At 71.1% G+C, this 55,943-nt stretch carries 52 protein-coding genes and 1 pseudogene (2 of these 53 running past the window's edge); 28 read left to right on the top strand and 25 right to left on the bottom strand.

Going from position 1 to position 55,943, the window contains the following annotated elements:
* The 4 genes in view from ACTOWY_RS17380 to ACTOWY_RS17365 are tightly spaced (at most 10 nt apart) and all read right to left on the bottom strand, a layout consistent with a single transcriptional unit that may run on beyond the window.
* Positions 1-1,177: the 5' portion of a protoporphyrinogen/coproporphyrinogen oxidase gene (locus ACTOWY_RS17380; RefSeq protein WP_441310664.1), read on the bottom strand. Its footprint begins 128 nt before the window's first position; 1,177 of the gene's 1,305 nt are visible here — the first part of the coding sequence; its start codon is at positions 1,175-1,177; the stop codon falls past the left edge of the window.
* Entirely contained in the window at positions 1,174-2,112 is a 939-nt protein-coding gene (locus ACTOWY_RS17375; RefSeq protein WP_441310663.1) for a UbiA family prenyltransferase, read from the bottom strand. The genes ACTOWY_RS17380 and ACTOWY_RS17375 overlap by 4 nt, the downstream gene beginning before the upstream one ends.
* A 10-nt stretch (positions 2,113-2,122) precedes the next feature.
* Positions 2,123-3,253, bottom strand: coding sequence for a DegT/DnrJ/EryC1/StrS family aminotransferase (locus ACTOWY_RS17370; RefSeq protein ID WP_441310662.1), 1,131 nt, complete (start codon positions 3,251-3,253; stop codon positions 2,123-2,125).
* Entirely contained in the window at positions 3,253-4,338 is a 1,086-nt protein-coding gene (locus tag ACTOWY_RS17365; protein WP_441310661.1) for a DegT/DnrJ/EryC1/StrS family aminotransferase, read from the bottom strand. The genes ACTOWY_RS17370 and ACTOWY_RS17365 overlap by 1 nt, the downstream gene beginning before the upstream one ends.
* A 376-nt stretch (positions 4,339-4,714) precedes the next feature.
* Between ACTOWY_RS17365 and ACTOWY_RS17360 the strand changes: the two genes are divergently transcribed.
* From ACTOWY_RS17360 to ACTOWY_RS17335, 6 genes are read left to right on the top strand one after another with little or no spacing between them, the layout of a single operon-like run.
* Positions 4,715-5,761, top strand: coding sequence for a Gfo/Idh/MocA family oxidoreductase (locus ACTOWY_RS17360; RefSeq protein ID WP_441310660.1), 1,047 nt, complete (start codon positions 4,715-4,717; stop codon positions 5,759-5,761).
* Positions 5,751-6,584: a sugar phosphate isomerase/epimerase family protein gene (locus ACTOWY_RS17355; protein ID WP_441310659.1), complete on the top strand. Its 834-nt coding sequence runs from the start codon at positions 5,751-5,753 to the stop codon at positions 6,582-6,584. The genes ACTOWY_RS17360 and ACTOWY_RS17355 overlap by 11 nt, the downstream gene beginning before the upstream one ends.
* Positions 6,568-7,839, top strand: a complete 1,272-nt coding sequence (locus ACTOWY_RS17350; protein WP_441310658.1) for a M20/M25/M40 family metallo-hydrolase — start codon at positions 6,568-6,570, stop codon at positions 7,837-7,839. Before ACTOWY_RS17355 ends, ACTOWY_RS17350 begins: the two co-directional genes overlap by 17 nt.
* Entirely contained in the window at positions 7,836-8,924 is a 1,089-nt protein-coding gene (locus tag ACTOWY_RS17345; protein WP_441310657.1) for an Ldh family oxidoreductase, read from the top strand. Before ACTOWY_RS17350 ends, ACTOWY_RS17345 begins: the two co-directional genes overlap by 4 nt.
* A complete protein-coding gene (locus ACTOWY_RS17340; protein ID WP_441310656.1) occupies positions 8,924-9,841 on the top strand; it encodes a Gfo/Idh/MocA family protein in 918 nt (305 codons plus the stop codon). Before ACTOWY_RS17345 ends, ACTOWY_RS17340 begins: the two co-directional genes overlap by 1 nt.
* Entirely contained in the window at positions 9,841-10,269 is a 429-nt protein-coding gene (locus tag ACTOWY_RS17335) for a DUF6917 domain-containing protein (protein ID WP_441310655.1), read from the top strand. Before ACTOWY_RS17340 ends, ACTOWY_RS17335 begins: the two co-directional genes overlap by 1 nt.
* 55 nt (positions 10,270-10,324) lie before the next feature.
* Here ACTOWY_RS17335 and ACTOWY_RS17330 read toward each other — a convergent pair whose 3' ends face one another.
* From ACTOWY_RS17330 to ACTOWY_RS17320, 3 genes are all read right to left on the bottom strand, one after another.
* Positions 10,325-10,861 (bottom strand): EF-hand domain-containing protein, encoded by a 537-nt coding sequence (locus ACTOWY_RS17330; RefSeq protein WP_441310654.1) that lies wholly within the window; start codon positions 10,859-10,861, stop codon positions 10,325-10,327.
* A 153-nt stretch (positions 10,862-11,014) separates the two neighbouring features.
* The gene (locus ACTOWY_RS17325; protein ID WP_441310653.1) at positions 11,015-12,271 is read right to left on the bottom strand and encodes a nucleotide sugar dehydrogenase; all 1,257 of its coding nucleotides are present in this window, start codon (positions 12,269-12,271) and stop codon (positions 11,015-11,017) included.
* A 34-nt stretch (positions 12,272-12,305) separates the two neighbouring features.
* Complete coding sequence (locus ACTOWY_RS17320) at positions 12,306-12,551, bottom strand: hypothetical protein (protein ID WP_441310652.1); 246 nt, start codon at positions 12,549-12,551, stop codon at positions 12,306-12,308.
* A gap of 321 nt (positions 12,552-12,872) precedes the next feature.
* Here ACTOWY_RS17320 and ACTOWY_RS17315 point away from each other — a divergent pair, with 321 nt between their 5' ends.
* The 3 genes from ACTOWY_RS17315 to ACTOWY_RS17305 are packed head-to-tail and all read left to right on the top strand — an operon-like array spanning position 12,873 to position 15,462.
* A complete protein-coding gene (locus ACTOWY_RS17315; RefSeq protein ID WP_441310651.1) occupies positions 12,873-14,603 on the top strand; it encodes an FAD/NAD(P)-binding protein in 1,731 nt (576 codons plus the stop codon).
* Positions 14,604-14,633: 30 nt separating this feature from the next.
* The gene (locus ACTOWY_RS17310) at positions 14,634-15,011 is read left to right on the top strand and encodes an ArsR/SmtB family transcription factor (RefSeq protein ID WP_441310650.1); all 378 of its coding nucleotides are present in this window, start codon (positions 14,634-14,636) and stop codon (positions 15,009-15,011) included.
* Positions 14,965-15,462, top strand: coding sequence for an SRPBCC family protein (locus ACTOWY_RS17305; protein ID WP_441310649.1), 498 nt, complete (start codon positions 14,965-14,967; stop codon positions 15,460-15,462). Before ACTOWY_RS17310 ends, ACTOWY_RS17305 begins: the two co-directional genes overlap by 47 nt.
* On the opposite strand, the gene ACTOWY_RS17300 is transcribed toward ACTOWY_RS17305, so the two are convergent.
* Positions 15,447-16,739 (bottom strand): nucleobase:cation symporter-2 family protein, encoded by a 1,293-nt coding sequence (locus tag ACTOWY_RS17300; protein WP_441310648.1) that lies wholly within the window; start codon positions 16,737-16,739, stop codon positions 15,447-15,449. The genes ACTOWY_RS17305 and ACTOWY_RS17300 overlap by 16 nt on opposite strands.
* 224 nt (positions 16,740-16,963) lie before the next feature.
* Here ACTOWY_RS17300 and ACTOWY_RS17295 point away from each other — a divergent pair, with 224 nt between their 5' ends.
* Both ACTOWY_RS17295 and ACTOWY_RS17290 read left to right on the top strand, forming a co-directional pair.
* Entirely contained in the window at positions 16,964-17,473 is a 510-nt protein-coding gene (locus tag ACTOWY_RS17295; RefSeq protein WP_441310647.1) for a DUF1877 family protein, read from the top strand.
* A gap of 78 nt (positions 17,474-17,551) precedes the next feature.
* Complete coding sequence (locus ACTOWY_RS17290; RefSeq protein WP_441310646.1) at positions 17,552-17,878, top strand: hypothetical protein; 327 nt, start codon at positions 17,552-17,554, stop codon at positions 17,876-17,878.
* On the opposite strand, the gene ACTOWY_RS17285 is transcribed toward ACTOWY_RS17290, so the two are convergent.
* From ACTOWY_RS17285 to ACTOWY_RS17275, 3 genes and pseudogenes are all read right to left on the bottom strand, one after another.
* Positions 17,803-18,846 (bottom strand): sporulation protein, encoded by a 1,044-nt coding sequence (locus tag ACTOWY_RS17285; RefSeq protein WP_441310645.1) that lies wholly within the window; start codon positions 18,844-18,846, stop codon positions 17,803-17,805. The genes ACTOWY_RS17290 and ACTOWY_RS17285 overlap by 76 nt on opposite strands.
* 56 nt (positions 18,847-18,902) lie before the next feature.
* Positions 18,903-19,700: an endonuclease I family protein gene (locus ACTOWY_RS17280; protein WP_441310735.1), complete on the bottom strand. Its 798-nt coding sequence runs from the start codon at positions 19,698-19,700 to the stop codon at positions 18,903-18,905.
* Positions 19,686-19,982, bottom strand: a pseudogene (locus ACTOWY_RS17275) (DUF6359 domain-containing protein); the annotation flags it as partial. The pseudogene ACTOWY_RS17275 and the gene ACTOWY_RS17280, both read right to left, overlap by 15 nt.
* Positions 19,983-20,317: 335 nt before the next feature.
* On the opposite strand from ACTOWY_RS17275, the gene ACTOWY_RS17270 reads away from it, so the two are divergent.
* The 4 genes from ACTOWY_RS17270 (at position 20,318) to ACTOWY_RS17255 (ending at position 25,936) form a co-directional block, all read left to right on the top strand.
* The gene (locus tag ACTOWY_RS17270) at positions 20,318-22,300 is read left to right on the top strand and encodes an amino acid transporter (RefSeq protein WP_441310644.1); all 1,983 of its coding nucleotides are present in this window, start codon (positions 20,318-20,320) and stop codon (positions 22,298-22,300) included.
* A gap of 126 nt (positions 22,301-22,426) precedes the next feature.
* Positions 22,427-23,923, top strand: a complete 1,497-nt coding sequence (locus ACTOWY_RS17265; RefSeq protein WP_441310643.1) for a DUF4185 domain-containing protein — start codon at positions 22,427-22,429, stop codon at positions 23,921-23,923.
* Between the two features lie 218 nt (positions 23,924-24,141).
* Entirely contained in the window at positions 24,142-25,317 is a 1,176-nt protein-coding gene (locus ACTOWY_RS17260; protein ID WP_441310642.1) for an MFS transporter, read from the top strand.
* 91 nt (positions 25,318-25,408) lie between these two features.
* The gene (locus tag ACTOWY_RS17255; RefSeq protein WP_441310641.1) at positions 25,409-25,936 is read left to right on the top strand and encodes an RICIN domain-containing protein; all 528 of its coding nucleotides are present in this window, start codon (positions 25,409-25,411) and stop codon (positions 25,934-25,936) included.
* Positions 25,937-25,985: 49 nt separating this feature from the next.
* On the opposite strand, the gene ACTOWY_RS17250 is transcribed toward ACTOWY_RS17255, so the two are convergent.
* Positions 25,986-27,125, bottom strand: a complete 1,140-nt coding sequence (locus ACTOWY_RS17250) for a hypothetical protein (RefSeq protein WP_441310640.1) — start codon at positions 27,123-27,125, stop codon at positions 25,986-25,988.
* A 51-nt stretch (positions 27,126-27,176) separates the two neighbouring features.
* On the opposite strand from ACTOWY_RS17250, the gene ACTOWY_RS17245 reads away from it, so the two are divergent.
* Together ACTOWY_RS17245 and ACTOWY_RS17240 are read left to right on the top strand one after the other, a co-directional pair.
* Positions 27,177-28,361, top strand: a complete 1,185-nt coding sequence (locus ACTOWY_RS17245) for a sensor histidine kinase (protein WP_441310639.1) — start codon at positions 27,177-27,179, stop codon at positions 28,359-28,361.
* Complete coding sequence (locus ACTOWY_RS17240) at positions 28,358-28,960, top strand: response regulator transcription factor (RefSeq protein WP_441310638.1); 603 nt, start codon at positions 28,358-28,360, stop codon at positions 28,958-28,960. The genes ACTOWY_RS17245 and ACTOWY_RS17240 overlap by 4 nt, the downstream gene beginning before the upstream one ends.
* 3 nt (positions 28,961-28,963) lie before the next feature.
* On the opposite strand, the gene ACTOWY_RS17235 is transcribed toward ACTOWY_RS17240, so the two are convergent.
* Positions 28,964-29,575, bottom strand: coding sequence for a MerR family transcriptional regulator (locus ACTOWY_RS17235; RefSeq protein WP_441310637.1), 612 nt, complete (start codon positions 29,573-29,575; stop codon positions 28,964-28,966).
* Between the two features lie 89 nt (positions 29,576-29,664).
* On the opposite strand from ACTOWY_RS17235, the gene ACTOWY_RS17230 reads away from it, so the two are divergent.
* Positions 29,665-30,639 carry a hypothetical protein gene (locus ACTOWY_RS17230; RefSeq protein ID WP_441310636.1) on the top strand — a complete coding sequence of 325 codons (975 nt, stop codon included), beginning with the start codon at positions 29,665-29,667 and terminating at the stop codon, positions 30,637-30,639.
* A gap of 37 nt (positions 30,640-30,676) precedes the next feature.
* Here the strand turns inward: ACTOWY_RS17230 and ACTOWY_RS17225 are convergent, their stop codons facing one another.
* Complete coding sequence (locus ACTOWY_RS17225; protein ID WP_441310635.1) at positions 30,677-31,264, bottom strand: response regulator transcription factor; 588 nt, start codon at positions 31,262-31,264, stop codon at positions 30,677-30,679.
* A gap of 79 nt (positions 31,265-31,343) precedes the next feature.
* A complete protein-coding gene (locus ACTOWY_RS17220) occupies positions 31,344-32,141 on the bottom strand; it encodes a GntR family transcriptional regulator (protein WP_441310634.1) in 798 nt (265 codons plus the stop codon).
* 45 nt (positions 32,142-32,186) lie between these two features.
* Between ACTOWY_RS17220 and trpB the strand changes: the two genes are divergently transcribed.
* The 7 genes from trpB (at position 32,187) to ACTOWY_RS17185 (ending at position 41,322) form a co-directional block, all read left to right on the top strand.
* Positions 32,187-33,371, top strand: coding sequence for a tryptophan synthase subunit beta (trpB, locus tag ACTOWY_RS17215; protein WP_441310633.1), 1,185 nt, complete (start codon positions 32,187-32,189; stop codon positions 33,369-33,371).
* Positions 33,365-34,114 carry a tryptophan synthase subunit alpha gene (trpA, locus tag ACTOWY_RS17210; protein ID WP_441310632.1) on the top strand — a complete coding sequence of 250 codons (750 nt, stop codon included), beginning with the start codon at positions 33,365-33,367 and terminating at the stop codon, positions 34,112-34,114. The genes trpB and trpA overlap by 7 nt, the downstream gene beginning before the upstream one ends.
* A gap of 366 nt (positions 34,115-34,480) precedes the next feature.
* Entirely contained in the window at positions 34,481-36,457 is a 1,977-nt protein-coding gene (locus tag ACTOWY_RS17205; protein ID WP_441310631.1) for an NACHT domain-containing protein, read from the top strand.
* Positions 36,435-37,145 carry a response regulator transcription factor gene (locus ACTOWY_RS17200; RefSeq protein ID WP_247761874.1) on the top strand — a complete coding sequence of 237 codons (711 nt, stop codon included), beginning with the start codon at positions 36,435-36,437 and terminating at the stop codon, positions 37,143-37,145. The genes ACTOWY_RS17205 and ACTOWY_RS17200 overlap by 23 nt, the downstream gene beginning before the upstream one ends.
* Positions 37,142-38,593 (top strand): HAMP domain-containing sensor histidine kinase, encoded by a 1,452-nt coding sequence (locus tag ACTOWY_RS17195; RefSeq protein ID WP_441310630.1) that lies wholly within the window; start codon positions 37,142-37,144, stop codon positions 38,591-38,593. The genes ACTOWY_RS17200 and ACTOWY_RS17195 overlap by 4 nt, the downstream gene beginning before the upstream one ends.
* Before the next feature lie 57 nt (positions 38,594-38,650).
* Positions 38,651-39,256 (top strand): DUF998 domain-containing protein, encoded by a 606-nt coding sequence (locus tag ACTOWY_RS17190; protein ID WP_441310629.1) that lies wholly within the window; start codon positions 38,651-38,653, stop codon positions 39,254-39,256.
* A 2-nt stretch (positions 39,257-39,258) separates the two neighbouring features.
* A complete protein-coding gene (locus tag ACTOWY_RS17185; RefSeq protein WP_441310734.1) occupies positions 39,259-41,322 on the top strand; it encodes a glycosyltransferase in 2,064 nt (687 codons plus the stop codon).
* An 81-nt stretch (positions 41,323-41,403) separates the two neighbouring features.
* On the opposite strand, the gene ACTOWY_RS17180 is transcribed toward ACTOWY_RS17185, so the two are convergent.
* From ACTOWY_RS17180 to ACTOWY_RS17170, 3 genes are read right to left on the bottom strand one after another with little or no spacing between them, the layout of a single operon-like run.
* Positions 41,404-43,671 (bottom strand): tetratricopeptide repeat protein, encoded by a 2,268-nt coding sequence (locus ACTOWY_RS17180; RefSeq protein ID WP_441310628.1) that lies wholly within the window; start codon positions 43,669-43,671, stop codon positions 41,404-41,406.
* On the bottom strand, positions 43,664-45,142 hold the full coding sequence (locus tag ACTOWY_RS17175) for a hypothetical protein (RefSeq protein ID WP_441310627.1): 1,479 nt from the start codon (positions 45,140-45,142) through the stop codon (positions 43,664-43,666). Before ACTOWY_RS17175 ends, ACTOWY_RS17180 begins: the two co-directional genes overlap by 8 nt.
* Entirely contained in the window at positions 45,123-45,581 is a 459-nt protein-coding gene (locus ACTOWY_RS17170) for a DUF4760 domain-containing protein (RefSeq protein WP_441310626.1), read from the bottom strand. The genes ACTOWY_RS17175 and ACTOWY_RS17170 overlap by 20 nt, the downstream gene beginning before the upstream one ends.
* Positions 45,582-45,729: 148 nt before the next feature.
* On the opposite strand from ACTOWY_RS17170, the gene ACTOWY_RS17165 reads away from it, so the two are divergent.
* Positions 45,730-47,235 (top strand): alpha/beta hydrolase, encoded by a 1,506-nt coding sequence (locus ACTOWY_RS17165; protein WP_441310625.1) that lies wholly within the window; start codon positions 45,730-45,732, stop codon positions 47,233-47,235.
* On the opposite strand, the gene ACTOWY_RS17160 is transcribed toward ACTOWY_RS17165, so the two are convergent.
* The gene (locus ACTOWY_RS17160) at positions 47,222-47,728 is read right to left on the bottom strand and encodes a 2'-5' RNA ligase family protein (protein WP_441310624.1); all 507 of its coding nucleotides are present in this window, start codon (positions 47,726-47,728) and stop codon (positions 47,222-47,224) included. The two genes, ACTOWY_RS17165 and ACTOWY_RS17160, sit on opposite strands and share 14 nt — an antisense overlap.
* Before the next feature lie 74 nt (positions 47,729-47,802).
* Here ACTOWY_RS17160 and ACTOWY_RS17155 point away from each other — a divergent pair, with 74 nt between their 5' ends.
* A complete protein-coding gene (locus ACTOWY_RS17155; protein ID WP_441310623.1) occupies positions 47,803-49,605 on the top strand; it encodes an acyltransferase family protein in 1,803 nt (600 codons plus the stop codon).
* Here the strand turns inward: ACTOWY_RS17155 and ACTOWY_RS17150 are convergent.
* The 3 genes from ACTOWY_RS17150 to ACTOWY_RS17140 are packed head-to-tail and all read right to left on the bottom strand — an operon-like array spanning position 49,602 to position 52,131.
* A complete protein-coding gene (locus ACTOWY_RS17150) occupies positions 49,602-50,078 on the bottom strand; it encodes a hypothetical protein (protein WP_441310622.1) in 477 nt (158 codons plus the stop codon). The two genes, ACTOWY_RS17155 and ACTOWY_RS17150, sit on opposite strands and share 4 nt — an antisense overlap.
* Positions 50,075-51,460 carry an ATP-binding protein gene (locus ACTOWY_RS17145; protein WP_441310621.1) on the bottom strand — a complete coding sequence of 462 codons (1,386 nt, stop codon included), beginning with the start codon at positions 51,458-51,460 and terminating at the stop codon, positions 50,075-50,077. Before ACTOWY_RS17145 ends, ACTOWY_RS17150 begins: the two co-directional genes overlap by 4 nt.
* On the bottom strand, positions 51,457-52,131 hold the full coding sequence (locus tag ACTOWY_RS17140) for a response regulator (RefSeq protein ID WP_441310620.1): 675 nt from the start codon (positions 52,129-52,131) through the stop codon (positions 51,457-51,459). The genes ACTOWY_RS17145 and ACTOWY_RS17140 overlap by 4 nt, the downstream gene beginning before the upstream one ends.
* 164 nt (positions 52,132-52,295) lie before the next feature.
* Here ACTOWY_RS17140 and ACTOWY_RS17135 point away from each other — a divergent pair, with 164 nt between their 5' ends.
* Positions 52,296-53,210: a hypothetical protein gene (locus ACTOWY_RS17135; RefSeq protein ID WP_441310619.1), complete on the top strand. Its 915-nt coding sequence runs from the start codon at positions 52,296-52,298 to the stop codon at positions 53,208-53,210.
* 805 nt (positions 53,211-54,015) lie between these two features.
* On the opposite strand, the gene ACTOWY_RS17130 is transcribed toward ACTOWY_RS17135, so the two are convergent.
* The 3 genes in view from ACTOWY_RS17130 to ACTOWY_RS17120 are tightly spaced (at most 15 nt apart) and all read right to left on the bottom strand, a layout consistent with a single transcriptional unit that may run on beyond the window.
* Positions 54,016-54,801, bottom strand: coding sequence for an ABC transporter ATP-binding protein (locus tag ACTOWY_RS17130; protein WP_441310733.1), 786 nt, complete (start codon positions 54,799-54,801; stop codon positions 54,016-54,018).
* Between the two features lie 8 nt (positions 54,802-54,809).
* A complete protein-coding gene (locus ACTOWY_RS17125; protein ID WP_441310618.1) occupies positions 54,810-55,808 on the bottom strand; it encodes an ABC transporter substrate-binding protein in 999 nt (332 codons plus the stop codon).
* Between the two features lie 15 nt (positions 55,809-55,823).
* On the bottom strand, positions 55,824-55,943 hold the end of the coding sequence (locus ACTOWY_RS17120; protein WP_441310617.1) for an ABC transporter permease. It continues 693 nt past the right edge of the window; only the last 120 of its 813 coding nucleotides appear in the window; its start codon lies beyond the right edge, outside the window — the gene reads right to left on this strand; its stop codon occupies positions 55,824-55,826.

The following is a 55,943-nucleotide window of genomic DNA, read 5'->3' as shown; positions in this document are numbered from 1 at the left end:
GACCGGGTGGCCGCCGGTGGAAGGCGGGTTGCAGCCGCAGTGCGGCCGGGGTGGCCTCGGGCAGGCCGTGCCGGAACCGGTGGCTGTGCGCGGAAATCAGGGCCGCGGCCAGGCCGGGCACGTACTTCTCCGCCGCCGTGGTCAGTATGCCGGTGACCAGATCCTCCGGTGCGTCAAGGAGATCCGGGATCGCCCTGGGTGCGGCGAGCAGGGTGAGCAGCCCCTTGCCGTGGGGTGCGCGCGAGCGGTGCTTGGCGTGGTCGACCACGATCCCGCCGAGCACGCCGTCCTCGATCTCGGGCAGCAGCAGGCAGTACAGCTCACGCGCGCACTCCGGTCCGAGCGGCCGGTCCAGCAGGCAGCTCACCTTGAGCATCGGCGTGTAGGTACAGGCGTCCACATAGGACTGTTCGGCGGCGGGCGGGTTCAGGTAGATCGCCCTGGCCTGCGGTGCGGGCAGGCACAGTGCGACCGTGCGCGCGGTGAACGTGCCCGCGCTGCTGCTCAGGCGCGCGGATCCGTTGCCCGCCAACACTTCCCGCACCGCGCAGCCAGTGGTCACGTCCAGCCGGGTGGCCAGCAGCCGGGCCAGGGTGTCCATGCCGTCGCGGTAGGTGCGCCACCCGGTGGACGGCCCGACCATCCGCAGCAGGTGCAGGAACGGGGCCGCCGCCGACCGGTCCTGGTGCCAGCCGAAGAACCCGCCGGTGACCGGTTGCAGCAGGTACGCGCCGATGTCCGGGTGGTACCGCCTGCCGAACTCGGCCACCGTGGCCGTCCCGGCCCGGCTCGCCCCGGTGACCATCAGCCGCACCAGGTCCAGCCGGGCCCGCGGCGAGAGCCCCGCCCCGGTGAGCGCCCCGCGCGGATGCGCCACCCCGGCGTGCGCGCGGCCGTCCCGCCACATCCCGATCTCGCCGGAGACCTTGGGCACCGCAACGGGATCCACGCCCAGTTCGTGCAGCAGTCGCCAGGTCTGGTCATAGCCGCGGCCGGAGATCTGCTCGGCGCCGGTGTCGATGGCGTAACCGTCCCGGCGCATGGTGGCCATCCGCCCGCCCACGTGTTCGGCGGCCTCGAACACCCGCACCGAACGCCCGGCCTGCCGCAACGTGTGCGCCAGGGTCAGTCCGGCGATGCCCGCGCCGACCACCGCCACATCCAGGTCCGGGCTCATGATTGCCGCACCACCAGGTTGATCACGATCAGCAGCGTCACGGTGATCCGGTGCACGTGGATGCCGAGCCTGCGGGCCCGCAGGATGTCGCCGTCCCGGAAGCCCTGCCCGAACTGCAACGCGCGCAGGATCAACGTTGGCGCCAAAGCGAAAGCGAACCACCAGGGCGCGATCTCCAGTGCCGAGGAGCCGACGATGAGCGCCATCTCGGCCAGGGTCAGCGCGAGTACGAACAGCCGGTTGCCCGCCGCGCTGGTCCTGGTGGCCACCGTGATCCGCCCGACCGTGCGGTCCCCGCGCACGTCGTTGGTGTTGGAGTACACCCCGAACAGCAGCGGCCCCAACCCGAACAGCAGTGCCTGCACCACGGTGAACCCGGTCAGCTCGCCCCCGGCCAGGCCGATCGGGGCCAGCACCAGCACCCAGCCGATGAAGGCCAGGTAGAACTCCTGGCAGCCGATGTAACTGAGCTTGAGCCCGTAGGAGTATTGCGGGTACAGCGCCAGCATCACTCCGGTGAGCACCAGCGCCCACACCGGTGGCGCGGGCGCCAGCCACACCGCGCCCGCCCAGCACAGCGCGCCGAGCAGGAACGCGCCCCAGGCGAAGCGGAGCACCTGGTCCTCGGTCAACGTCCCGGCCACCAAGGGTTTCCGCAGCATCCGGCGGGCGGGCGCGTCCGGGCCGTAGTTGATCGCGTCGCTGCCGTCGCGGAACCCGGTCAGGTCGTCGAAGGCCACCAGCGAGGCCATCAGGATGATCTCCCCGGCCAGGAACAGCCCGAGCAGCACCAGGATCCTGGGTTCGGTGAGCAGGCCCAGCGGCAGCAGGGTGAGGACCAGTGGCAGGCTGAGGTAGTAGTCGAAGATGTCCAGTTTGGCCAGCCGCGCGTAGGTGCGCAGCCTGCCTTCCACGGGCAGGGCGACGGTGCTCACGCGCTCTCCTTCATCGGGTGCCCGCCGGGGCCGGGGCAGGCACGAACGAGCAGACGGCGTCGGCGATCCGCTCGACCTGGGCGTCGGTGAGGTGCGGGTAGATCGGCAATGCCAGGATCTCCCGGCTGGCCAGCTCGGCCTGTGGCCAGGAACCCGTTGCCCAGGAAGCGAAAGCGGGCTGACGCGGCAGCGGCCGGGGGTAGTACACATGGGTGCCCACACCTTGTCGCGCCAGGTGCGCTCGCAGCTCGTCCCGGCGGGTGGCGCGCAGGCAGTACACGTAGTAGCAGCGCCCGTTGCGACCACCCGGCGGTGGCCGGATCCCTTGGGCGGCAAGGGGTTCGAACCGGGCGTTGTAGTAGGCGGCGAGGTGCGCCCGCCGTTCCAGCCGCTCGGGCAGGCCGGGCAGGCGGTGCAGCTGGAACAACGCCATCAGCTCGTCGAAGCGGCTGTTGTAGCCGATCCGGTGGTGCCGGAACCGGGTCCGGCCGTCCTGGCCGTGGTTGCGCAACATCCGCACCGCCCGGCCCAGTCCGGGATCCTTGGTCACCACGGCCCCGCCCTCGCCGATACCGCCGAAGGTCTTGACCTGGACGAAGGAATACACCCCCGCCTCACCCCACAGTCCGGCAGGCCGCCCGTCCAGCACCCCGCCTTGGGCGACCGCGGAGTCCTCCAGCAGTCGCAACCCGTGCCGCGCCGCGAGATCGGTGAAGGCGGGCATATCGGCCATCGCGGAGAACATGTGCGCGGGCAGCAACACCTTGGTACGCGGCGAGATCAGTCGCTCGGCCTGCTCGGGGTCCATGGTCATGGTGACCGGGTCGATATCGGCGAACACCGGCCGCGCGCCCAGGTTGACCACGGTGGAAGCCAGTGGCGCACAACCGAAAGCGGGTGTGATCACCTCATCGCCAGGGCCGACGTCCATGGCGTGCAACAACATCGTCAGCGCCGAGGTGCCACTGGAACAGGCCACCACGTCCGCCGCGCCGAGTTGCTCGCGCAGTTCCCGCTCGAACCTGGCGGTGTGCTCGCCCAGGATGAACCGCTGCGCCGGCCCGGTGCCCAGCTCGTAGAGCAGGTCCAGGAGCACCTCGCGGTCGGCGGCGAACAGGTCGTCGGGGAAGAAGGGCACCATCACGCGCTCCCGGAGTAGAACTCGCCGATGACCGCGCACACCCGGTCCACCTGGTCCAGGGTCAGGTCCGGGTACAGCGGCAGGGCCAGTGCGCGCCGGCAGGCCGCCTCGGCCACCGGGAAGTCACCGGGCCGATGCCCCAGGTGGGCGAAACAAGGCTGGAGATGCAGCGGAGTGGGGTAGTAGATCTCGGTTTCGATCCCGCGGTCGGCCAGGTATCTGGCCACACCGTCCCGGTCGTCTGCCTCGATCAGGTATACGTAGTACGCCCCGGTGGTGGCCGCATTTCTTTTTACTACCGTGGGTAGCCGGGTTATCCCGGAAATACGGGACAACTGCGCCGAATACGCGGCGGCCAGTTCACCGCGTCGGGCTATGTCCGCGTCGAGCCGGGTGAGCTTGGCCAGCAGTACCGCGGCCTGCAGATCGTCCATCTTGCTGTTGCACCCGGACAGCCCGGTTTCGTTGGCGATGCCAGGGAAATGGTCCAGGGTGCGCCCGCCCCGCCCGTGATGCCGCAACGCGGCCACCCGGTCGGCGATCAGCGGATCGTCGGTCAGCACCGCCCCGGCATCGCCCAGCGCGCCCAGGGTCTTGGTCGGGAAGAAGGACAGCACCCCGCCCGCGCCGAACAGCCCGGCGTGCCTGCCGTTCCAGCGCATGCCGATCGCCTCCGCGCTGTCCTCGATCATGGTCAGCCCGGCCCGGCCCGCCACCGCGCCGAGTTCGTCCAGGTCCGCGAGCTGGTGGAACAGGTGCACCGGCAGCACGAACCGGCAGCGCGGGGTGATCGCGGCGGCGAGCGCGGCCGGATCCATCGCGTAGCTCGCCGGTTCGATGTCGGTGAACACCGGCCTGCCCCCGGCCAGCACCACCGCCGAGGCGGTGGCGATGAAGGTGAACGCGGGCACCAGCACCTCATCGCCCGGCGCCAGCCCGGCGGCCCGCAGCAACAGCACCAGCGCGTCGGTGCCGCTGTTCACCCCGAGTGCGTACCGGGCGCCGGTATAGGCGCACAGAGCCTGTTCCAGTTCGGCGACCTGGCGGCCATGCGAGTACTTGCCGTGTGAAAAAACCTGCCCCACTCGTTCGCTGATCAGTGGCCAGAGCTGCTCGAACGAGGCGGATTGGGTGAAAAACGGAACCGCCGCGGAATGCGAAATACCCGCTTGCACAGGGCTGCTCAGGACGCCCACCTCCGCTACTCTCGGTGTCGGTGCTCGCGACTGAGCGTAGGAATCACGCCTGTCTTGTCGAGGGCCGATCGCACACTCGGAGAAAGATTCACCTCATCTGGTAGCGGTGCCGATTGCCGCCTTGACAGCGCTTCCACGGGGGATGAATGTGCAAAGGGGTCACTGTCGCCAATTTGTCGTCCGACAACTGATGTCGGTCGGCTTCTTACTGCTGTCCGGGGTCCGGAATTCCGGGTCCGCCGTTTTCGGGGTGAACGGGTAGAACATGTTGCAGACCTTTGTCGTGGGACTGGGCCGGGCCGGCGCCGAACTGCACCTGCCGATCCTGTTGCGGGCCAGGGAGTCCGGCGAGCACCCACGACTGTTCGACCCGGGGCCGGTGATCGCCTGCGACACCTCCGCACCGGAGAGCGCCCCCGCGGGCGTGGTGGTCGCGGGCAGCATCGCCGAGGCCGCCGCCCGGTTGGAGCCGATCCGGGCCGTGGTGCACCTGTGCACTCCGCCGACCAGCAGACCGACCCTGCTCGCCGAACTCGCCGACCACGGCTTCCGCAAGATCATCGTGGAAAAACCGCTGGCCACCAGCATCACCGATCTGGCCCGCCTGTCCGAGCTGCGGCAACGCCGCTGGCTGGACCTGGTGGTGGTGGCCCAGTGGCAGTCCAGCGCGCTGACCCAGCGACTGGAGGACCTGGTCCGCGGCGGTCAGCTCGGCCCGCTGCGCCGGATCAGCGTGGCCCAGCACAAATCCCGGTTCCGCCGCTCCCTGGCCTCCGCCGGGCACCCCACCGCCTTCGACGTGGAACTCCCGCATTCGGTCGGCGTGGCACTGCGGCTGGCCGGGCGGGCCGAGCTGGTCGACTCCGGCGCCACCGACCTGGTCAGCGAGGGCCGCACCCGGATCGGCCTGGGCGGCGCCTGGCTCACCCTGCAGCACGGCGGCGGGGTGCGCACCGAGATCACCTCCTCGCTGACCTCGCCGGTGCGCGAACGCCGGATCACCCTCAGCTTCGACGGCGGCGAGGCGGTCGGGCACTACCCGGTCAGCGCCGACGACCACCACGCCCAGCTCAGCGTGCGCACCCCGGAACGGGTGGTCAACCTGAGCTTCCCCGACGACTCGCTGACCGCGTTCCTGCTGCACACCTACCGCCGTTACCAGCGCCAGGCCCCGTCCACCACCTCGCTGGTACTGCAATGCGAGGTGGTCCGGCTGCTCGCCGAGGCCAAGGCCCGCGCCGGACTCACCGAACCCGAACCACCGCTGATCCCGCCGGCACGCACCGCCGAGCTGCCGATCCATGTCGGCTGAACCGTTGCGCCGCACCGGAATCGGCGATGAGGCCGCACCGGACCTGCCTGGTCAGCTGGCCGTGATCCGGCGGCTGGGCTGGCGCGAGATCGAACTGCGCACCGTGGACGGGGTGTGGCTGGCCGACCTGGCCCCGGACCGGCTGCGGCTGGACGGGATCGAGGTGGTCTGCCTGGCCTCGCGGATTGGCAACTGGTCCCGCCCGATCAGCACCCCACTGGCCGCGGACCTGGCCGAACTGGACCGGCTGATCGAGCACTGCCACCGGCTGGACTGCCGGTACGTGCGGATCATGTCCTACCCCAACGACGGCCTGCCCGAATCGAGTTGGCGGCGGCGGGTGGTGGACCGGATCCGGGTGCTGGCCAAGCTGGCCGAGTCCGCCGGGATCACCCTGCTGCACGAGAACTGCTCGGGCTGGGCGGGCACGAGCGCGGCGAACATGCTGCGCCTGCTGTCCGAAGTGGACTCCCCGGCGCTGAAACTGTTGTTCGACACCGGCAACGGCATCTCCACCGGATACGACGCCTACCAGGTGCTCACCCAGATCGTCGAACACGTCGCGCACGTGCACGTCAAGGACGCCCTGGCCGGACCGGTCTACACCGTGCCCGGCGCGGGCGAAGCGAGAGTGGCTGACTGCCTGCGGCTGCTGCTCGACCACGGCTACACCGGATCCCTGTCCCTGGAACCACATCTCGCCCTGGTCCCGCACGAAAGCCTGAAAACGCAGGGAGATCAGGCCGAGTCCTTCCACCAGGCGGGGCTCGCGCTGGAAACCCTGCTGCGCAACGAGATGAGCGGCCGTGCTGCGACCCGCTGACCACTGGCTGCTACTCGACCTGCTCGAACTCCCCACCGCCGGACCCCTGGAAATCGAGGACACCGGCCCGCCGCCCCGGCTGTGGGACGCCCAGCGGGTCTACGCCGAGGCCGCCGCCGAGTTCGGCCTGGACACCGTGCGGCACGCCCCGGCCGATCTCGCCTCAGCCCGGCGACCGGATGTGCCCAGTGTGGTCCGTGCCGCCGCCGAGAACCCGGATTTCCTTGCCTGCCAACCCAGTCTTGTGCTGCGCCTCGGTCCGGAACAACCCAGAGCCCGCACGGTGATGTTCAACGTGCACCTGGACACCGTGGCCGGGATCGAACCGGTCGCCTTCGACGGCCGCCGGTTCCACGGCCGCGGGGCGATCGACGCCAAGGGGCCAGCAGTGGCCCTGCTGGCCGGGATCCGGGCGGCCTGCGCGAGAGAACCCAGGCTGGGCAAGGACATCGGCGTGCTGGTGCAGGCGGTCTCCGGCGAGGAGGGCGGCGCACTCGGCACCATCGGCACCCGGCCACTGGTGGAAGCCGGTTATGTCGGGCGGCTCAACGTCTTCTGCGAACCCACCGGCGGCCGCTACCTGCCCAGGGCCACCGCCGCGATGACCGCCTGCGTGCGGGTCGACGGGCAGGACGCCATCGACGACACGCCCTACGCCGGGCACAACGCGACCGTGCTGCTCGGCTTCCTGTCCCAGCACCTGGCCCAAGCCCTGGACTCCCGGCACACTGACGGCGAGGTGTGCGTGGCCGGACTGCACACCGGCCGGCTGCACAACCGGGTCTATGGCTCCGGCCGCCTGCTGCTCAACCTCTCCTACGCCGAACCAGCCTCCGCCGCCCACCTCGAACAGGCGGTCACCACCGCGGTGCGGGAGGGCCTGGCCGCCTTCCGCCGCCGGTTCGCGCACAGCCGCCAGTTCGCCCGCACCGCCGCCGACGCCGAGTCCATCACCCGCCTGGACTGGCACAAACGCGGCCTGCCCGCGCTCACCGGCGCCGACCCGTGGACGGAGAACCTGTTGACCGGACTGGACATCCCGCGCTGGCCAGCCGAACAACCCGCGTTCACCTGCGACGCGATCTGGCTGGCCGGGGTTCCGGACACCGCCACCGTGGTGCTCGGCCCCGGCACCCTGGACGGCAACAACGCGCACGCCGCCGGGGAGTTCGCCGACCTGGCCGACCTGGACGCCTTCGCCGACACCATCCGACGCCTGCTGCTCGCCTTCGCCACCGAGATCGGAGCCCCATGACCACCACCGGCGTCGCCACCCGGGTGTCCACAGTGGACCTGCTGGGCTGGACAACCGAGGTGTTCCGCGCCCTCGGCCTGCCGCCGGGCCGGGCCCGCGCCGCGGCCGCCGCGCTCTGCCATGGCGACCTCACCGGCCTGACCTCGCACGGCCTGGCCAACCTCACCCGCCTGTACCTGCCGCTGTTCCGGGACAACCGGGCCGACCCGGAAGCCGAACCCGTGGTGCTCACCGACCTCGGCGCCGCCGCCCTGGTCGACGCCCGCCGCGCACTCGGGCTGTGGCAGGCCACCGAGGCGATGGCCGACGCGGTCGACCGGGCCCGCACGCACGGCATCGGCCTGGTCTCGGTCCGCGGCGCCACCCACTTCGGCTGCGCTGGCCACCACACCGCACTGGCCGCCCGGCACGGCATGATCGGCCTGCTGGCAGGCAACTGTGGCGGTCAGCGGATCGCGCACCCGCCCGGCGGCACGGTCGCCATGCTCGGCACCAACCCGCTCAGCGTGGCCGCCCCCGCCGGCGCAGGCCATCCGTTCGTGCTGGACATGAGCACCACCGTGGTCCCCACCGGCCGCATCCGCGCCGCCGCCCGCGCCGGAGAGTCTATCCCGCCCGGCTGGCTATCCGATGTGGACGGTCAACCGGTCACCGACCCGGCCGCCTTCGACCGCGGCGAGGCACAGCTGCGCTGGCTCGGCGGCGATCCGGAAACCGGCGGGTACAAGGGATTCGGGCTCGGCCTGGTGGTGGAGGTGCTTGGCGCGCTGGTCTCCGGTGCGGGGACCGGACCCAGCCGGGAGGCCTACACCGGCGACCGCGGCCAGGACGACGACATCGGCTACGCGGCCATCGCCATCGCCCCGGCCGCCCTGCGGCACAGCAAATCCTTCCAGCGCCAGACCGCCGAGGTCTTCGGCGCGCTGCTCGACTGTCCGTCCACATCGGATGATGGCGTGCGCTATCCCGGCTGGCACGAAGGCGAACGCGCCGCGAGTCACCTGCGTGACGGCGTGCCGATTCCACCGGCCCTGCACGCCGAACTCAACGAGGTCGCAGAACTGCTTGGCATCGGGAGGCTGTGATGCGCGTAGGTGTGATCGGACTCGGGGTGATCTCGCGGTTCTACCTGGCCGCGATCAAGGAGATCGACGGCATCGAACTGGCCGGGGTGTGCGACCGGGACCCGGAAACCCTTGCCCCGCACCGGGGTCAGGTGCCCTGCCACACCAGCCACCTCGGCCTGCTCACCCGGCCCGGCCTGGACGCGGTGGTGGTCACCGTGCCCAATGACGCGCACGTCCCGGTCAGCAGGGACGCGCTGTCCCTCGGCCTGCCGGTGTGCGTGGAAAAGCCGGTGGCCACCACCCTCGCCGAGGGCCGCGCCCTCACCGCGCAGGCCCGCGCGGCCGGGCTGCCGCTGTTCACCGCCTTCCACCGGTGCTACAACGCCACCGTGCGCGCCCTGCTGGAACGACTGCCCGCGCTGCCGCCGATCACCGCGCTGCGGGTGCGCTACCTGGAACGCATCGAGGACCACGTGGGCCGGGACCGCTGGTACCTGGACCCGGCCCGCTGCGGCGGCGGTTGCGTGGCCGACAACGGGCCCAACGCCTTCGACCTGGTCCGCCAGTTCCTCGGCCCGGTCGAGCTGACCGGCGCGGACGTTCGGCGCGATGAGACCGGCGTTGACCGGCAGGCTCTGGTGCGCCTGCGCTCGGCCACCGGAATCCCGGCTGAGGTCGAGCTGGACTGGTCGTTCGAAGGGGAGACCAAGGACGTGTGGGTCACCCTGGCCGACGGACAGATGCTGCACGCGGACATGCTCGCAGGGCACAGCGAGTTCAAGGGCTCGCTCTGGCACGAGTACCTCGGCGTGCTGCGCGAGTTCGCCCACCTGGTGCGCACCGGCGGCGAGTCGGCGGACGGCCTGGCCGCACTGTCCCTGGTGCACGAGGTCTACCAGGCGGAACTTTCCCTACCGAGCGGTCAGGAGCGTTGATGCGGGAGAACGGTCCCAAGCGGAACATCGGTGCCGTGCTGGTGAAAGTGCTGGTGCACAAGCGAACCGACCGCGGGATGCACCTGGAGGAGCACGCCAGCCGGTGCGTGCGCCGCGGCGAGGTGCACGAGCTGATCAGCACCGACCACCGGGACACCGCGCCCGGCAGCCGGATCGACCGGGTCGGGTTCCTGGGTTTCGCCGAGATCACCGACGCCGGCGTGATCGACCGCGGCGACGAGGTGTGGATCGGCCACCACCACATCGGCACCGTGCTCGGCTTCGACGCCTGCCACTTCCCCAACCACTACAACATCCTCATCGCCGCGGCCACCCCGGTCAGCGGCGAGGAGCTGGACCTGCGGCCGGAACAGGCCGTGCGGTTCGTCCAGCAACCCGCGGTGATCCCGCAGCTCCTCCGCCGCTGAACACAGGCCGAGGTCCCCGGGAGTGAACATTCCCGGGGACCTCGCGGTATCCGGATCAGCTGCCCAGCAGCGGCACGTCCAGGGTGCCGTTGTGGAAGTCACGCACCGCGTTCACCAGTTCCTCCACCGACAGCGCGCCGTTGCCGTTGCTGTCGATCGCGCGGAAGGAGGCGTCCGCGTCGCCCACCGGCACCCCGATCGCCTTCATCCACTTCTTGAACTCGGCCGGGTTCACCTCGCCGTCGCCGTCGGTGTCACACAGGTCGACGATGGCGCGGATGGTCGGGCGCAGCAGCCGGCTGAAGCCGACATCGCCGTCCCGGAACATCAGCTTCTCGTTCACGTCGAGGAACTGCTGCTCGGACAGCGATCCGCCCGGCCCGACCCCGGCCTCGGTGGCCTGGTACTCGAACATGCCGATGAACGCGTCCAGCACCGCCCGCCCGCGTGGGCTGGACTCGTTCTCGCCGAAGGCGTTGATGATGCGCCTGGCCTCCGCCTCGTAGTCGGACCGCTCGATACGGCCGTTCCCGTTGACATCCCACTTCTTGAAACGCTGGATCTGGCGCTCGTTCTTCACGGCGGTTGTCATGGAACTCGAACTCCCTCTCCTCGATAAGAGAACAGCAAGAAGGCGAAGACTCGCTGATGAGTCAAACGTAGAACAGCGGAAACCGGATGGGCACCCGGCCCGTCAGTCCGCGTGAAACTTTGATCGAATGCGCAAAAAGTCACAGACGATCGGTCAGAGGTGGGCCACACTCCCTCCCGGCACCGTGCCGCGGGTGTCGAACAACAGCCGGGCGGCACGGGCCAACCGGTTCGGCTGATAACAGCGGTGGTTCTGCAGCAGAATCGTCAGATCGGCCCGGCCCAGCCCCGCGGCCAGGTCCAGCTCCCTGGGCACCGGGGCGCCCGCGACGACGAACTCCGCGGCGAACGGATCATGGAAGCGCAGGTCGGCGCCGTGCCGCCGGAGTGCCTCGGCCACCGCGAACGCGGGCGAGCCACGCAGATCCGGCACATCCGGCTTGTAGGTCACCCCGAGTAACAACACCTCGGCCCCGGCCAGCCCGCCTGCCTCGGCCAGCAGCTCCCCGGCCCGGTCCGCGATGTACTCCGGCATCCGCTCGGTGACCTGGAACGCCGCGTTGACCAGGGAGAAGGTGAAACCCGCCGACTCGGCCTTGCTGAGCAGGTAGCGCGGGTCGACCGGGATGCAGTGGCCGCCCACACCCGGCCCCGGCGTGAACGCAGAGTAGCCGTAGGGTTTGGTGGCCGCGCAGTGCAGCACGTCCCACACGTCGATGCCGAGCAGGCGGCAGAACACCGCGACCTCGTTGACCAGCGCGATGTTCACTAGCCGGTGGGTGTTCTCCAGCAGCTTGGCCATCTCGGCCTCCCGAGTGCCGCCCGCGACGATCACCGTGTCCACCAGGTCCTGGTAGAACGCGGCCACGTGCTTGGCGCACAGCGGGGTGTGCCCGCTGATCACCTTGGGCGTGTTCCGCGGCCCGTACCTGCGGTTTCCCGGGTCGATGCGCTCCGGGGAGAACCCGAGGTGGAAGTCCTCCCCGGCGCGCAGGCCCGAACCCCGCTCCAGGATCGGCCGCAGCACCTCATCGGTCGTGCCCGGGTAGCTGGTCGACTCCAGCACCACCAGCATCCCGGGCCGCAACCGGGTGGACAGGGTGTGCGCCGCCGCCCGGATGTGACCGAGATCCGGGGCTCCGTCACTGGTCAGACCGGTCGGCACGCAGATCACCACGGTGTCGGCGGCGTCCAGCACGGCCGGGTCGGTGGTGGCCTGGAAACCGGCCGCGAGCATGGCCGCGATCTCCGCCGGAGCCACATCGGGAGTACTCGGCCTGCCGCGGTGGAGATCGCTGACCACGGTCGGCGAGAGGTCGTATCCGGCCACGGACAGTCCGGCCACGCTGGCCAGCCGAGCCAGCGGCAACCCGACGTAACCCAGCCCGAGGACGACAAGGTCCAACCCCACGAGATGGCTCCTAGCTGCATGGATGGCGTGATGACTAGACCCGGAACGAACCGGCGGCCGGTGGCGCGTGCGCCCCGGTGTCCTCCTGGAGGGTCAGGATCGGGAGCAGCGCGCAGACCGGGATCGAGTAGCAGCCCCTGGGGTTGTCGAAGACCTCCACCGGCATGGTGTCCAGGCTGTAGACGATCACTTCGCCGACCGCCGGGGTGGCCTGCGCGGTTCCGGTCAGTGCGCCGCCGGCCGCGAATACGGCGGCAAGAGTCAGTGCAACCCTGCGCATGGGAAATCTCCTGTGTTTCGCAAAATTGTCCGCGAGTCAATGGACCGGCGTGGTCAGCCGCTCCGCCTGATTTCGACGTTACCAGTGGGTTGGTATTTTTGACCGGGTTAATCCCAGTGACACCTGATCGACTGGTCAGTGGCGGTAATCGGTTGTTCTGGTGGCCTTGCGTGAGAGGAACCACGTCTGGGGGCGACTCGACCGGAGTAGGCGGTCATGCTTTCGGTGTGAGTCAGCCCCGGTGTGACTGCGGCAATTGACGTGTTCACCTGTCCTGCACAGAATCGGCGCCATTCCCGCATTCGTTTGTGGAGGCCCCCGGTGCATGCGCGTGAGATCCGGATCTGTCTGATCGGCCTCGGTCCGCGCGGCCTCGCGGTACTGGCCCGCCTGTGCGCCAACCGACCGGCCGGTAGACGGTTGACCGTATTCCTGGTGGACCCGCACCTCGGTTCGGGCGGGCGGACCTGGCACACCGGGGTGTCCCCGCTGCTGGTGATGAACACGGTGGCCGAGCAGGTCAGCATGTTTCCCGACCACACGGTCGATTGCGCCGGTCCGGTGCGTACTGGCCCGAGCCTGGCCGAATGGGCGGGACTGTCGCCGGGCACCTACGCCTCACGGGCCTGCTATGGCCGGTACCTCGACTGGTTCCTGCGGCGGGTCATCAGCACCGCACCCGCCGAGGTGAGCATCCGGCGGCAGCCGGTGCTCGCGGTCGACCTGACCGCGGAAGCCGATGGGCGGCAACGGGTCCACCTCGCCGACGGCACTGTCCTGAGTGGACTGGACGCGGTGGTGCTGGCCCAGGGACACCTCGGTCAGCTGCCCGATCCGGCTGAGCTGGCGCTGGCCGAGTTCGCCCGGCGGTACGGGCTGACCTATGTGCCGCTGGGAAATCCGGCCGAGGTGGACCTGGACGTGCTCGCGCCGGGACAGGCGGTGGCGTTGCGCGGCATGGGATTGTGCTTCTTCGACTACCTCTCGCTGCTCACCGTCGGCCGCGGCGGTCGGTTCCGCCGGGAGCAGGGCGGGCGGTTGCGCTACCACGAGTCGGGGCGCGAGCCGCGGCTGGTCGCGGGTTGCCGACGCGGGGTGCCGCACCAGGCCCGCGCGGTCAACCAGAAGGGCGCGGCCGGGCGGCACGAACCGGTGTTCCTGACCGCGGAACGGGTGGCCAAACTGCGGGCACGCGCCGACGGCGGCACCCCGCTGCGCTTCCGCGAGGACATCTGGCCCGAACTCGATCGCGAGGTACGCGCGGTCTACCACGGCACCTACCTGGCGCGGTCCGGCCTGGCCGATCCGCCGCCCTGGGACTGGCACCGGCTGGCCGACCCGTCCGCGCCCGGCCACCTCGGCAGCGCCCGCACCTACCGGGACTGGCTACTGTCCTATGTGGACGAGGACGTGCTACAGGCCAGGCGGGGCAACCGGTCCGGGCCACGCAAGGCCGCCCTGGATGTGCTGCGGGACCTGCGTAACGAACTGCGCGAGCTGGTCGAACACGGCGGGCTGAGCGCGGAGTCCTGGCGGACCGAACTACGCGGCTGGTTCGACCCGCTCAACGCGTTCCTGGCCATCGGGCCACCCCTGGAACGGGTCGAGGAGCTGGGCGCGCTGATCAGGGCCGGGGTGGTGGAGGTGGTTGGGCCGCGGATCCGGGTGGCCTGCGAACCGGGGGAGTTCGTGATCCACTCCGCGCTGCCCGAAGCACACCCGGTACGGGCGCTGGTGGAGGCCCGGCTGCCCGTGCCCGATCTGCGGCGCACCCGGGATCCGTTGCTGCGCACCCTGTTCGAGCGCGGAGAAGCCACCCTGCACCGGCTGCCGCTGGCCGAGGGTGGGCACCTGGTCACCGGCGGTCTGGCGGTGACCAGGCGACCCTGCCACCTGCTCGACGCCGCCGGGGGAGTGCATCCGCGCCGGTTCGCCTTCGGCGTGCCCACCGAGGGCGCGCACTGGCTGACCGCGGCAGGCATCCGCCCCTTCGCCGCCTCGGTGATCCTGGCCGACGCGGACGCCATCGCCCGCGCCTGCCTGCCAACTTGACCTATTCCCATATGGGTATACGATGGCCCCATGGCGCGAGCGGCAACGACCACAGACGCGTTCAACGCGATAGCCGAACCCCGGCGGCGGGAGATCCTTGACCTGCTCTCCGGCGGTGAGCGAGCGGTGAACGACCTGGTCAGCGCGCTCGGCCTGGCACAGCCGCAGGTGTCCAAGCACCTGCGCGTGCTGCGCGAGGTCGGCCTGGTCGAGGTACGCGAGGAGGGGCGGCAGCGGCTGTATCGGATGAACGGGCAGCCGCTCAGACCCATCCACGACTGGGTGCGGCGCTATGAACAGCTGTGGGAAGAGCGTTTCGAGCTGCTGGATGACGTGCTGGCGGAGCTGAAGGAGGAAGAGCATGAGCACAACGGCGAACCACTCGGCGGTGCTGACGCTGCCCAGTGACACCCAGCTGCTGATCACGCGCGAGTTCAACGCGCCCCGGCATCTGGTGTACAAGGCCTGGACAACGCCCGAACTGGTCAAACGCTGGTGGGCGGGTCAACGTGGCCAGGTCACCTCGGCCGAGATCGACCTCCGGGCCGGCGGCCAGTGGCGCTTCGTCATGATCGCCAACGGCGGCTTCGAGGTCGCCTTCCACGGCGAGTACCGCGAGATCGTGCCGGAGCAGCGGGTGGTCTGCACCGAGGTGTACGAGCAGCCCGGCGTGCCCGAACCCGAGCAGCCCGTGGTGTGCACCTACACCTTCACCGGCGAGGGCGACCGCACCCACCTGCACCTGCTGGTCGACCATCCGGACAAGGCCCTGCGCGACCTGATCCTGGAGTCGGGCATGGAGTCCGGCATGCAGGAGTCCCTGCATGCCCTCGACCTGGTCGCTCAGTCCTTACGCTGAGGCAGCACCAGATTCAACACAAACGCGACCACGGTCCCGGTCGCCACACTGCTGCTCAGGAACAACTGAGCCGAAGGCGGAAACTGGCTGTAGAACGCCGGCTGCACCGTCGGCAACAACCCAACCCCCAGCGAAACAGCCACCACCACCAGGTTCCGCCCATCCTGAAGGTCCACAGTGGACAGAATCCGCACCCCCACCAAGGCCACGGTAGCCACCATCACCAACGCGGCCCCACCCAGCACCGGCTGCGGCACCACCGACACAACACGCCCCATGAACGGGAAGAAGCTCAACACCAGCGCGATCCCACCCGCCACCGCCGTGACGTACCGGCTGCGCACCTTGGTCACACTCACCATGCCGATGTTCTGCGCATAGGTGACGTACATGAACGACTGAAACACGCTCGCCAGCATGGTGATCAGCCCATCGGCCCGCAGGCTCGCGGCCACATCCCCGGGCCCCACCGGCCTGTCCACCGCGGTCCCCACCGCCTGCACCTGCCCAGCGCACTCCACCATGATCACGATCTGAATGATGATCAGCGACAGGATCGCTGACAGTTCAAAACTCGGCAGCCCGAAGTGAAACGGCTCCGGAAACCCCACCACCGGCCCCCGGAACACCGCCCCCAGCTCAACCAACCCCAACGCCACGGCAACCCCAGTACCCACCAGGAGCCCAATCAGAATCGACACCTGCCGAACCCCACTCGGCAAGAACCGATGCACCGCAACCACAACCACCACCACAACCAGCGCCAGCCCAATGGCCCCAGGGCTCCCGAACCCCGGCGCGGCCGGATTGACCCCCACGATCATCCCCGCCGCCACCGGCACCAGCTGGATCCCGATCAACGTGATCGCGGTCCCCATCACCACCGGCGGGAAGAACCGCAACAACCGGGCGAACAACGGCGCCGCCAGCACCATGAACACCCCGGAAACCAGCAACGCCCCATACATGGTGCGGATGTCATGCCCCTGCGCGATCACCAGCATCGGCGCGACACTGGTGAACGCCGCCCCCAGCACCATCGGCATCCGCACGCCGACCTTCCACACCTCCAGCGACTGCAACAGGGTGCCCAGCCCACACAACAACAGATCAGTCGCCACCAGATAGACCACATCCGCCGCAGGCAACCCCAGCCCCGCCGCCAGCACCACCGGCGCCGCCACCGCCCCGGCGTACAACACCAGCACGTGCTGCAAACCCAGCACCGCCAGCCGCCCAGCGCCAAGCCGCTCATCGACCGGATGCACGTTAGTCATGCCCTACCAATATCGCCCCACTCCCACCCTGCCCAACCCGGGTACCCCGGAACGCCCACCAGCCCACCTGACGAGCGTCCAAGCCCGCCAGTCGAACAAACCCGTCCGCACACCGCGACCCCGAGGCATCGCGGAACCGCGGACCCAACACCACCCGGAGGTGCCCGCCCGCAACCAGCGAAAACCACGCGGTCCTGATCACCGGCCTCGGCCATACTCGCCACATGGCCGTGACCCAGCAGCTCGCCCGCATCCCCGCCGCGCTGCTGACCACGTGCCGCCACTCAGTGCCGGACCTGGACCGCGTCTGCTCCTTCCAGTCCGCCCCACCCGAAGACCACCTGGACCTGGACTGGTGGCCGGCCGCGCTGAAGGCGACCTGGACACTGCTCGGCACCAACCCCGACACCCTGGGTCTGCTGCACCGGGCCTTCGACGGCGACCAGGAGGTGAATCCGGCCTACCGCGACGCCCCGGACACCATCTGGGAACACCCGGTCACCGCACTGGAACCAGACCGGGTCGCCGAGGTCGCCGCCGCCTTGCACACCATCACCGCCGAGACGATCCGGTCCGCCGTGTCCGCGAACCGCGACCTGCTGGCCGCGGCCGGGGTCCTCCCCGATCCAGTCGTGCACCCGGCCGAACCCCTCGCCGCGACGCACGCAGCCCTCCAGTCCTTCCTTGCCCAGGCCGCGCACCGGAGACTCGCCATCGTCCAATGGTGGGACTAGCGCCCTGAACCGTGCGTCCACGGGCACGGCGACCCCGAACGAGCCGCCGCGGGCGGGGCGGGGGCGGCGCTGGCGTTGTTGCTGGCGGTGCGGCGGCAACGGGCGATCGAGGCGGGATTGGGGTTGCAGGCCGAGACCGCCGCCGATGTCCGGTATGACGCGGCGGAGAAGCGGATCACCGAGTTGCGGACCAAGGCGGCTGATCAGCTGGGGCCGGACAAGGCGCCGGTGCGGCTGAACGGGTTGGACGCGCTGGCCCGGCTGGCCGAGAGCAACGCCGACCACCGCCAGATGATCGTCGACGTGCTCTGCGCCTACCTGCGCATGCCCTATCCCGCCCCGCCACAGGACGAGCCGCCAACGCCGGATCCCCGCGATCCCTGCTCATTCGGCTGTCCAGGATGACCCGGCTGCCCCGGATAGCCTTGCTGCTGCTGGAAAACCGGCTCATGCCCTGGTGCCGAGGCCGCGCCGGACTGAACCCCGCCCAACGCCGGCCCCATCCCCGGCCCGCTCGCGACCCCAAGCCCGCCCGCGGCGACCCCAGACCCGGCTGCCACCGCAGACCCGCTCGTCATCCCCGGCTCGGCCACCATCTCAGCCCCCGGCATCCCAGCCCCCGCGACCCCAGCCCCCGCCGACACCCCCGCGAGCCACTCCCCAAGCACCGACTCCCACTCCAGCGCCGCCGCCTCCGCCGCCCCCAGCGAGTACCGCGCCGCCCCCGCCACCCGCCGATCCGCGATCAGCGACACCACCAACCCCCCACCCCCAGCCACAAAAGCCAGCTCAACCTCGTTCAACCGCCCCGCGAACCGCGCCGGCGGGTGGAAGAACCACCGCTGGAAGAACCCCAGTTCCTGCGCCGCCTCCGGCACCCGCCCCGCCACCACCTCCGCGTTGCGGAACTGCAGCCCCAGCTCGCCCACCGCGTCCAGCACCCGGTCCTGCCCGGCCATCGGCTGCACCAGCAACGACACCGGATCGACCTTGACCGGCGCGCCGCTGGTGATCAGCTCGGTGCGCAGTTCGACCGCGACATCCGGCAGCAACGCCGGGCCCACCGCGGTGATCGGCGTTTCCCACGGCACCGGGATGGTGAAGGGCACGGTGAGTTGCGCTCCCGCGGGGACCAGGACCGACTGCCGCACCACGACGCGCTGGAACTCGCCGATGATCAGGCGTTCCGGGCAGGGCACCGTGACCACGGTGACCAGTACCAGGGCCACCTGGCTGATCTCGGTGTCGGTGTTGCCGCCCTGGAGGTGCACCGTGCCGGCGAGTGGCTGGCCGGGTTCGATCTCCTGGGTGTGCGGCACCGTGGTGGCGGTGGGGCTGCCGAGGCCGAAGGCGCCGAGCATCTTCTTGAACACGAGCGGAAACTAGCAGCCGGGCCCGGCGCCCGGCTGCCGAGAATTCCGGCCGGAACTCAGCCCCAGATCGAGCTGACCCACTCCGGGTGGTCGATGAACGGGTTGCGGTTGCGCTGGTAGGTCTCGTAGATCACCTGGTTGCGGCGCTTCTCGAAGGCATCCGGCGGATCCTGGGCGTTCCACTGCCGCAGCACGGACAACCGGCCCTGGTACGGGTTGCTGCCGTTGTTGACGCTGTCGTTGATCTCCAGGTTGGCGAAGCCGTCGCCGCCCTCGTAGCGCACCGCCATGTAGAAGATCATCCGGGCCACATCGCCCTTGACCCCGTTCCTGGGCTCCCAGGAATCGGCGTCGGTGAAGCTGCCGGGGGCCTCGGCGGCGGGGGAGCCGCCCTGGTCGAAGTCCTTGTTGCCGCGGTCGGCGTTGACCGAGACGTCCTCGGGGCGCAGGTGGTGCAGGTCGGTGCCGGGGCCGGTGGCGGTGCCGAAATCGCCGTGCGATTTGGCCCAGACGTGTTCCCGGTTCCAGTCGTTCGGGTTGCCGCCATTGCCGCTCTTGCTCTGCGAGCGGCCGGAGTACAGCAGGATCACGTTGTCGGCGTTGGCCGGATCCTGGTCGGTGGCCTTGAGCGCGTTCCACACCTGGTCGTAGCTGAGTGTGGTCTGGGACTTGATGATGGTGTGCAGTGCGGACTTCAACGCTGACCCGGTGTGGCCGATGGCGTTCTTGTAATAGGTGCTGTCGTACTCGCCGGGGCCGCCGCCGGTGCTGGTGGTGGTCGGGCCGGTGGTGGTGCTGCTGGTGCTCGCGGTCGGCTGTGTGCCGGCGAAGGCGAAGCCGGTCGGGGAGGTCAGGCCGGGGTGCGCGAAGTAGGCGCCGAGCGGGCCGGTGACCTCGATCTGCTTGCCCAGCAGGCCCGGGTTGGTCTTGAGGCCCCAGGCGGCGCGGTAGCCGGAGCTGATCTGCACGTAGAGCATCTGGCCGGTGCTGGTCTGGGCCGCGGTGTCGGCCAGTGCCAGGGCGTAGTCGTTGGGGAAGTTCGCCCGCAGCACGGTGCTGGTCGCGGTGGGCTGGCCGACCACGTAGCCGCGCACGGTGGCCGCGGCCCCGTTCTGCTGGCCGATGGCCTGGGCCACCGTGATCGTCGGCGCCGCGCCGGTGGCCGCGGGGGCTTGCGCGATGAGTCCGGTGGCCACCGTGACGGTGGCGATCAGTACGGCGATCGAATGCCAGGGACGCACGATCGGGTGTCCTCTCCCCAGGAGCGGCGCCGCAGGGTTGGCGCTACCACCTGCTGAGAATCACATGGTGGAGACACGATCGGGTGAACTGTGCACGAAGTGTTGATATCAGCAATCGGGCTCCACCGGACAAACCGGTCAATGACCGGCCCGGTGCTGCGCGGCGATCTGCTTCCTGGCATGGTCACGGCGCGCGATATGGGGGCGGAGACGGTGGAGGGGACACACGGATGAGCGGCGGCGAGCGGGTCACGATCCCGGACCGGATGGACAGTCCGATGCCCCCACGGCACCCCCGCGGCAAGGTCAGCCGCTGGTTGCTGGCCAACCGGGTCGCCCCGGTGGGCCCGGAGGCGGACGAGGCGCACGCCAAGCCGCAGTCCTGGTGGAAGGTCATGTGCCTGACCGGCGTCGACTATTTCTCCACGCTGTCCTACCTGCCAGGTATCGCGGTGCTCTCCGCGGGCTGGCTCTCCCCGCTGGCCACGCTGGTGATCGTGGCGCTGACCCTGCTCGGCATGCTGCCGATGTACCGCCGGGTCGCCGCGGAGAGCCCGCACGGCCAGGGCTCGGTGGCCATGCTGGAGGACCTGCTGCCGTTCTGGCGCGGCAAGATATTCGTGCTGGTGCTACTGGGTTTCGTGGTGACCTCCTGGATCGTCACCATCACCCTGTCCTCCGCCGACGCCACCGTGCACGTGCTGGAGAACCCCTACCTCAGCGAGGCCCTGCACGGCCTGGCGGTGCCCATCACCATCGGCCTGCTGCTCATCCTCGGTTTCGTCTTCCTGCTCGGCTTCAGCGAGGCCGTCGGCGTGGCCATCCCCCTGGTCGCGGTGTTCCTGCTGCTCAACGCGGTGGTCTCGGTGGTCGGCCTGGTGGATGTGTTCAGCCATCCCGAGATCCTCGACCGGTGGTTCGACGCGCTGACCTCCGGCCAGGGCGGGTTCACCGGCATCATCGGCCCGGCCCTGATCGCCTTCCCCTCACTGGTGCTGGGCCTGTCCGGGTTCGAGACCGGGGTCAGCATGATGCCGCTGGTCGCCGCGGACGGGAAGACCGAGCAGGAGCGGCTGCGGGACCGGATCCGCAACACCCGCAAACTGCTCACCGCCGCCGCGCTGATCATGTCCGTCTACCTGCTCGCCACCAGCCTGATCACCACCGTGCTCATCCCGCACGAGGCGTTCAAGCCCGGCGGCCCGGCCAACGGCCGCGCCATGGCCTACCTGGCGCACCAGGAACTCGGCGAGCTGTTCGGCACCGCCTATGACATCAGCAGCATCCTGATCCTGTGGTTCGCCGGCGCCTCGGCGATGGCCGGACTGATCAACATCGTGCCGCGGTACCTGCCCGCCTACGGCATGGCCCCGGAATGGGGCCGTGCGGTGCGGCCGGTGGTGCTGGTCTACACCCTGATCAGCGTGATCATCACCATCGCGTTCAACGCCGATGTCAACAAGCAGGCAGGCGCCTACGCCACCGGGATCCTGGCCATGATGGTCTCCGGCGCGGTCGCGGTGGCCATCTCGGCCTGGCGGCACCGGCAGAAGCGGGCCGCCGCCGGGTTCACCGTGCTCACCCTGGTGCTGATCTACGCGCTGGTGGAGAACGTGATCCGCAAGCCGGACGGCATCGCCATCTCGGCGCTGTTCATCCTCGGCATCATCGTGGTCTCGCTGATCTCCCGGATCTCGCGCACCACCGAACTGCGCGCCGAGCACATCGAGTTCGACGAGACCGCGCGGAAGTTCATCGCCGACTCGATCGAACACGACAACCAGCTCAACATCATCGCCAACAAGCGCCAGCACGGGGATGACGCCGAGTACTCCTCGAAGGAACGCGAACAGCGCGGGCTCAACCCGGTGCCCGGCGCCGCCGACGTGATCTTCCTGGAGATCGACGTGGTCGACCCCTCCGACTTCGCCGAGGTGCTCAGGGTCCGCGGCGTGGACATCGACGGCCACCGGGTGCTGCGGGTGGACAGCCCGGCCGCGCCCAACGCGATCGCGGCCATCCTGCTGGCCCTGCGCGATGCCACCGGGATGCGACCGCACTGCCACTTCGAGTGGAGCGAGGGCAGCCCGCTCGGCCACCTGTTCCGCTACCTGATCCTCGGCCAGGGCGACACCCCGCCGGTGGTGCGCGAGATCCTGCGCACCGCGGAGGAGGACCCGGACCGCAGGCCGGTCATCCACGTGGGCGGTTGACGCCACACCGCCAGTTCATCGTCAAGATGCCGGTCAACGGGAACGGGCCGCGGCCGTGCGGCTCACCGAACTGCTGATCGGCCATCCCGCCAGGACCCCGGAGTGGGCCAGGATGGGGAGATGGGGATGAATCGCCGCGTTGGCGCGGTACTGGTGACCGGGTTGGCACTGGGTCTGGTGAGCGTGGTTCCGGCAGCGGCGGCGCCCGCGCTGGCCGAGCCGGTCGCGCTGGTCGCGGGTCAGGGCGCCAACGACATCAACCGCACCAGGGAACGGTTCGCGGTGCACGCCACCGATCTGGGCATCATGTGGCGGGACGGCCGGGGCCGGACCGCGATCATGTTCGGCGACACCTACGGCGCGGGCTGGGGTGGCCACGGGGCCGGGCCGGAGACCGCGGACTGGCGGTTCAACGTGCTGGCCCACTCCACCGACACCAACCTGGCCGACGGCCTGGGAATCGACTCGATGATCACCGACCGGCCAGGGCACGCCGCGGAACTGCTGCACCGCGATCCGGCGGTTTCCGAGATCACCGTCATCCCGACCGCCGGGGTGGCCGCGGGCAACCGGGACGTCGTGCACTACATGTCGATCAAGAGCTGGGGCCCGTGGACCACGAACTACGCCGGGCTCGCCTACTCCGACGACGGCGGCCGCAGCTGGGTCAAGGATCCGGCGCCGCGCTGGTCAAATTCCGGTGGTGGGGCCCGGTTCCAGCTCGGCGCGTTCGCCAAGGACGGCGGCTACACCTACCTGTTCGGCACGCCCAACGGCCGCTTTGGCGCGGCGCACCTGGCCAGGGTGCCCGAGCACCGAGTCCTGGAACTGGGTGTCTATGAGTACTGGACAGCCGACGGCTGGCAGCTCGGCGGACTGGACCGGGCGATCCCGGTCTTCGGCGGGCAGATCGGCGAGTTGTCGGTGCAGTACAACACGGTGCTGCGGCGCTGGGTCGCGCTGACCCTGGACGAGAGCCGGGCCGCGATCGTGCTGCGCACCGCGCCCGCCCCGACCGGACCGTGGACCGGCGGCCGGGTGGTGGTGCGCGGCACCGAGCACCCGGCGCTCTACGGCGCGTTCCTGCACCCGGACAGCGCGCGGAGCAACGAGATCCACTTCGTCATGTCGCAGTGGGGTCCGTATCACTCCAAGCTCATGCGGCTGCGCCTGGACCAGTCGCTGCCGGAGTCAAACCTGTTGTCCGACGGCGGTTTCGAGGACCGCCCGGCCGGTGCGGGCGCCGGTCCGTGGACGATCACCGGCAAGGGCGGCATCGACTACGGCTCGGGCCTGGCGCACACCGGGGCGAACAATGCCTGGGTGCGGGAGACCAGCGGCTGGCACGCGGTGACCCAGCGGCTCGCGGTGCGGCCGGGACAGCGCTACCGACTGACCGGTTGGGCGCGCAGTTCGGCCACCACCACCGACGGCTACTTCGGGGTGCGCCGGGACGCGGGTGTGCTGGCCGAGCGGAAGTTCGGCCACCTCGGCGACTACACCCGGCTGAGCGTGGACTTCGTCGCCGACCGCGCCGAGATCGAGGTCTTCGCCGGAGCCTGGGCCCTGGACGGCAAGGACACCTGGGCCCAGTTCGACGACCTCACCCTGGACCCGCTCTAACCCCCACCCGCCATCGTGTTGGCCGTTCTGGTACGACTCTGTTGGCGAATCGGCGGCGTGATCCACACCCCGTACAACTTGGGCCAACTGGTACGCCCACTTGAGCCAAACCGGCGTACCAGTTGGCCCAACTCGCCGGAAGATCGGCACGCCAGGGCGAATTCGCCAACAGAGTCGTACGACAACGGCCAACACGAGTTTCCGGCAGCATGATCGGTATGTCGACCTATCGCCAGGTGCTCGCGCTGCCCAGGGTCGGGCGGCTGCTCGGCTCCGCGCTGCTGGCCCGGCTCGCGGGGGAGATGCTCTCGCTCGCCCTGGTCCTGCACGTGCTGGCGGTCTCCGGTTCGCCCGCGCTGGCCGGGATCACCATGTTCGCCGCCTACGCGCCGGGTGTGCTGCTCAGCCCGCTGGCCGGGGCGGTGCTGGACCGCTTCGGCTCGGTGCGCGCGATCGCGGCAGACCAGCTGGCCAGCGCGCTGCTGATCGGCGCGATCGCTGTGCTGGCAACGGGTCCGGGCGACGCGGTGGCGCTGGTGCTGCTGGCCGCGTTGTACTCGCTGACCAGCCCGCTCAGCCTGGCCGGGATCCGCACCCTGATGCCGCGGCTGGTCCCGGACAACGCCCTGGAACGCGCCAACGCCCTGGACTCCGGCGCCTACAACCTGGTCGAGATCGCCGGCCCGGTGCTGGCCGGTGGCCTGTTCGCGCTGGCGGGTGGACAGCTCACCCTGGTCACCATCGCCGTGCTCTACGCCGGGGCCTGGCTGCTGCTGATCACGTTGCCCGCCAACGCCGGGCGCACCGCACCGGCCGCCACGGACACCGGCCTGGTCCGCTCGGCGGCGCAGGGTGTGCGGTTCGTGCTCGGCCATCCGCTGCTGCGCGCGCTGGTCCTGTCCTACGGCCTGTACCAGATCGCCTGGGGTGTGCTGACGGTCGCGGTGACCACCGCCGCCCCGGACATCGCCGGTCTGCTCTGGGGCCTGGCTGGGCTCGGCGGGATGCTCGGCGCGTTGCTGGCCGGTCACCACCTGCGCGCGGGCCGGGAACGGTTCGCGATCGTCCTCGGCATTCTCATCTCCGCGGTGGCCGCCATCCCGCTGATCGCCCTCGGCGGCACCGCCGGACTGGTGCTCGGCCTGATGCTGCTCAGCTTCGCCGCCGGTCCGGTCAACGTCGGCCTGCTGACCCTGCGCCAGCGCCGCACCGACCCGGCCTGGCTGGGCCGGGTGCTGGCGGTCTCGATCAGTCTCAACCTGGTCGGGCATCCGATCGGCTCGGCCATCGGCGGCTATCTCACCGCCGTCTCACCGATGCTGGCATTCACCGTGGCCGGAATCGCGGCGGCGCTGGGTGCGCTGCTCGCCTGGATTCTGGTGCCGCGTGGGTAAACATACCCAGTGAAAATGGGAATTCCTGGACGTGGTGGCGCCCCGGCCGAACTCGGCAAGCTGTGGCGGCAGGACGAACCAAGGAGAGAACATGCGCAACAGAACAGCCGCCGCCGTGCTGGCCGTGGGCACCCTCATGACCAGTCTGGGACTGATGACCGCGGGCACCGCGAACGCGGCCCAGGATTTCACCAATGTCAAACTCGTCCCCCGGCACGCCGCCGACGCCAACATGTGCATGGAGGTCGTCGACGCCAGCACCCAGCACGCGGCCGATGTCCGGATGGGCAACTGCAACGGTGACGCGCACCAGCGGTGGGACGTCAACCACGTGGGCGGCAACGTCTTCGAGATCGTGAACCGCAAGAGCGGCATGTGTCTGGACGTGGCCTGGGCGCACACCCACTCCGGGGCCAACGTGCTCCAGGCCAACTGCGAGCGCCGGACCAACCAGCGCTGGTGGCAGCGGGAGACCAGCGACGGTTACCGCGAATTCCTGCCCACCCACACCGGTGGCAAATGCCTGGATGTCAAGGACGCCAGCAAGCTGCACGGCGCGGACGTCATCCAGTCCGGCTGCTGGGGCGGCAACAACCAGCAGTGGAAGGCAGTCGCCTGAGCAATGGCGGAAAGGCAGGTGCGGGACTTCCCGCGCCTGCCCATTCCGGTCAGGGCCGGACGATGTATTCCGCTTTCTGGGTGCAGCGGGATTTCCGCAGGAACCGTTTGTCACAGGCCTGCAAACCGATGCCGTAGGCACGGCCGGGATCGACGCCGGTGATGGTGAACCCGGTCCCGGCCACCTCGGTGCCGATCACGTCGAAGCCGCCGGCCGACCACCAGGAGACGTTGTAGGCATCCGCGTTGCCCCAGTGCCAGCCCAGCCGGATCGTCCCTCCGATCCGGCTGGCCCGCACCAGGCACGGCCGGTCCGGGCCCACGCAGATGCCCACCTCCAGGGTGCGCAGGTAGGGCTGATCGCGCACCAGCCGGGGTGACTGACCCGGCGCGCGCACCAGGTGCCCGCCGCTGAAGTTGACGTACTCGCTGGCGCCGTCGGCGGACTGGAGTTCGATCGGCTGCCCGAGCGGTCCGGCCGCCCCGCCACTGGCCTGCCAGGCGTCGAACAGGTCTGCCGACACGGTGAACACGCCGAGCGCGGGCGCCCTGGTCAGCACCACACCCCGCTCAGTGCGCACCACCCACTCGCCCTGGGCGCTCCGCTCGACCTCGCCGAGTGGACAGCCCACCCCGTCCCGGCCGCCGCGCGCCACCCACCAGCGGTGCGCCTCCGGCTCGACCGGTCGGTTGGCACAGCCGTGCACCGCGGTGTGCTCCTGCCACACCACGAACACCAGCGAGGTCGCCGCCAGGCTCACCAGCAGCCCGGCCGAGACCAGTCGCAGCACCGGCGTTCCCTTGGCCGCCTTGACCTCCAGCGGCGGCGTCAGGCGCAGGATGGCCCGCGCGAGGCAGGTGTGCCGCCACGCCGAGAGCACCGCCAGCGGCACCACCACCAGCACCGCCGCGCTCACCGCGAAGGCCGCGGACAGCCGCTCGTACAGCGTGCCAGCCGTGGCCGCCACGCCCAGCACGGAGAACCCGGTCACCAGCGTGGTCTTGGTCAGCCGCCACCACCACGGCGCGGCCAGCAGCTGGTGCGCCCAGCGGGCGGCCACGGTCCAGACGTGTTGATCAGGGTGCGCCCGGCCCTGCCCACAGAGCCGCCCGATCGTGCGGCGCAGGCGGAAACCCAGCTGCCACCAGGCGAACTGGGCGCCGAGGATCTCACTCAGGCCCGGTCGCATCGGATCCCCTTTCGGTAGTGTCGCGCCCGGAATTCTGGGGGGTGACACGGCATGCAGGGCTACCTCAATGCCCCGATGGGCAGGCATCCGGCCCCGATGGGGCTGGTGCTGGCCTATCGCTGGCTCGCCTTCGCCTGGATGGCCCTGGTCGCCGGGGTCGGCGGCCAGTCGATCACCCCGATGCTGTCCGCGGCGGCCCTGCTGGTCACCCTGGGCTGGACGTTGTGGCTGACCCTGGCCGCCGTCCGGCGTTTCATCCCGGTGCTCGTGCTGGATCTGACCCTGGCGGTGGGGCTGGTGCTGGCGGGCGGGCTGATCCACCCGCACGGGCACGCGCTGACCAACCACCCCTCGATCACCTCGGCCTACCCGATGGCGGCGGTGGCGGCCTGGGCCGCGGTGCACCACGTGGCAGGCGGCATCGGCGCGGGCCTGGTGGTGGCCGGGGCGCTGCCGTTGTCCTACGCCCTCAACGGCGCCCCGCTGCTCGAACTGTCCTTTGTGGAGGTTCTGGAACTGACCGGCACCGCGCTGGCGCACGTGCTGCTCGGGGCCAGCGTCGGCCTGGCCGCCCGCCAGTTCACCCGGCTCGCCGAACACGCCGCCCGCGCCGGTGATCAGGCCGCCCGGCTGGCCGAGCGGGAGCGGCTGGCCGCGCGCATCCACGACGAGGTGCTGCAACAACTCGCCGCCATCCACCGCGGTGGCGCCGACCTGGCCGCGGCCGGACCGGTGGCCGCCGGGGACCTGCGGCCGCTGCTGGCCGAGATCCGCAGACAGGAGCGGAACCTGCGCAACCTCGTTGTGCCGCACCCGGAACCGGTGTCCGCGGGCGAGGTCTCACTGACCGCCGCGCTGGAGCGGCTGGCCGCCGAACACCCGGAACTGGACCTCCAGGTGGTGACCGCCGGGCCGGTGCCGGTGGCCGAGGCGGTGGCCGCCGAACTGCTCGCCGCGGTGCGCGAGGCCCTGTGCAACGTGATCAAGCACGCGCGGGCGGGCCGGGTCTGGGTCAGTGTGCTGGAGGAGGCGGGCGCGGTGACGGTGGTGGTGCGGGACAACGGCATCGGCTTCGACTTCGACGAGGACTCGCTGCGCGCGAACGGCAGGCTCGGGCTGCTGCTGAGCGTGCGGGCCCGGCTGACCCGGCTCGGCGGGGTGGCCCGCATCCACGGCAGGCCGGGCCGGGGCACCGAGGTCGAGCTGAGCCTGCCGCCGCAGCGGAGGTCGGCGTGACCGTGCTGGTGGTGGACGACCACCCGGTGACCAGGGAGGGCGTGCGAGCCGGACTGGCCAGGGCCGGGCACACCGTGCTGGAGGCCGGGGACCTGACCGCGGCCCGCCAGGCCGTGCACGCGCACCGGCCCGCGGTGGTGCTGCTGGACCTGCATCTGGCCGGTGCCGACGGTGTCGACCTGGTCGGCGAACTGCGTACGCACAGCCCGGACACCCGGATCCTGGTGCTCTCCCAGGCCCCGCTGACCGAGGTGCTGCGCGCGATCCGGGCCGGCGCGCACGGCTATGTGCCCAAGTCCGCGCCCTCGGCCGAACTCGCCGCCGCGGTCACCGCGGTGCTGGCCGGTCCGGTGTTCCCGGCCGAGCTGGCCGCCGCGATCGTGGCCGAGGCGGACCGGCCCCGGCTCACCGCGCGCGAGCTGGATGTGTTGCGCTGCCTGGCCAAGAGCTACGACAACCGGGAGATCGCGGAGGAACTGGGCATCGCGCTGCGCACTGTGCACCGGCATCTGGACGCGGTCCGGGACAAGCTCGGCACCCGCCGCCGCTCCCAGCTGGTCCGGCTGGCCGGGCAGTGGCTGCAAGGTCAGCGCGGCTGAGGCTCAGGACTCCCGGAACCGGGTGGAGCGGTCCTCCTGGGCCATCCGCCGCAGCAGCGAGACCAGCACATCGCCCAGCAACGTGATCACCACCGCGGATTCGAGGACCTCGTCCTGGCTGCCCCGCTGTTCCAGGAAACCGACGTCGAGGGCGGCGAGCTGCCCGGCCAGTCCGGCGTAGTCGTCCAGGCGGGTCAGCAGTTCGGTGTGGCCGAGTTCGGTCAGCGTGCCCAGCAGTCCGGCCAGTGCGGCCCGGGACGGGTTCTCCTCGCTGACCTGCCAGCCCAGCCGGTCGAGCAGCTCCTGCACCGGCTCGGTCGCGGGTTCGGCGTCGCCGGGTCGTTCGGTGATCGCGTAGTGCACCTGGCCGAGTGACTTGAACAGGTCCTTCTCCGGCTCGTCCACCGCTTCGAGGACCTGTTTCGCGGTGGCGATCGGCAGCCGTCCGAGATCGACCAGCGCGCGCACCAGGCGTAGTCGCCGCAGGTGTTCCTCGGCGTAGTGCACCTGGTTGTAGCCGGCGCGTTCGCCGTAGGGCAGCAGGCCCTCGCGTTGGTAGTACTTGATCGTCGGGACCGGGATTCCGGTGAGCCGGCTCAGGTCGCCGATGCGCACAGCAGCCTCCTTGATACTTCGGCTATCGATAGCTAGTGTATCGATAGCGCGCGGTCAGAGAGACAGTAGTTCTCGCCTGGAGGTCTGAGATGTTCCGCCCTGCCTTACTCCCGATCCGGCACTGGCACCGTCCGCTGCTGATCGCCACCGCGTTGATGGCGCTGGCCACGGTGCTCTCGCTGGCCGGCCTGGCCCTGGATGACCGGGTGCTGCGCGGTGAGCCGATCTGGGGCAAACCGCTCAAGTTCGCGGTGTCCCTGCTGTTCTACCTGCCCACCTGGGCCTGGATGCTGTCCCTGCAACAGAAGCGCCGCCGCTGGACCTGGTGGACGGCCACCGCCATCGCGGTGCTGGTCACCCTGGAAGTGGTGATCATCGTATTCCAGGTGGTGCGCGGCCAGGGCAGCCATTTCAACAACGGCACCCCGTTCGACGCCGCGCTGTTCCAGCTGATGGGCTCCATGATCACGCTGGCCTGGCTGCTCAACATGGCCCAGGGCGTCGTCCTGCTCAAGGACCGGCTGCCGGACCGGCCGATGGCCTGGGCGATCCGCGGCGGCATCGTGCTCGGCTCGGTCGGCATCGGCCTGGCCTTCCTGATGACCGGTCCCACCACGGACCAGCTCCAGGTGCTGCAACAGGGCCTGCACCAGCCCACCGTCGGCGCGCACAGCGTCGGCGTGCCCGACGGCGGGCCGGGGATGCCGCTGACCGGGTGGAGCCTGACCGGCGGTGACCTGCGCATCCCGCATTTCATCGGCATCCACGCCATGCAGGCCCTGCCGGTGCTGGCGTTGCTGCTGGGGATCGGCGCCCGGCGCAGGCCGCGGCTGGCTGATCCGCTGACCCGCTCCCGCCTGGTCTGGCTGGGGACCGGGACCTACGCGGGTGTGATCGCGCTGGTGACCTGGCAGGCGTTGCGCGGGCAGTCGATCGCCGCGCCGGACGGGTTGACGCTGGCCGCGCTGGGGGTGCTGGTGCTCGGGACCGCCGTGCTCGCCGGGGTCATCCTGCGCCGGGCGCCTGCCGGGCTGCCGGAACCCGAGCTGGTCACCACCCGCTGACGCGCCGCCGCCCCCGCTGCCGCACCGGCGGCGGGGGTCAGGTGATGATCCCGGCCCGTAGCGCCATGGTGACCAGCAGCGCGCGGTCGCCGGAGCCCAGCCTGCGGCCGATCCGCCACAGGTGGGTGTCCACGGTGCGCGCGGACAGGCCGAGTTCCCCGCCGATGTCCTTGTTGGACCGGCCGTCGGCGACCAGGCGCAGCACGTCGATCTCCCGGTTGGTCAGTTCCCACACCGGATCCGGCACCGCCACCTCGCGGCCGGGCCGGAGCAGGTAGCCCTGCGCGCCCGCCTGGAAGGCCGCGGCCACCGCCAGGGGTTCCTCCGGCGAGACCACCACCAGCACCTGCGGCCAGCCGCGGGACTTCAGCTCGCGGACCAGGCGGATGCCCTCGGTGTCCGGTGGGATCAGGTCGATCACGGCCAGCGCGCACGGTCCGGCCAGCGCGGCGAACTCCAGCCCTGCCGCGGCCGAGGCGGCCTGGTGCACCTGGCCGATCCGCAGATCGTGCAGTCGCGGCGTCATGGTCCGGCGCATCAGGGTCTCGCCGACCAGTAACACCGTCCCGGTCGACGCGTTCCGGTGCAGCGTCGGCGCGGCTCCGTCACCCCCCAGCGTGTTCATGTCCTCTCGATACCGGAGGGCCACACGCTGTGTACGCGGTTTGCTCGACACTCACTCCAACGAGTGGGTCGCGGCCGGGTTACCCAGGTGGGTGCTGGGTGCGGTAGGTGAGGCTGACCTCGGTGGCGGCCCGTTCGGCCACCACCACGGTGCCGTCGCCGACCATGATCGCCCGGTCGTCCACCAGGGGGTTGCCCGCCTCGTCCCGGCTCAGGCGGCGGCTCAGCAGCGCGGGCGAACCGACCGGGCGGTCGAGCAGCGTGGCCTCGCGTTCGGTCAGCGCGACCGCCTGCAGCCGTTCCTCGGCGCTGGTCACCGGGCGGCCCAGGCGTTCGCCGAGCAGCCGGTACAGCGAGTGGTCCCGCAACTCGGCCACGTCCAGCAGCCCGCCCAACCGTTCGGTCAGGAAAGAGGTCTGCAACAGCAACGGCACCACCGGCGCGCCCGGTTCGGGGCTGGCGCTGCGCAGGCGGTCCACGGCCAGCACCCGGGCGCCGGGGGGCAGGCCGAGTCGGGCGGCCACCTCCTCGGGCGCGCTGACCAGGTCGGCGGAGAGCACCTCGGTGCGCAGGTCCAGGCCCTGTCCGGTCAGTTCCTCGGACAGGCTGCGCAGCCCGGTCAGGTGGTAGGCGAACCCGGGCTGCCGGACGAAGGTGCCGGTGCCGGGCCGGGCCTCGACCAGGCCGTCGTCCTGGAGCGCGCGCAGGGCCTGGCGCACGGTCATCAGGGTGACGCCGAAGCGGTCGGCGAGCTGGCGCTGCGGGGGTAGCGCGGCCCCCGGCTGGTGCGTGCCGTCGCTGATCTCGGCGGCCAGCGCACGGTAGATGGCCAGGTATTTCGGCACCCGCTGGTCGTAGCCGGTGGTCTGCTCGGTCACCGGGGGAGTGTAATCCACGCACTAGAGTGCTAGAGTTCTAGAACTGTGAGGACTGACAAGCTGATGGGGCAGCCCGACGCCACCGGTCGCTTCGGCGAGTTCGGCGGCCGGTTCCTGCCGGAAGCACTGGTCCCGGCCTGCCGGGAGGTCGAGGAGGCATTCCTCGACGCGTGGCACGATCCGGCGTTCGTCGCCGAGTACCACCGGTTGCTGGCCACCTATGTGGGCAGGCCGACGCCGCTGACCGAGTGCGTGCGACTGGGGGAGCGACTGGGAATCCGGCTGCTGCTCAAGCGGGAGGACCTCGCGCACACCGGCTCGCACAAGATCAACAATGTGCTGGGGCAGGCGCTGCTGGCCAAGCGGATGGGCCGCACCAAGCTGATCGCGGAGACCGGCGCCGGCCAGCACGGGGTGGCCACCGCCACCGCAGCCGCGCTGCTCGGCCTGGCGTGCACCGTGCACATGGGGCACACCGACATGCGGCGGCAGGAGCTGAACGTCTTCCGGATGGAGCTGCTCGGCGCCGAGGTGGTCCCGGCCGGGGTGCCAGGGACGGCGGGCACGTTGAAGGAGGCCACCAACGCCGCGCTGCGGGCCTGGGTCAGCGAAACCAAGACCGCGCACTACTGCCTCGGTTCGGTGCTCGGCCCGCACCCGTACCCGTACCTGGTGCGCGAACTGCAGCGGGTGATCGGCGACGAGGCCCGTGCCCAGGCCGCCGAACTGCTGCCGGACGGCGTCCCCGATGTCGTGGTGGCCTGCGTGGGCGGCGGTTCCAACGCGGCGGGCACCTTCGCCGGGTTCGTGGACACTCCCGCCGAACTCATCGGCGTGGAGGCCGCGGGCGGGGCGGCGGTCAGCACCGGCACCCCCGGCATCCTGCACGGCTTCCGCTCGCACTTCCTGCAGCAGGGCGTGCAGATCGCCGAGGCGCACTCGATCTCGGCCGGCCTGGACTACCCGGGCATCGGCCCCGAGCACATGCACCTGGCCGCCACCGGCCGGGTCCGCTACCCCACGGTCACCGATGAGGAGGCCCTGGCCGCGGTCCGGCTGCTGGCCGTCACCGAGGGCATCCTGCCCGCACTGGAATCCGCGCACGCGCTGGCCTGGATCCAGCGCGCGGCCGGGACTCCCGAGCTGCCCGCCGGAAGCACCGTGCTGCTGACCCTGTCCGGTCGCGGCGACAAGGATGTCCACCAGATCCGGGAGAACCTCGCATGCTGACCCTGCCCCGCGACCGCAAACTGCTGATCCCCTACCTGATGGGCGGCATGTCCGCGGACTGGCTGGACGTGGCCCGCGCGCTGGCCGCCGCCGGCGCCGACGCCCTGGAGATCGGCCTCCCGTTCTCCGACCCCATGGTCGACGGCCCGGTCGTGCAACGCGCCGCCGCCGCGGCCCTGACCCGCGGCGCGACCCCGGAGACAGTCCTCAACGAACTGTCCACAGTGGACATCGGGGTGCCGCTGGTCGCCATGACCTACGCGAATGTCGCCCTGGGCATCCCGGACTTCCCGGCCCGCCTGGCCGAGGCCGGGATCAGCGGCGTGATCGTCTCGGACCTGCCCCTGGAGGAGAGCGGGGAGTTCCGCGCGGCGGCCGAACGGGCCGGGGTCAGCGTGGTGCTGCTCGGCGCCCCCGACTGCGCGGACGACCGGCTGGCCCGGATCTGCGCCGCCAGCAGGGGATTCGTGTACTCCATGACCGCCATGCGCACCACCGGCGAACACACCCGGCTGGCCGCGGAGGCCAAGGACACCGTCACCCGGCTGCGCAGGCACGCCACCGTGCCGGTGATCGCCGGGTTCGGCATCGGCACCCCGGAACTGGCCACCGAGATCTGCGCCGCGGCCGACGGTGTGGTGGTCGGCTCGGCCCTGGTCCGGGAACTCCTCGACGGCGCCGGGACGGCGGCGGTGGCCGAGCGGGTGCGTGGCTTCCGGGCGGCGCTGGACCGGGTGGCCTGAAATCCGCAGCCCTACCGACCGTTCGGTAAAGGCGCGGACGCGGGTGCCTTGAAATCCGCGTCCCTACCGACCGTTCGGTAAAGGCGCGGACGCGGGTGCCTTGAAATCCGCGTCCCTACCGACCGTTTGGTAGAGACGCGGACTGGGGTGGCTAGGAATTTGTGCCCCTACCGACCGTTCGGTAAGGATGCGGGCCCGGGTGGCCTGAAGCCCGCGTCTCCACCGACCGTTCGGTAGGGACGCGGGCGGAGGCGCCGGGCCGGGTGCGATTCGCCGATCGGGTGACCCGTCGCCGGAACGCCCCGGCCCGGCCCGCCGCGACTCCTACTGTGTCCTGACTCGGCAGCCACCGCAGAGGAGTCAGGCATGGCCCGGCGCACCGCAACGGGTTTCGCACTCGCGGGCGCCGGGGTGGTGCTCGGCGTCCTGCTGGCCACCCTCGGCGGCACGCTCTGGCACGGCCCGGACCTGGACACCGCGCAGAAGCTCAGCACCATCCTGGGTGTGCTGGTCAGCGCGGCCTCCCTGGCCGTCGGGGTGGCCACCTTCCGCCGTCAACGCAAGCCACCCGCGCCGGACCTGACCCGGTTCGCCGAGGACGTGCGGTCCCGCTGGGACACCGAGGCCGCCGTCCGCGGGGTACGCCGCCCGGCCCCGATCCGGGTGCGCTGGGCGTCCACCACCCTCCCGGTGGCCGCCTCGGCGAGCGCCGAGCTGTCCGGAGACATCCTTGACGCCGCAACGGGATTCCGCACCCTGCCACATCCGCAACTGGTCATCCTCGGTGAGCCGGGCGGCGGCAAGTCCACCCTGGCCCTGCTGTTGCTGCTGGACCTGCTGAATACCCGCGACGAGACAGATCCAGTGCCGTTCCTGGTGCAGGTCGGCTCCTGGCACTGGGAGAAATCGCTCTACGAATGGCTGGCCGAGGGACTGGCCAGGGAACACACCGCACTCGGCGATGTCCAAGCCTGCCAACGATTACTGGCCGCCGGCCGGATCCTGCCGATCCTGGACGGCTTCGACGAACTGCCGCCCGAGCACCTGCCGTCCGCCCTGGAGGGCATCAACCTCGCCGTGGACGGCGGCAAACCGCTGATCCTCACCTGCCGCACCACCGAGTACCGCGAGCTGATCGAGGACACCGAGTCACCACTGGCCGGGGCGGCGGTGATCGAGCTGGAACCGGTGTCCGCCAACGACATCCTCGCCTACCTGGACACCAACCCACTGACCGCCCAACGCTGGCGCCCAGTGCTGCTCCGCCTGCGCTCCGAACCCGCCGGTGAGCTGGCCACCGTGCTGGCGACCCCGCTGATGCTCTCGCTGGCCCGCACCCTCTACGCCGACCCGGCCACCGATCCGGCCGACCTGCTGCGACTCCCGCACCGCACCGCGATCGAACACCACCTCCTCGACGGCCTCATCCCCACCCTGTACCGGGATGGCGGCCACCACTCGGACGACGTCGAGCGATGGATGATCTTCCTGGCCCGGTACCAGGACCGCTGGAACATCGTCGGCATCGACTGGTGGGACCTGCATTTCGCACTCCCGCCGCTGCGGAGCTGGCTGTTGCGGCTGCTGCACCCCCTGGTTGGGCTCGGCGCCATGCTCGGCCTGGTGCTCGGGGTGTGGTCCGCGGACTGGCTGGACGGCACGCCCCGGGCCGTGCTCGGTGCCACCCTCGGCGCGGCCGCCGGTCTGGTGGCCACCTGGTGGGCGACCCCGAGGTTCCCGAACCCGGTGAGCAGGGCCGGGCTCCGACGCGCCCGGCGGAGAGCCCTGGCTTGGGCGATCGCGACCGCGGTGGCGATCGGGGTGGTGCTGTTCGTGCTGCCGATGCGGCAGGCCGCGGAGCCGGGGACCCGGGCGCTGATCATTGTCGTGCTGGTCGTGTTCCTGGCCGCCTTGGTGGGCCTGACCCGGTACGGCATCGTCATGGGCGACATGCCGGTCGACTTCGACCGGGAGCCGCAGGCCGTGCTGCGGGCGGACCGGTCCTACGCCCGCAGTCAGCACCTGGTGCTGGTGCTGTTCGGCCTGCTCGGGCTCGCCATCGCCGGGCAGCAAGCGGGTCCGGCCGGTGTGGTCGTGCTGGCCTTCACCTGCCTGACCCTGCGACTGCGGTTCGCCTCCGCCTCCTTCACCCTCACCCGCTGGCTGCTCGCCCTCGACGGCAGCCTGCCCCGCGACCTGCTCGCCTTCCTGCACGAGGCCCACCAGCGCGGCCTGCTCCGCCGCAGCGGCCCCGGCTACGAGTTCCGGCACCGGCTTCTGCTGCTCAGACTGGCCGAGCGGGGACGGCTACGCTCGATGCGTGCACCTGCTGATCGTGGATGACGAGGAGGCCGTGCGGGACTCGCTGTCCCGGACGCTGCGATTCGAGGGCTACACCGTCTCCCTGGCCGCCGACGGCGCCGAGGCGCTGGCCCGGATCCGGGCGGAGAAGTTCGACGGCGTGATCCTCGACGTGATGATGCCGGTGCGCAACGGCCTGGACAGCTGCCGGGATCTGCGGGCCGAGGGCAACTTCGTGCCCGTCCTCATGCTCACCGCCAGGGACGAGGTCGCCGACCGGGTGGCCGGGCTGGACGCGGGCGCCGACGACTACCTGGTGAAACCCTTCGCCCTGCAGGAACTGCTGGCCAGGGTGCGGGCCATGCTGCGGCGGGCGGGGCAGGGACCGGCCGAGCCGGACGCCGCGCCACCGCCGAGCGCGGGGGAGTCGCTGACCTTCGGCGACCTGGTGCTGCACCCGGGCACCAGGGAGGTCAACCGGGCCGGCCGGCAGCTGCGGCTGACCAGGACCGAGTTCGCCATCCTGGAGACCTTCCTGCGGCATCCGCGGCTGGTGCTCACCCGGACCCTGGTCTTCGAGCAGGTCTGGGGCTACGACTTCGGCTCGGCTTCCAACGGCCTGGACGTCTACGTCGGCTACCTGCGGCGCAAGCTGGAGGCGCAGGGCGAACCCCGGCTGCTGCACACCGTGCGCGGGGTCGGCTACGTGCTGCGCGAGGAACCGCTGTGAGCACCTGGCTGGCCCGGCTGCGCGCGGCCCGCTGGCGCGAGCTGTCCCTGCGCGGACGGCTGATCGTGCTGGTCGCCGGGGCGGTCGCGGTGGCGGTGGCCGCGGTGTCGCTGGGCTCCTGGCTGCTGGTGCGGGCCAAGCTGGAGCAGAACTTCGACAACCAGCTGCGCTCCTACAGCCAGCTCGCCGGGGACCGGGCCACCCCGAAGGACGCCCTGGACGCACTGCACGACGTGGACCGGCCCGAGGGCGACAGCGACGGCAGACGGCCCCGGCCGGACCGGACCGGGGACATCTTCGTGCAGTTCCTCGACCCTGGCGGCACCCCGGTGCGCTTCGCCGGGCGGGAGGAGGCGGTGCCGGTCAGCGCGGGCGCGGCCAAGGTCGCCGACCGCTCGATCGCGGAGTTCAGCGAGGACCGGCTGCTGGACAACGACCTCTACCGGGTGTGGACCGCGCCCCGGCCCGACGGCGGCGCGGTGCAGGTCGGCAAGGAGATCCAGGGACTGCGGGAAACCCTGGGCGTGCTGGGGTTCTGGCACATCCTGGTCTGCCTGGCCGGGGTGGCGGTGGCGGCCGGGGTCGGGCTGATCGTGGCCCGCACCGCGTTGCGGCCGGTGGACGCGCTCACCGCCGGGGCCGAGCGGGTGGCCCGCACCCAGGACCTGGACCAGGGCATCTCCGTGCAGGGCACCGGCGAGATCGCCCGGCTGGCCGAGGCGTTCAACGCGATGCTGGCCGCGCTGGCGGTGTCCAGGGACGCCCAGCGCCGCCTGGTCGAGGACGCCGGGCACGAGCTGCGCACCCCGCTGACCAGTCTGCGCAACAACATCGAACTGCTCGCGCACGCCACCCGGCAGACCGATCCGGCCCGGGTGCTGCCAGCCGAGGACCGGGACCGGCTGCTCACCGACCTGGAGGTGCAGGCGGGCGAGCTGACCTCGCTGGTCAGCGAACTGGTCGAACTGGCCAAGACCGACCGCTCGACCGAACCCGAGCGCCGGGTGGACCTGGCCGAGGTGGTGGCCGCCGCGGTGGAACGGGTCCGGCCGCGCGCCCCCAACCTGCTCTTCCGCACCGACCTGCGCTCGGCGGAGATCATCGGCAGGCCGCGCTCGCTGCAACGGGCGGTGCTGAACCTGCTGGACAACGCGGCCAAGTGGAGTCCGCTGGGCGGCACGGTCACGGTGACCCTGGAGACCGGCGGCGACCAGGTGCGGATCGTGGTCGACGACGAGGGCCCCGGCATCCCCGAGGCCGATCTGCCGCACGTCTTCCAGCGCTTCTACCGGGCCGACACCGCCCGCGCGCTGCCCGGTTCCGGCCTCGGCCTGGCCATCGTGGACCAGATCGCCACCCTGCACGGCGGCAGCGCCACCGCCAGCCGGAACGCCGTCGGCGGGGCCAGGGTCTCGCTCACCCTGCCCGCGGCCGCCACGGACTCTTAACCAAACCCCGGGTGATCTCTCATCGTCCCTTCATGATCGCCGCGAACCCTCGGGTAGGTGACCACCACCAGCAGGACGATCACCCGGGCGGGCCCCGCGCCGGTCGCGTTCACGCTGCTCGGCCTGGCCACCCTGCTGGTCGGCTACCTGGGCTTCGCCTACACCGTCGAGGTCGATCCGCTGTGGGACCCGGTCAGTGACTACACCTTCCACTCCACGGCGCTGTTCCTCATCGCCCAGCTCTGCATCCTCGTCGGCGGCGGGCTGATCCTGACCCGGCTGCCCGTGGACCGGCCCGCCGGGATCTTCCTCGGACTGTGGGCTGGCGGACTGGCCTCGGTGGCGGTGTTCCCCGGCAACGTGAGCAGCACGGTGTCCACTGTGTCCGGTGAGATCCACCGCTTCGGCGGCGCGTTGTTCATGACCGCTCTGCCGGTGGCCGCGTTGCGGATCGCGCATGTGCTCACCACCGCCGGACGCCAGGTGCTTTCCCTGCGCCGGGTGCGGTGGGCCGCGGTGGCCACCCTGCTCACCGCCGCAGCCTTCGGCCTGGCCCAGGTGATCCCGGCGCTGCCGCAGGGCGCGCTGCAGCGGGTCGCACTGATCGCGCACGGGCTGCTGCTGATCTCGCTGGCCCCATTGATGCGGAGCGTCACCCGGTGAGCATGATCCCGCTCGCTGTTCTCCTGGCGCTGCTGGCCGCCTGCCTGTTCGCGGCCGCGGTGTCCTTGCAGCACTCCGCGGTGCGCGGCCACGACGCCGACGGCTCACTCACCCTGCGCGGCCTGGCCGGCACGGTCCGCTCGCGCGGCTGGCTCACCGGCACCGGGTTCGCCGTGCTCGGCAGCGGCCTGCACGTGCTCGCGCTGGCCTTGGCGCCCATGGTGATCGTGCAACCCCTCGGGGTGCTGAGCCTGGTGCTGACCGTGGTCTTCACCGCCCGCGCCCGGCGGCAGCCGATCGCGGCGCCGGTGCGGCTGGCCGTGTTCGCGGTGTGCGGCGGGGTGTTCGGCTTCGTCGCGCTGGCCGTCTCGCCCGCGGTGGTCACGGCGGTCGCGGTGCCCGGCGCGGTGCACCTGGCCGCGTTCGGCGCGCTGCTGGTGGCCGTGGCCGGTCTGCGGGTGCGCGGTCCGGCCCGCTGTGCCGTGCTCGCCGCCTCCGCCGCCGTCCTTTTTGGACTCGGTTCGGTGCTCACCAAATCCGCCACCGGCCAGCTGTTCACCGCCGACCCGCAGTGGGGCGGCCTGCTGATCGCCGCGGAGGCCGGGCTGCTGCTGGCCGTCGGCGGCTGGGTGATGCACCAGGCCTACGCCGCCGGACCGACCGCGGTGGTGGTCGGCGCGATCACCGTGCTGGACCCGCTGACCGCGGTCAGCACCGGCCTGCTGCTCTACGGCGAGGCCGCCTACCTCACTCCCGCCACCGCCGCCGGGCAGGCCGCGCTCGCGCTGCTGGCCGTCGGCGGCGTGGTGGTGCTGGCCCGATCCGTGCCAGACCAACGAGAAGCCGAAGCCGTCGCACCAGAGGAGCACGCGATGTCGTCACGCCGCACCGGGTCCGGGCTGCGGATCGTCCTGGGCGCGGACACCTTCCCGCCCGATGTCAACGGCGCGGCCAACTTCGCCGGCCGGCTGGCTCACGGCCTGGCCGCGCGTGGCCACGACGTGCACGTGCTCTGCCCCTCGCCCGGCGGCGAGCCGGGCACCGTGACCGACGGCGGGATCACCATCCACCACCTGCCCTCGGTGCGCACCCCGTTCCACCCCGACTTCCGGATCAGCCTGCCCTGGCAGACCCGCAAGGCCGCGGACCTGCTGGCCGGGCTGGACCCGGACGTGGTGCACGTGCAGTCACATTTCCCGGTCGGCCGCGCCGTGCTGCGCGCGGCCACCGCCCGGCAGGTGCCGACGGTGGCCACCAACCACTTCATGCCGGAGAACCTGTTCGGCTACCTCAAGATCCCGGCCGCGCTGCGCCGTTCACTGGCCCGGCTGGGCTGGCGCGACCTGGTCCGGGTCTACCGGGAGGCAGGCATCGTCACCGCGCCCACCCCACGCGCGGTGAACCTGTTGACCGCCAACCACTTCCCCGGTAAGCCGAGGGCGATCTCCTGCGGGATCGACATCGAGCACTACGCCGCCCCGCGCGCGCAGAAGTCCACAGTGGACACCTCGGTGCTCTTCGTCGGCCGCCTGGACGCGGAGAAGAACGTGCACGAGCTGATCCACGCGGTGTCCCGGATCCCCGGCCTGCGCGCCGAACTCATCGGCGACGGGTTCTGCCGCACCCGCCTGGAAAGCCTGGCCGCCGAGCTGGGCGTCACCGACCGGGTGCGCTTCCGCGGCGTGGTCTCCGACGAGGACCTGGTCCAGGCCTACCGCCGCAACGACATCTTCTGCATGCCCGGCACCGCCGAACTGCAAAGCCTGGCCACCATGGAGGCCATGGCCGCAGGCCTGCCGGTGGTCGCCGCCGACGCGATGGCACTGCCGCACCTGGTCCACCCCGGCGTCAACGGCCACCTGTACCCACCGGCCGACCTGGACACCCTCACCGGCCACCTGGCCGCCCTGGCCGCCAACCCGGACCAGCGGGCCACCATGGGCGCGGCCAGCTCCCAGCTGATCACCCGGCACGCCCTGGACACCACCCTGGCCACCTTCGAGCAGGTCTACGCCGAACTGATCGCCCCGCGCACACCGGTTCGTGTGCTCACCGGCGCGGCCTGACCCACACCCGCCGAGTTGGCCCAAGTCGTACGCCGAGTTGGCCCAAGTGGTCGTCCCACTTGGGCCAACTCGGCGTCCGGCTCAGGTCGCCCTCGGCCCCGGCTTCCCGCGATCGGCGAACAACCGCGCCAGCGTCGTGGTCAGATGCCGCACCGGCAACGTCGTGTGCTCCAGCTGTCGCACCGCCGCCAGCAACTGACTCAGCCCGTCCTCATGCGCCAGGCAGGTGCGCAGGATGTTCTGCACCTCCTGGCGGGCCCGGGAATCCCGGTGCACCGAGGAACTGATCGCCGGGTCCAGTGAGTCCAGCAACCGCTGCCTGCTGTACGGGAACCGGCACAGCGGCACCGCCAGCAACGCGTCGGTGGCCAGCACCAGCACATACGGATCCACAGTGGACGGTCGATATCCCGGATGAGGTTGCCCCACCGTGAGTTCCCGGGGCCGGTGCAGGATCCAGGCCAGCAGGTCGGCGTTGCGCACCGGGACCCTGGCCGGGCGGAACAGGGCGCCGGGGGTGCGGGTGGTGCTCTGGTAGAGGGCGTCGGAGATGATCAGGGCCAGGTCGGCGCGGTCGCGGCGCAGGGATTCGTGCAGGGCGGGGGCGTCGGCCATGCCGAAGGTCTCCCGGACGGCGGGGCTGGTGACGCCGCGGTCGTCGATCCGGACCGGGCCGGCGTGCATGGCCACTCGCAGCCGCAACTGGTCGATGGGCAGCAGGTTCGCGTTGACCGCGCGGAGTTCGCGGGAGAGGTTGTCCGGCACCATGGCCACCAGTTGTTCCCGGGAGACCTGGGGCGACAACAACAGCAGCACGCCCTCGCCGTAGCTTTCGGTGGCGCAGTCCGCCCACGGGATGTGGCTGCGGGTGACCGCGTTCTTCAGCGCCTCGTACATCCGGCGCCGCAACGTGATCCGCGCCTGGTCCGCGCTGTCGGCGGTGGAGTTGGTGTGCACCACCAGCATCACCCTGGGCACCACCACGCTCACCCGGCTGCACAGCATGTCGGCCAGGCCGGAGAGCAATGCCTTGGTGCGCTGGGTGTCCGGGTGGTCCTCGCCCCGCACCCGCAGCTGCGCGGCCAGCACCTCCTGGTAGGTCTGCTGCGCCAGCACCAGTTTGCCCTGCTGGGTCAGTGCGGTGGCCAGGTTGTTGCGGCAGTCCAGGGTGTCCGGGTGATCGGCGCCCAGCACCCGCAGCTGATCGGTGAGCAGCGCGGTGTACGCGGCTTCGGCCTCGGCCAGTTTCCCTTGCTGGGCAAGCACGTTGGCCAGGTTGTTGCGGCTGGCCAGGGTGTCCGGGTGGTCCGCGCCGAGCACCCTGGGCAGATCGGCCAGCAGTGCGGTGTAGGTTTCCTCGGCCGCGGCCAGTTCGCCTTGCTGGGCCAGGATGTTGGCCAGGTTGTTGCGGGTGGCCAGGGTGTCGGGGTGTTCGGGGCCGAGCAGCACGCACCGCCGGTCGGCGACCTGGCGGAACACCTCGGCCGCCTCGGCCAGTTTCGCGTTGTCCCGCAACGCGTCCGCCTCGTCCTGCAACACGTTGGCCAGGTTGGACAGCACCGCCAGGGCATCGTCGGAATCCGGCAGCATGCCGGCGGCGGCCCGGCGCAGGATCGCCTCCGCCTCGGTCAGGTCCGCCGGATCGGCCAGCCTGCTGTGCCGCGCGCGCAGGGCCGCGCCCAGGTTGGACAGTCTGCGCAACCGGCCGGGGTGTTCCGGCGAGGTGGCCGCGGTGGCCTGGCGCAGCACCGCGATCGCCTCGTCCAGGGAGTCCAGGTCGCCGGTGCGCTCGTAGTGCAGCCGCAGCGAGGCGCCCAGGTTGGCCAGCAGCGCGGAGCGGTCCCGGTCGTCGTCGGGGGCGCAGCGCAACGCCTGCCGCTGCCTGCGCACCGCGTGCTGCAGGTCCCGCTCGTCGAAGGTGTGCTCATGCCGCTGCCGCAACGCGTTGCCCAGGTTGGACAGGTGCCCGCTGAGATCGCGGTCGTCCGGTTCGAGCAGCCCGAGCACCTGGTTCAGCGTGCTGATCGCCCGGTCCAGCACGTCCAGCTCCCTGGTCACCTCGTACTCGATCTGCAGCGAATGACTCAGCAGCGACAGCCACTCCCGGGTCCGCGCCGGATCGTCCACAGTGGACTCGGCGAGGGTCAGGGTCAGTGCGGCGGCCTCTCTGGCGGCGGTCAGCGCGGCCACCCGCGCGCCGGTGCGGGCCTGGTGCCCGCCCAGCCGCAGCAACGCCAGTGCCAGCGCGGCCCTGGTCTCCACGCTGTCACCGCCCGGCCCGGCCAGCCGCGCGCGCAGCTGCCGGACCTGGCCTGCCAGCCTGGTCTCCGATGCGGTCGACTCACTCATCGCTGGCTCCCCGATCGGTCTTGGTCGGCGGATTGAGGAGGAATTCCCTTGCCAGGTCGGGATCGTGGATCTCCCAGCTCTCCGAGCGGGTGCCGTCCCGTGCGGTGGAGCGGGTGTACTTGAGCAGACTCGGCCGTTCCGGCTCGGCCGGTGGCGCCTGCCGCGGCGCGGGCACCACCACCAGCTCGGGCGGATCGGCCACCGCGAACCGTTCGGCCAGCCGTTGGTAGGTGTCCCTGGCCGCGCCGAAACGGCCCGCGCGGGCGGCCTCCAGCTCGCGCAGCATGGACACGATGTAGCGGGCCTGGCGGCCGCGGATGACCGACTGGCCGCCGCCGGTCACCGCGAGGTGCGTGCACAGCAGGTCGTGCAGTTCCTTGTCCGGGTCAAAACCCTGGGCCAGGTAGATGTCGTAGGCCTCCAGCGCCTGGGCCAGGGGTCCGGCCCCGGCCAGCCGGGCGCGCAGCTCACTCACCTGGGCCCGCAACGCTTTTCCCGGTGTGGTCGCGGTCAGCTCGGCCAGTTCGGCGAGCACCGCCAGCTCGGCCGCGTCGGCCGCGCCGATGATCTGGGCGCGCAACGCCAGGCTGTTCTCCGGATTGGCCAGCGCGGTGGGCCGCTGCGGATACCGGTCGTACTCGACCAGGATCACCGCCTGGAAGCCCTTGCCGATCGGCTCCACACCCAGCCGGTTGACCAGTGGACCGTCCAGCGCGGGCACGATGATCTGGGAGCCGCCGTGGCAGGCCGCGTTGGCCAGCAACCGCACGTGGTCGCGCGGCGCGTCCGGCTGGAACGGCAGCATGGTGGGGGAGTTGGCAGGCACGCACACGATGTCGGCGCGCTGCACGGTCGCGTTGCTCTCCCACAGCAGATAGTCCTTGCACACCGCGACCGCCAGCCGCACCTGCCGCCCGCGCAGGGTCAGTTCCACGATCCGCACGCCCTCGCCCGCGGTCGCGTTCTCCCCGTCAGCGAGGGAAAGCTTGGTCACCAGGTGCACGCTGCCGTCGTGGATGAGCACGGAGACGTTGCAGCGCAACAGGTCCACGGCCTGCCAGTCCGTTTCGGCCAGTGCGACCAGCTCGGCGGCCTCGGCCAGGTTGCGCACATAGCCCAGCCCGGCCACCACCACCCGGCCCGCCGAGAACTCGCGCAGGGTCTCCAGGCAGCCCAGCGGCACCAGGTACTCCGGGAAGACCACCACGTCGGCGGATTGCCGGTCCAGGAAGGACATCAGCTCGGTCAGGCAGGAGCGGGTGGCTGAAGTGGACAGTTCCTGGATGCCGTCGTAGACGGTGGGGTGGGTGCCGCTGAACAGGTGCGCCGCGGACAGCTCGCCGGGTCCGGCGCCTGCCTCGTAGAGGGGTTCGGCGGGCAGCCACAGGTTTTCCGTGGTGCGTGTGTGCGGCAGCCCGTCCAGCTGCACCACGCACAACCGGAGCCTGCGGTCAGTCCCGGGGTTCGACATGCGCGCCCTCCCGCAGTCGCTCGGCCAGTGATTCGGCGAAGGGGTAGGGCCGGAAGCCGCGCAGCGCCTCGACCCGGTCGATGTAGGGCCGGGCCGCGATGATCGCGCCGGCATAGGAGCGGCCCATGCCGCGCCGCACCAGCCGCCGGTCCACATAGCCGCCAGCGCAGGCGATCGCGATCGAGTTGAGCACCGCCAGGGTGTACCCGATCCGGTCCAGGGTGTCCCGGTCCAGCTCGGCCAGCTCCTCCGCCGAGCGACCGGCCACCCGCTGGTGCAGGAGCCGCCGCCCGGCCCGCACCTCCGCGGACAGGTACCGCTCGTGCAGGTCGAAGAAGGCCCGCAACCGATCCGCCCTGGTGGACCGCCGGAATCCCCAGAACGCGATCAGCAACGCCACCACCGGGGACAACAGGGACAGCCAGACACTCAGAGCCATTGCCCACCTCAGCGACGTTGGTTCAGGACATCCCGCTGTCGGGCAGCCCACCCCGGGTGTTACGCACAGTGACTAACCCGTGACCCGGAATCGGACTTTTCGGTAGGCTGAAGCGGGTAGTGGGGGTTGCGACGCAGGGGGGATCGACATGCCGCGTGCTCGACGATGGGTGGCGCTCGCGCTCGGGGTCCTGGCGGGGACCGGCCTGATCACCGCACCGGCCGGGGCCGAACCCGAGGCAAGGCCGATCACCTGGGGGGACTGCGCCGGATTTGTCGGCGCGCCGACCGGGGTGGCCATCGAGTGCGCCCGGCTCAGCGTGCCACGGGACTACACGCGGCCGTGGGCGGAGCGGATCAGCATCGGGGTCAGCCGGATCAAGGCGACCGATCCGGCCCGCCGCCGCGGGGTCCTGCTCACCAACCCGGGTGGTCCGGGTGCGGACGGGATGTTCGCCTGGACCGCGCTCTGGTCCGGGTTCCCGGAACTGGCGGCGAGCTACGACCTGATCGGGTTCGCCCCGCGCGGCACGGTCAACGGCACCCCGATCGACTGCGGCGGCCTGGTCGGCCCGCGCACCCCGGCCCAGCCGTACGCGCCGGAACGGGACCCGGCAGCCAACTGCGCGGCAGGCTCCGGCCCGCTGCTGCGGCACATCAGCACCGAGAACACCGCGCGGGACATGGACCAGCTCCGCCGCGCCCTCGGCGAGCGCCGGATCAACTACTGGGGCGCCTCCTACGGCACCTACCTCGGCGGGGTGTACGCGGCGTTGTTCCCGCGGGCGCTGGACCGCGCGGTGCTGGACTCCGCGATCCACCCCGACTGGGCCTGGCGGCGCAGCCGGGTCGCTCAGGCCGAGGCGAAAGAGCAGCGCACCAACGAGATGTTCGACGATATCGCGAGCAGGCACCCGGCCAACGGCCTCGGCGGCACCAGGGCCGAACTGCTGGCCACCTGGACCCGCCTGCGGAAGTGGTTGCAGGACAACCCGATCGCCGATCCGAAGCAGCCCGGCCGGTTCGCCACCGGCGACACCCTGTTCAGCGCCACCGGGTTCTACGTCAACTACCGGCGCACCTGGGGTGTGGTGGAGCGGCTGCTGGTCGAGCTGAACCGGGAGCGCACCGGGACCCTGCTGCTGGAGGCCACCCGTCCCTTCGGCGCGGAGCTGCCCAGCGGTGGCGGCGAGCACCGGCCGGTGAACATGACCTCGGTGTACCTCGGGGTGACCTGTGGTGAGGACCGCTGGCCGCGCGATCCCGCGGTCTATGAACGGGACGCGGCCGAGCTGGAGCGCCGGTTTCCGCTCAACGGCCGGTATTTCATGCTCGTCGACCTGCCCTGCGCGTTCTGGCCGCACCGGCCCAGCCCGCAGGTCCGGATCGCCGGCCACGGCCTGAGCACCACCCCGCTGGTGCTCCAGTCCCGCCGCGATCCGGCCACCCCGTACCAGGGCGGTGTGGCCCTGGCTGAGCGGTTGCGCGGGCGGCTGCTCAGCGTCGCGGGCGGTGAGCACGGCCCGTCGATGAGCGGCAACATCTGCGTGGCGGCCGCGGTGACCGGCTACCTGCGGGACGGCAGGTTGCCACCGGCAGGCGCCGAATGCGCGGAGTCAGCGGCGGGTCCGGGGCCGCGGCTCAGCCCGCGCTGAACGGTGCGCTGAGCCGCACCTGCCAGCCCCGGGTGGTCCGCTCCACCAGCTCCAGCCCGGTCGCGCTGACCCGGATCGGCAGCAGCGCGCGTACCCGCTCGGCGATCCGGTCCGCCTCGGCCGCACTCGCCCCGAGCGCCACAGTGAGATGGGTTGGCGGCCGCTCGCCGAACCGCCCGTCATAGGGCCGCAGCCAGGGCCAGCGCTGCCCGGCCCGGTCCGCCAGGTCCTGGACTCCGGGGGCGGTGACGGCCAGAAAGCCCGGTCTGACAACGACTTCGGCCAGGGTGAGAGCAATCTGCGGGGTGTCCGCGGCGAGCGCGTGGACGGCGTCGGTCAGGCCCTCGGTGATCGGCACGAACGGGTAGCTGACGGTGACATGTGCGGGCAGGCCGGGCCGGACCGTGGCCGGGTTGACCGCGCGGGCCGCGTCCAGCAGCGGCTCGGCGGCCGGGACGAGGATCAGCAGCGCGGTGGTTCCCAGAGCTGGCACCGGGCCATTGTGCCGCGACAGGACTGCGACATGACGGAGATCCAGGCGGGGAACTCGACGCGTTGGCTCGGGGCATGACCAACCTACTGTCGGCGCGCCCGGTCGCCGAGCCCGGCGCGCGGCCGCGACTGCCCGCGCTGGACGGGCTGCGCGGCCTGGCCGTGGCCGGGGTGCTGCTCTTCCACGCCGGCCACCTCAGCGGCGGATTCCTTGGTGTGGACCTGTTCTTCGTGCTCTCCGGCTACCTGATCACCGACCTGCTGCTGCGTGATCACACCCGATCGCTGACCGCGTTCTGGGGCCGCCGGATCCGCCGCCTGTGGCCGGCTCTCGCCGTGCTGCTGCCCGGGGTCACCCTGCTGACCTGGGCGTTCGGCTCACCCGAGCTGTTGCGCACGGCGCTGGCGGACGGTCCGTGGGTGCAGCTGAACCTGGCGAACTGGCACCTGCTGGCCGAATCGGCAGGGTACTGGGACCGATTCGGGCCGGGCCGGGTGTTCGGGCACCTGTGGAGCGTCGCGGTGGAGGAGCAGTTCTACCTGCTGTGGCCGCTGGTCGTGTTCGGCCTGCGCCGTCAGCGCGCGGTGGCATTGGCCGCGGGACTGGGCGCGCTGGCCTCGCTGGGACTGATGCTGGTGCTGACCGACCCGGACCGGGTCTACACCGGCACCGACACCCGAGCCTTCGCCCTGCTGCTGGGCGCGCTGGCGGCCACCGAGCCGGTGCGCGAGTGGGTGCGGCGGACGCTGCCGTCCTGGACCGCGGTGCCACTGGCCCTCGGACTGGCGCTGGCCTGGCTGCTGGTCGACGGGGAGAAGTCGCCGATGTTGTTCCAGGGCGGGCTGTTCGCGCTGTCCCTGGCCGCCGCGCTGCTCATCCTGCTGGCGCCCGGCTCGGTGCTGGACCGCGGGCTGTGCTGGCAGCCGCTGCGCGGACTGGGCCTGGTCTCCTACGGGCTCTACCTGTGGCACTGGCCGGTGTTCCTGTTGCTGTCCAAGGACAAGACCGGCCTGGACGGTTGGCTGTGGACACTGCTGGTCTGCGCCGTCTCGCTGGGACTGGCCGTGCTGTCCAAGGTCCTCGTGGAGGATCCGATCCGGTACCGGGCGTCCTGGGCCCGCGGCCGCACCGGCCTGGCGGCGTTCGCGGCGAGCCTGGTCGTGGTCGCGCTGACCTGGATCGTGCTGCCCCGCCCGGCCACCGCGGCGATCGACACCAGCGCGCTCGGCGCTCGCCCCGCGGTGTCGGCCAACGGGCCCAAGGTGTCCCGGGTGCTGTTCATGGGCGACTCGATCGCCGCCGGACTCGCCTTGCCGCTGGCAGCCGCGACCAAGGCCAGCGGGCTCACCCTGAAGTCGATGGCCGCCGCCGGGGGTGGCGGGGTGGTCGGCCCGCTGGCCGAGTCCACCTGGGCCGAACTGCCCGGTGTGCTGGCCGAGTTCCGCCCGGATGTGCTGGTGTACCAGGTCACCACCTACGACTGGGGCAGCCCGGCCGAACAGCGCGCGGGCTACGAACGCCTGGTGCGCGAGGCGGGCGGCGCCAAGGTGGTGTTCGTGACCATGCCGCCGATCCGCCCGGACGACTTCTACGCCGGGCACATGGCCGAGCTGGGGCGCACCACCGACGCGATCAAGGCGACCGGCGCCACGGTGCTGGAGGGCCGGGAGGTCTGGGGCGAGACGTACCAACGGGAACGGGACGGCCGGATCGAGCGCAGCACCGACGGCATCCACACCTGCCCCGCCGGAGCGGCCCGGTTCACCGCCTGGCTGCTCGACGGGCTCGCCGCGCGCTACTCCGGGATCGCCAGGGTGGCACCGGAAACCTGGGCCAACACCGGCTGGGCCGGGGATAAGCAGTTCCACGGCTGCTAACTGGCCGGACAGCTCCGCGGACCGTGCGGATCGGCGCCGGGCAGGGTGAAGTTCAACTGCACCTTGGTCGTCGCCGATCCGCCGCTCTGCACGTGCACGCCCAGTGCGGTGCAGACCACCTGGTCTACTCCGCGGTCGGTCACTTCGTCGCGGGCCAACGGCAGGGTGAGGGTGATCAGGCCCGGCTCGGTGCTCGCGTACACCCGGGTGGGACCGGTGGCGGTGATCTCGGTGTGCAGCGCGGGCGCCTCGCCACCGGGACCGGTGAGCAGCAGGGACACCGCCTCGCCGATCGAGCCGAGGTTGCTGGTGTGGCGCTCGTCCGGCCGCAACCGGCCCTGACCGTCCACAAAGTACAGCGTGACCCCGGGAGAGACCCCGGTCGGCGCGTCACCGCCATCCTCCACAGTGGACGGTGGAATGCCGCACCCGGCGGCCAGCAACACCAGCGCCGCCAAGCCGATCAGCCTCATGTCGCCTCCCTAGGCAGCACCAGGCGGAAGCACGCGCCGCCGTCGGATCGGTTCGCCGCGGTCAGTTCGCCGCCGTGCAGCCGGGCGTTCGCCCGTGCGATGGACAGGCCCAGCCCACTGCCCTCAGCGCCCGAGCGGGCCGCGTCGGCCTTGTAGAACCGGTCGAACACGTGAGGCAGCACCGATTCCGGCAGTCCGGGACCCCGGTCGGTCACCTCGATCTCGATCCGTCCGGCCTCGGCCCGCAGTGCCACGGTGACCGGTGGCCCGCCGTGCCGCAACGCGTTGCCCACCAGGTTCGCCAGGATCACATCGAGGCGCCGCCGGTCCAGCCGCGCCTCAACCGGCTCGGGCAACTCGGTCCGCACCCGGTCCAGCCAGCCGCGAGCCCGCAGGCAGTCCCGGATCGCCCCACCCACCTCGACCGGCTCGATGCGCAGCTGTGCCATGCCCGCGTCGAACCGGGAAACCTCCATCAGCTCCTCGACCAGCCGGACCAGCCGCTGGGTCGCGGCCACCGCCAGCTCCGCCGATTCCCGTTCCGCCGCACCGAGCTGTGCACTGCTGCCCTGGAGGATCTCGCTGACCGCGGCGAGTGTGCTCAACGGGGTGCGCAGCTCGTGCGAGACATCGGCGACGAACCGGCGCGCGTCCGCCTCCAGCCGCCGCAGCTCGGCCACGGTGTGCTGCAACGAACCCGCCATCTCGTTGACCGTGCCCGCCAGTTCGGCCAGTTCGTCCTTGCCCCGCACCGGCAACCGCGCGTCCAGGTCTCCGGCGGCCAGCCTGCGCGCGGTGTCCCGCACCCGCCGCACCGGCCGCAGCACCCCGCCCGCGGCCAGCAAGGCGACCACTACCGCCAGTGGCAACGCGATCGCGCTGGTGCGCGCGGCGGCCATGGTCAGTTCGTCCAGCTGTGCCTGGGTTCCGGCCAGATCCCGAACCGCGTAGACCTCGATACCCGAGGGCGTCCGCCGCCCGTCCACCGCGGTGATCATGACCGGGGCGCCGATCAGCAGCCGTGGCCCGTCCTGCTCAACCCGTTGCCACACCAGCCGGTTCCGCTCCCGCACCGCGGTGCGCAACGCCTCGGCCGCCCGGTCCGCCCCTGCCCCGGCCCGTAGGTCCACAGTGGACACGAGCGTGTTGTCGCCCACCGCCGCTCGCAGCCGGTCCAGCCCGGCCTGGTCCGGTGGAAAGCTCACCTGCGCCGCCACCGCGCCGATCCGCGCGGTCAGCTCCCCGGTCAGCCGTTGCTGCGCCTCACTCAGCAGCGCGGCCCGCGCCGACCCCGCGCTCGCCCAGGTCGCTGCCACCGCGCCCAGCCCGGTGACCAGCACAAACGCCACCACCAGCCGGGTGCGCAGGCTGTTCCGCCTCATCCGGGGCCAAACCGGTAACCGAAGCCGCGCACGGTCTGCACGTGCTCCGGCTCCCGCGGCGAGTCCTCGATCTTGGCCCGCAACCGCTGCACGCAGTTGTCCACCAGCCGGGAGTCGCCGAGATAGTCGTGTTCCCACACCAGTTCCAGCAACTGCTGCCGGCTGAACACCCGCCCCGGCGCACGGGCCAGCGTCAGCAGCAACCGGAACTCCGTCGGCGTCAACGCCACCGGCGCCCCGGCCAGCGACACCGTCGCCGCCACCGGATTGATCACCAGCGCCCCGCCGCCGAGCACCCCGTCCGGTTCCACCCCGACCCGCCGCAACACCGCCCGGATCCGCGCGTCCAGCACCGTCGGCTGGGCCGGCTTGATCACGTAGTCATCCGCCCCGGCGGCCAGCCCATGCACCACGTCGAAGTCGTCACCGCGCGCGGTGAGCATGATCACCGGCACCGCACCGGCGCTCCGGATCCGGCGGCACACCTCGAACCCGTCCATCCCGGGCAGCATCACGTCCAGCACCACGATGTCCGGTGGCGTGCCGGTCAGCTCGCGCAACCCGGTCTCGCCGTCCTCGGCGGTGCGGACCTCGTGGCCGTGCCGGGTCAGCGCGAGCTGCAGCCCACGACGGACCAGCGGATCATCCTCGACGAGCAGAATCGCGGCCACCACGCCAGTATGCGGTGGCCACCGGACCGGGGCACGGTCAGCAGCGCGCTGCGACACAACTACGACACAGCACCGTCCACTGTGCCCGATCCGGCCGGCCGAGCGAACCCGGCCGGCCGCTGCTAGCCTGCGCCCCAGCAGGAGGACGATCTGGGGGACGAGTCATGGGGAACTCGACAACCGCGTCGGCCGTGCTGGCCGTCGCGTTGCTGACCGTGGGCGCGTGCGGTGGCCCGAGCACACCGGCGCCGACCAGCAGCAGTACCAGTGCCGCACCGGTCGCGCTGAGCATGGAGCAGTACCAGGCCGCGCTCACCGAGCTGGAGGACGTGGTCCGCCCGCTGGCCGAGCGGGTCGTCACGACGAACACGTTGGCGGAGCTGAACATCGCCCGCGCCGCCCTCGGCAATGAGTTGATGAAGCAGAGCATGAAGTTCCGCGCCCTGACACCACCCGCGGACCTGCGTGGCCAGCACCGGCGCTTCGACAGCTACTTCCTGGGCCTGAGCGCGATGACGCTGCCGCTGACGATCAGCGACCGCCTCACCGAGTGCGGCACCCGGGTTGACGAGGGCGTCTTCGTGCGCAACTCCAAGGTCAGCACGATCATCGAGCTGCGCCGGGACAACATGCGCGAGTTCCCGGCCGAACTGGCCAAGGCCGGCCTGAAGTTCGCCGGCCTGCCCCTGCCCCCCGAGCCCCCCGCCCTGCCCAACCGCCGAGCGGCCAACGGCGAGGTGGTGCACCGCTCCGGCGTCAAGGGCGGCGGCACCCTGGCGGTGACCAACAACGGCAAGCAGGACGTGGCCGTCTCCGCGGTGGTCGGCGAACCAACCGACCCACGAGCCACCATCTACGTGCGGGCCGGCGCCAGCGCCACGCTGACCGGACTGCCCGGCGGGACCTACGGCGTCTACTACAAGACCGGGGTGGACTGGGACGCCGGGCGGCGGGGGTTCACCAGGGACTGCGGGTTCGCCAAGTTCCTGCAGGGGTTCCAGGGCAACCGGGGCTGGCAGATCACGCTGACACCCGCTGGCGACGGCAACTCGCCGATCACCAAGATCCCGGCGTTCTGAGCACGGCTCACCCGGGCTGAGTCAGGCCGTTCACGCTGGCCAGTTGCGATTCCGGCTGGCTTGTTTTCTCTGGTGTCGCGATTATTTCAGTGTCGATCGAAATTAATCCTCGTGGACGAAGAGCGAAGATCAGCCGGGACAGGGAGAGGAAGAGAGGACGGGAAGAGGGAGAGGAAAGTGGGGGGCGCTGTCGCGCGAGCAGGTTTGCGCGGGAATGCCGTGGTTGGCGCTGCCCAGCACCAGATCCCGCGAGCCGACCGACCGTTCGGTAGAGGTGCAACTTGTCACCGCGCAAGCTGACCGACCGTTCGGTAGAGGTGCGAACCTGCCAGCGCGCAAGCTGACCGACCGTTCGGTAGGCGCGCGAACTTGCTACCGCGTAGGCCAACCGGCCGTTCGGTAGGCATGCGGACTTGCTGGTGTGCACGCTGACCGACCGTTCGGTAGGCGCGCAGACTTGGTGGTTGGTAAGCCGACTGACCGTTCGGCAGGCGCGCAGACTCGCTGTTGTGCAGGCCGACCGACCGTTCGGTAGAGGTGCGAACTTGCCAACGCGCAAGCCCACCGACCATTCGGTAGGCACGCGAACGTGGACTCAGCCGAGGCAGGGCCGATCCAGCCACGGCTCCCGATCCCCAGCCTCCGCGCCGCGGACCTGCTCCGCGATCGCGGCCACCCCGGTAACCATCGGGCTCGTGTCGTGACAGTGGCCGCCTCGCAGCCGTCCGGCTCGTGTCCTGGCCGCCCGACCCCGCAGCCGTCCTGGTCGCTCAGCTCCCATGTCCACCCTGGCCAGCCGTCAGCCTCACTCCGCCGCAGTCGCCGCCCCCAGCAATTCCCGGATCCGCCCCGTCACCGCCGCGAACCCGGGCAACGCCATCGTCTCCGCATACCCCCGCCGCTCCGGCAACCCCACCGGAATGATCTCCGCGACCCGCCCCGGCCGCGCCGTCAACACCACCACCCGGTTCGCCAGATAAGCCGACTCCGCGATCGAGTGCGTCACCAGCAACACCGTCGTGCCGGTCTCCCGCCAGATCCGGTGCAGTTCCACGTTCATCTGCTCCCGGGTCAGCGCGTCCAGCGCCCCGAATGGCTCGTCCATCAACAGCACCCTCGGCCGGTGCAGCAACGCCCGGCACAGCGCCACCCGCTGTTGCATCCCGCCGGACAGCTCGTGCGGCAGCGCGTCGGCGAAGCCACTCAGCCCGGTCAGCTCGATCAGCTCGTCGGTGCGTTGCCGGGCCTCGGCCGTCGGCATGCCGCGCATTTCCGCCTGGAGCAGGATGTTGCGCCGGGCCGAGCGCCAGTCCAGCAGGGCGGCGCGTTGGAAGACGTAGCCGATGTCGTGGCGGGGGCCGCGGACCTGGTCGCCGAGCAGGCGGACCGTGCCCGCGGACGGGGAAAGCAGGCCCGCCACCAGTTTCAGCAGGGTGGACTTGCCGCAGCCGGAGGGGCCGACGATGCTGACGAACTCGCCCGGTTCGACGTCCAGCGATACCTCCTCGACCGCGGTCACCGCGAGTTTGCGGGCGCGGAAGCGGACGGTGACCGCGTCCAGTTGCACGGCGTGGCTGGTGCGGGTGGTGATCACCCGGCTCATCCCTTGGCCGCCACGGTGTGCGCCCAGTAGGTCGAGGGATCCTTTGCCGTGGCCAGGATTCCGGTGCGGACGAACACCTCGATGGTGGCCTTCCAGTCCGCCTCGGTGTTGACCCCGGGCGCCAGGGTGCGAGTGGATTCGGTGCGCAGCAGGGCGCGGGTGGCGGTGAACTGGTCCAGCACCACCGCGGGTGGCGGGAGCTGCTCGGCCGCGCCCTGCATGGACTCGACCGCGGCGGCCGGGTTCTTCTCCGCCTCCGCCCAGGCTTCGGTGGTGGCCGCGACCATGCGCTTGGCCAGGTCCGGGTCCTTGTCCAGCAGGGCGGTGGAGGTGAGCAGGCCGTCGCTGTAGTAGTTCAGGCCGAAATCGGCGAAACGCAGGTAGGACACGGGTTTCTTCGCTTTGTCCTGGATGGTGGGGCCCTGGTCGTTGGCGTTGCCGACCAGGGCGTCGGCCCGGTCCGCGATCACCGCGGCGATCTTGCCCGCCGGGTCGATGTTCTGGATGCGGACGTCGGTCTCGGTCAAGCCGTTCTGCTTGAGGAAGGCGCCGAAGGTCTTGGACAGCGCGTCGCCCGCGGTCAGCGCGACGGTGCGGCCCTTGAGGTCGCTGGGTTTGCTGAATCCCTTGTCCCCGAAGAACTGCACCGAAGCGGGAGTGGTCTGCAGGTACACGCCGAGGCTTTTCACCGGGACGCCGGAGTCGACCGCGGTGAGCAGCGAGGCGGTGTCGGCCCAGCCGAACTCGGTCTGGCCGCCGCCGACGGCCTGCACGGTCTTGCCGGAGCCTTGGCCCGCCTGGATTTTCAGGTTGATCCCGTGCTTGCGGAAGATCCCCTGCTTGAGCCCGTGGTAGAACGGCGCGTGCTCACCGTAGGGATACCAGTTCAGGGTCAGGGTGATCTGCCTGCCCGGATCGGGCGCGCCGCCACCGCCGCACGCGGTGGCGGTCACTAACAACAGCGCGGTGAGCAGGAGTCGACCGGTGGTCCTCATGGCGTGGCCTTTCGACTAGAGGGTGGTCACGGTCGTGGTGTGGCGGCTGACGTGCCAGGGCAGCAGCAGCGCCTCGGCGGCCTCCAGCAGGACGAACAGCACGACGCCGATCATCGACATCAGGATCAGGCCGGC

This window comes from Crossiella sp. CA198 (assembly GCF_052078295.1).
In the GTDB taxonomy this organism is placed as follows: Bacteria; Actinomycetota; Actinomycetes; order Mycobacteriales; family Pseudonocardiaceae; genus Crossiella.
This window is presented reverse-complemented; position numbering and strand designations above follow the sequence as displayed.

Coding starts and splice junctions, on each gene's coding strand:
- ACTOWY_RS17370 (WP_441310662.1), bottom strand. CDS start 3,253: ATGGTGCCCTTCTTCCCCGACGACCTGTTCGCCGCCGACCGCGAGGTG.
- ACTOWY_RS17360 (WP_441310660.1), top strand. CDS start 4,715: ATGTTGCAGACCTTTGTCGTGGGACTGGGCCGGGCCGGCGCCGAACTG.
- ACTOWY_RS17355 (WP_441310659.1), top strand. CDS start 5,751: ATGTCGGCTGAACCGTTGCGCCGCACCGGAATCGGCGATGAGGCCGCA.
- ACTOWY_RS17345 (WP_441310657.1), top strand. CDS start 7,836: ATGACCACCACCGGCGTCGCCACCCGGGTGTCCACAGTGGACCTGCTG.
- ACTOWY_RS17340 (WP_441310656.1), top strand. CDS start 8,924: ATGCGCGTAGGTGTGATCGGACTCGGGGTGATCTCGCGGTTCTACCTG.
- ACTOWY_RS17335 (WP_441310655.1), top strand. CDS start 9,841: ATGCGGGAGAACGGTCCCAAGCGGAACATCGGTGCCGTGCTGGTGAAA.
- ACTOWY_RS17330 (WP_441310654.1), bottom strand. CDS start 10,861: ATGACAACCGCCGTGAAGAACGAGCGCCAGATCCAGCGTTTCAAGAAG.
- ACTOWY_RS17320 (WP_441310652.1), bottom strand. CDS start 12,551: ATGCGCAGGGTTGCACTGACTCTTGCCGCCGTATTCGCGGCCGGCGGC.
- ACTOWY_RS17310 (WP_441310650.1), top strand. CDS start 14,634: ATGGCGCGAGCGGCAACGACCACAGACGCGTTCAACGCGATAGCCGAA.
- ACTOWY_RS17305 (WP_441310649.1), top strand. CDS start 14,965: ATGAGCACAACGGCGAACCACTCGGCGGTGCTGACGCTGCCCAGTGAC.
- ACTOWY_RS17300 (WP_441310648.1), bottom strand. CDS start 16,739: ATGACTAACGTGCATCCGGTCGATGAGCGGCTTGGCGCTGGGCGGCTG.
- ACTOWY_RS17295 (WP_441310647.1), top strand. CDS start 16,964: ATGGCCGTGACCCAGCAGCTCGCCCGCATCCCCGCCGCGCTGCTGACC.
- ACTOWY_RS17270 (WP_441310644.1), top strand. CDS start 20,318: ATGAGCGGCGGCGAGCGGGTCACGATCCCGGACCGGATGGACAGTCCG.
- ACTOWY_RS17265 (WP_441310643.1), top strand. CDS start 22,427: ATGAATCGCCGCGTTGGCGCGGTACTGGTGACCGGGTTGGCACTGGGT.
- ACTOWY_RS17260 (WP_441310642.1), top strand. CDS start 24,142: ATGTCGACCTATCGCCAGGTGCTCGCGCTGCCCAGGGTCGGGCGGCTG.
- ACTOWY_RS17255 (WP_441310641.1), top strand. CDS start 25,409: ATGCGCAACAGAACAGCCGCCGCCGTGCTGGCCGTGGGCACCCTCATG.
- ACTOWY_RS17250 (WP_441310640.1), bottom strand. CDS start 27,125: ATGCGACCGGGCCTGAGTGAGATCCTCGGCGCCCAGTTCGCCTGGTGG.
- ACTOWY_RS17245 (WP_441310639.1), top strand. CDS start 27,177: ATGCAGGGCTACCTCAATGCCCCGATGGGCAGGCATCCGGCCCCGATG.
- ACTOWY_RS17230 (WP_441310636.1), top strand. CDS start 29,665: ATGTTCCGCCCTGCCTTACTCCCGATCCGGCACTGGCACCGTCCGCTG.
- ACTOWY_RS17225 (WP_441310635.1), bottom strand. CDS start 31,264: ATGAACACGCTGGGGGGTGACGGAGCCGCGCCGACGCTGCACCGGAAC.
- trpA (WP_441310632.1), top strand. CDS start 33,365: ATGCTGACCCTGCCCCGCGACCGCAAACTGCTGATCCCCTACCTGATG.
- ACTOWY_RS17205 (WP_441310631.1), top strand. CDS start 34,481: ATGGCCCGGCGCACCGCAACGGGTTTCGCACTCGCGGGCGCCGGGGTG.
- ACTOWY_RS17185 (WP_441310734.1), top strand. CDS start 39,259: ATGATCCCGCTCGCTGTTCTCCTGGCGCTGCTGGCCGCCTGCCTGTTC.
- ACTOWY_RS17180 (WP_441310628.1), bottom strand. CDS start 43,671: ATGAGTGAGTCGACCGCATCGGAGACCAGGCTGGCAGGCCAGGTCCGG.
- ACTOWY_RS17175 (WP_441310627.1), bottom strand. CDS start 45,142: ATGTCGAACCCCGGGACTGACCGCAGGCTCCGGTTGTGCGTGGTGCAG.
- ACTOWY_RS17170 (WP_441310626.1), bottom strand. CDS start 45,581: ATGGCTCTGAGTGTCTGGCTGTCCCTGTTGTCCCCGGTGGTGGCGTTG.
- ACTOWY_RS17165 (WP_441310625.1), top strand. CDS start 45,730: ATGCCGCGTGCTCGACGATGGGTGGCGCTCGCGCTCGGGGTCCTGGCG.
- ACTOWY_RS17155 (WP_441310623.1), top strand. CDS start 47,803: ATGACCAACCTACTGTCGGCGCGCCCGGTCGCCGAGCCCGGCGCGCGG.
- ACTOWY_RS17150 (WP_441310622.1), bottom strand. CDS start 50,078: ATGAGGCTGATCGGCTTGGCGGCGCTGGTGTTGCTGGCCGCCGGGTGC.
- ACTOWY_RS17145 (WP_441310621.1), bottom strand. CDS start 51,460: ATGAGGCGGAACAGCCTGCGCACCCGGCTGGTGGTGGCGTTTGTGCTG.
- ACTOWY_RS17135 (WP_441310619.1), top strand. CDS start 52,296: ATGGGGAACTCGACAACCGCGTCGGCCGTGCTGGCCGTCGCGTTGCTG.
- ACTOWY_RS17125 (WP_441310618.1), bottom strand. CDS start 55,808: ATGAGGACCACCGGTCGACTCCTGCTCACCGCGCTGTTGTTAGTGACC.